At 54.6% G+C, this 57,671-nt stretch carries 57 protein-coding genes and 1 other annotated feature; of the genes, 14 read left to right on the forward strand and 43 right to left on the reverse strand.

The window, feature by feature from the left end:
* Positions 1-105 precede the first annotated feature (105 nt).
* Together IT084_RS09290 and IT084_RS09295 are read right to left on the reverse strand one after the other, a co-directional pair.
* Positions 106-1,035, reverse strand: coding sequence for an ABC transporter ATP-binding protein (locus tag IT084_RS09290; protein ID WP_195712589.1), 930 nt, complete (start codon positions 1,033-1,035; stop codon positions 106-108).
* Positions 1,032-3,617 carry a DUF4350 domain-containing protein gene (locus IT084_RS09295; RefSeq protein ID WP_195712590.1) on the reverse strand — a complete coding sequence of 862 codons (2,586 nt, stop codon included), beginning with the start codon at positions 3,615-3,617 and terminating at the stop codon, positions 1,032-1,034. The genes IT084_RS09290 and IT084_RS09295 overlap by 4 nt, the downstream gene beginning before the upstream one ends.
* 489 nt (positions 3,618-4,106) lie before the next feature.
* On the opposite strand from IT084_RS09295, the gene hcp reads away from it, so the two are divergent.
* The 3 genes from hcp to pnpS (IT084_RS09310) all read left to right on the forward strand — a co-directional run bounded on the left by hcp (position 4,107) and on the right by pnpS (IT084_RS09310) (position 8,769).
* On the forward strand, positions 4,107-5,744 hold the full coding sequence (hcp, locus tag IT084_RS09300; RefSeq protein ID WP_195712689.1) for a hydroxylamine reductase: 1,638 nt from the start codon (positions 4,107-4,109) through the stop codon (positions 5,742-5,744).
* A 257-nt stretch (positions 5,745-6,001) separates the two neighbouring features.
* Positions 6,002-6,694 carry a response regulator transcription factor gene (locus tag IT084_RS09305; RefSeq protein WP_195712591.1) on the forward strand — a complete coding sequence of 231 codons (693 nt, stop codon included), beginning with the start codon at positions 6,002-6,004 and terminating at the stop codon, positions 6,692-6,694.
* 299 nt (positions 6,695-6,993) lie between these two features.
* Positions 6,994-8,769, forward strand: coding sequence for a two-component system histidine kinase PnpS (gene pnpS / locus IT084_RS09310; protein ID WP_195712592.1), 1,776 nt, complete (start codon positions 6,994-6,996; stop codon positions 8,767-8,769).
* Between the two features lie 24 nt (positions 8,770-8,793).
* Here the strand turns inward: pnpS (IT084_RS09310) and pstA are convergent, their stop codons facing one another.
* From pstA to pstB (IT084_RS09335), 5 genes are all read right to left on the reverse strand, one after another.
* Positions 8,794-9,678, reverse strand: a complete 885-nt coding sequence (gene pstA / locus IT084_RS09315) for a phosphate ABC transporter permease PstA (RefSeq protein ID WP_195712593.1) — start codon at positions 9,676-9,678, stop codon at positions 8,794-8,796.
* A complete protein-coding gene (gene pstC / locus IT084_RS09320; RefSeq protein ID WP_195712594.1) occupies positions 9,675-10,565 on the reverse strand; it encodes a phosphate ABC transporter permease subunit PstC in 891 nt (296 codons plus the stop codon). Before pstC ends, pstA begins: the two co-directional genes overlap by 4 nt.
* A 100-nt stretch (positions 10,566-10,665) precedes the next feature.
* Positions 10,666-11,577 carry a phosphate ABC transporter substrate-binding protein PstS family protein gene (locus IT084_RS09325; protein WP_195712595.1) on the reverse strand — a complete coding sequence of 304 codons (912 nt, stop codon included), beginning with the start codon at positions 11,575-11,577 and terminating at the stop codon, positions 10,666-10,668.
* 174 nt (positions 11,578-11,751) lie between these two features.
* The gene (gene phoU / locus IT084_RS09330) at positions 11,752-12,411 is read right to left on the reverse strand and encodes a phosphate signaling complex protein PhoU (protein WP_195712596.1); all 660 of its coding nucleotides are present in this window, start codon (positions 12,409-12,411) and stop codon (positions 11,752-11,754) included.
* A 14-nt stretch (positions 12,412-12,425) separates the two neighbouring features.
* Positions 12,426-13,190 carry a phosphate ABC transporter ATP-binding protein PstB gene (pstB, locus tag IT084_RS09335; RefSeq protein WP_243276890.1) on the reverse strand — a complete coding sequence of 255 codons (765 nt, stop codon included), beginning with the start codon at positions 13,188-13,190 and terminating at the stop codon, positions 12,426-12,428.
* A gap of 457 nt (positions 13,191-13,647) precedes the next feature.
* Here pstB (IT084_RS09335) and IT084_RS09340 point away from each other — a divergent pair, with 457 nt between their 5' ends.
* Complete coding sequence (locus IT084_RS09340) at positions 13,648-14,166, forward strand: DUF3231 family protein (RefSeq protein WP_195712597.1); 519 nt, start codon at positions 13,648-13,650, stop codon at positions 14,164-14,166.
* A gap of 104 nt (positions 14,167-14,270) precedes the next feature.
* Here IT084_RS09340 and ileS read toward each other — a convergent pair whose 3' ends face one another.
* The 15 genes from ileS to IT084_RS09415 all read right to left on the reverse strand — a co-directional run bounded on the left by ileS (position 14,271) and on the right by IT084_RS09415 (position 29,427).
* Positions 14,271-17,051, reverse strand: coding sequence for an isoleucine--tRNA ligase (gene ileS, locus IT084_RS09345; RefSeq protein WP_195712598.1), 2,781 nt, complete (start codon positions 17,049-17,051; stop codon positions 14,271-14,273).
* A gap of 466 nt (positions 17,052-17,517) precedes the next feature.
* Positions 17,518-17,741, reverse strand: a binding site (T-box leader).
* A gap of 97 nt (positions 17,742-17,838) precedes the next feature.
* Positions 17,839-18,126 (reverse strand): DUF167 domain-containing protein, encoded by a 288-nt coding sequence (locus tag IT084_RS09350; RefSeq protein WP_195712599.1) that lies wholly within the window; start codon positions 18,124-18,126, stop codon positions 17,839-17,841.
* A 4-nt stretch (positions 18,127-18,130) separates the two neighbouring features.
* Positions 18,131-18,796, reverse strand: coding sequence for a DivIVA domain-containing protein (locus IT084_RS09355; protein WP_195712600.1), 666 nt, complete (start codon positions 18,794-18,796; stop codon positions 18,131-18,133).
* 313 nt (positions 18,797-19,109) lie between these two features.
* Positions 19,110-19,895, reverse strand: coding sequence for an RNA-binding protein (locus IT084_RS09360; RefSeq protein ID WP_195712601.1), 786 nt, complete (start codon positions 19,893-19,895; stop codon positions 19,110-19,112).
* Between the two features lie 21 nt (positions 19,896-19,916).
* Positions 19,917-20,189 (reverse strand): YggT family protein, encoded by a 273-nt coding sequence (locus tag IT084_RS09365; RefSeq protein WP_195712602.1) that lies wholly within the window; start codon positions 20,187-20,189, stop codon positions 19,917-19,919.
* 12 nt (positions 20,190-20,201) lie between these two features.
* A complete protein-coding gene (gene proC / locus IT084_RS09370) occupies positions 20,202-21,029 on the reverse strand; it encodes a pyrroline-5-carboxylate reductase (protein ID WP_195712603.1) in 828 nt (275 codons plus the stop codon).
* Between the two features lie 31 nt (positions 21,030-21,060).
* Positions 21,061-21,504: a cell division protein SepF gene (locus tag IT084_RS09375; RefSeq protein ID WP_243276882.1), complete on the reverse strand. Its 444-nt coding sequence runs from the start codon at positions 21,502-21,504 to the stop codon at positions 21,061-21,063.
* Positions 21,505-21,519: 15 nt separating this feature from the next.
* Positions 21,520-22,230 (reverse strand): YggS family pyridoxal phosphate-dependent enzyme, encoded by a 711-nt coding sequence (locus IT084_RS09380; protein ID WP_313885456.1) that lies wholly within the window; start codon positions 22,228-22,230, stop codon positions 21,520-21,522.
* A complete protein-coding gene (locus tag IT084_RS18200; RefSeq protein ID WP_195712604.1) occupies positions 22,223-23,167 on the reverse strand; it encodes an HlyD family efflux transporter periplasmic adaptor subunit in 945 nt (314 codons plus the stop codon). Before IT084_RS18200 ends, IT084_RS09380 begins: the two co-directional genes overlap by 8 nt.
* Before the next feature lie 184 nt (positions 23,168-23,351).
* A complete protein-coding gene (phoU, locus tag IT084_RS09390) occupies positions 23,352-24,011 on the reverse strand; it encodes a phosphate signaling complex protein PhoU (RefSeq protein WP_195712605.1) in 660 nt (219 codons plus the stop codon).
* Between the two features lie 16 nt (positions 24,012-24,027).
* A complete protein-coding gene (pstB, locus tag IT084_RS09395; RefSeq protein ID WP_195712606.1) occupies positions 24,028-24,783 on the reverse strand; it encodes a phosphate ABC transporter ATP-binding protein PstB in 756 nt (251 codons plus the stop codon).
* Positions 24,784-24,865: 82 nt separating this feature from the next.
* Positions 24,866-26,266 carry a two-component system histidine kinase PnpS gene (gene pnpS / locus IT084_RS09400; RefSeq protein WP_243276883.1) on the reverse strand — a complete coding sequence of 467 codons (1,401 nt, stop codon included), beginning with the start codon at positions 26,264-26,266 and terminating at the stop codon, positions 24,866-24,868.
* The gene (locus tag IT084_RS09405; protein WP_279327857.1) at positions 26,263-26,979 is read right to left on the reverse strand and encodes a response regulator transcription factor; all 717 of its coding nucleotides are present in this window, start codon (positions 26,977-26,979) and stop codon (positions 26,263-26,265) included. Before IT084_RS09405 ends, pnpS (IT084_RS09400) begins: the two co-directional genes overlap by 4 nt.
* Before the next feature lie 5 nt (positions 26,980-26,984).
* Positions 26,985-27,809, reverse strand: coding sequence for a peptidoglycan editing factor PgeF (pgeF, locus tag IT084_RS09410; protein ID WP_195712608.1), 825 nt, complete (start codon positions 27,807-27,809; stop codon positions 26,985-26,987).
* 73 nt (positions 27,810-27,882) lie between these two features.
* Positions 27,883-29,427, reverse strand: coding sequence for an MBL fold metallo-hydrolase RNA specificity domain-containing protein (locus IT084_RS09415; protein WP_195712609.1), 1,545 nt, complete (start codon positions 29,425-29,427; stop codon positions 27,883-27,885).
* A 170-nt stretch (positions 29,428-29,597) separates the two neighbouring features.
* Here IT084_RS09415 and IT084_RS09420 point away from each other — a divergent pair, with 170 nt between their 5' ends.
* A complete protein-coding gene (locus IT084_RS09420) occupies positions 29,598-29,825 on the forward strand; it encodes a zinc ribbon domain-containing protein (RefSeq protein WP_195712610.1) in 228 nt (75 codons plus the stop codon).
* 53 nt (positions 29,826-29,878) lie between these two features.
* Here the strand turns inward: IT084_RS09420 and IT084_RS09425 are convergent, their stop codons facing one another.
* The 3 genes from IT084_RS09425 to IT084_RS09440 form a co-directional block, all read right to left on the reverse strand.
* Positions 29,879-30,973, reverse strand: coding sequence for a BsuPI-related putative proteinase inhibitor (locus tag IT084_RS09425; protein ID WP_207744511.1), 1,095 nt, complete (start codon positions 30,971-30,973; stop codon positions 29,879-29,881).
* Positions 30,974-31,153: 180 nt separating this feature from the next.
* Positions 31,154-31,666, reverse strand: coding sequence for an anaerobic ribonucleoside-triphosphate reductase activating protein (gene nrdG / locus IT084_RS09435; RefSeq protein ID WP_195712611.1), 513 nt, complete (start codon positions 31,664-31,666; stop codon positions 31,154-31,156).
* A gap of 237 nt (positions 31,667-31,903) precedes the next feature.
* A complete protein-coding gene (locus tag IT084_RS09440) occupies positions 31,904-32,569 on the reverse strand; it encodes a lipopolysaccharide assembly protein LapB (RefSeq protein WP_195712612.1) in 666 nt (221 codons plus the stop codon).
* Positions 32,570-32,841: 272 nt separating this feature from the next.
* On the opposite strand from IT084_RS09440, the gene IT084_RS09445 reads away from it, so the two are divergent.
* The 6 genes from IT084_RS09445 to IT084_RS09470 all read left to right on the forward strand — a co-directional run bounded on the left by IT084_RS09445 (position 32,842) and on the right by IT084_RS09470 (position 36,222).
* On the forward strand, positions 32,842-33,522 hold the full coding sequence (locus IT084_RS09445; protein WP_195712613.1) for an epoxyqueuosine reductase: 681 nt from the start codon (positions 32,842-32,844) through the stop codon (positions 33,520-33,522).
* An 81-nt stretch (positions 33,523-33,603) separates the two neighbouring features.
* Entirely contained in the window at positions 33,604-34,164 is a 561-nt protein-coding gene (locus tag IT084_RS09450; RefSeq protein WP_195712614.1) for a DUF1638 domain-containing protein, read from the forward strand.
* Positions 34,165-34,171: 7 nt separating this feature from the next.
* Positions 34,172-34,858: a Crp/Fnr family transcriptional regulator gene (locus IT084_RS09455; RefSeq protein ID WP_195712615.1), complete on the forward strand. Its 687-nt coding sequence runs from the start codon at positions 34,172-34,174 to the stop codon at positions 34,856-34,858.
* A gap of 13 nt (positions 34,859-34,871) precedes the next feature.
* Positions 34,872-35,192 (forward strand): hypothetical protein, encoded by a 321-nt coding sequence (locus IT084_RS09460; protein ID WP_195712616.1) that lies wholly within the window; start codon positions 34,872-34,874, stop codon positions 35,190-35,192.
* 141 nt (positions 35,193-35,333) lie between these two features.
* On the forward strand, positions 35,334-35,576 hold the full coding sequence (locus IT084_RS09465; protein WP_195712617.1) for an MTH865 family protein: 243 nt from the start codon (positions 35,334-35,336) through the stop codon (positions 35,574-35,576).
* Between the two features lie 157 nt (positions 35,577-35,733).
* Entirely contained in the window at positions 35,734-36,222 is a 489-nt protein-coding gene (locus tag IT084_RS09470) for a ferritin family protein (RefSeq protein WP_195712618.1), read from the forward strand.
* Between the two features lie 88 nt (positions 36,223-36,310).
* Here IT084_RS09470 and IT084_RS09475 read toward each other — a convergent pair whose 3' ends face one another.
* The 3 genes from IT084_RS09475 to shc all read right to left on the reverse strand — a co-directional run bounded on the left by IT084_RS09475 (position 36,311) and on the right by shc (position 40,482).
* Positions 36,311-37,600, reverse strand: coding sequence for a uracil-xanthine permease family protein (locus IT084_RS09475; protein WP_195712619.1), 1,290 nt, complete (start codon positions 37,598-37,600; stop codon positions 36,311-36,313).
* A 2-nt stretch (positions 37,601-37,602) separates the two neighbouring features.
* Positions 37,603-38,382: a DUF169 domain-containing protein gene (locus IT084_RS09480; RefSeq protein ID WP_195712695.1), complete on the reverse strand. Its 780-nt coding sequence runs from the start codon at positions 38,380-38,382 to the stop codon at positions 37,603-37,605.
* Between the two features lie 207 nt (positions 38,383-38,589).
* Complete coding sequence (shc, locus tag IT084_RS09485; protein ID WP_195712620.1) at positions 38,590-40,482, reverse strand: squalene--hopene cyclase; 1,893 nt, start codon at positions 40,480-40,482, stop codon at positions 38,590-38,592.
* A gap of 214 nt (positions 40,483-40,696) precedes the next feature.
* Between shc and pepF the strand changes: the two genes are divergently transcribed.
* From pepF to IT084_RS09500, 3 genes are all read left to right on the forward strand, one after another.
* Positions 40,697-42,499 (forward strand): oligoendopeptidase F, encoded by a 1,803-nt coding sequence (gene pepF, locus IT084_RS09490; protein WP_195712621.1) that lies wholly within the window; start codon positions 40,697-40,699, stop codon positions 42,497-42,499.
* Between the two features lie 326 nt (positions 42,500-42,825).
* Positions 42,826-43,128: a TMEM165/GDT1 family protein gene (locus IT084_RS09495; RefSeq protein ID WP_313885457.1), complete on the forward strand. Its 303-nt coding sequence runs from the start codon at positions 42,826-42,828 to the stop codon at positions 43,126-43,128.
* 13 nt (positions 43,129-43,141) lie between these two features.
* Positions 43,142-43,504: a TMEM165/GDT1 family protein gene (locus IT084_RS09500; protein WP_195712622.1), complete on the forward strand. Its 363-nt coding sequence runs from the start codon at positions 43,142-43,144 to the stop codon at positions 43,502-43,504.
* A 113-nt stretch (positions 43,505-43,617) separates the two neighbouring features.
* Here IT084_RS09500 and nrdD read toward each other — a convergent pair whose 3' ends face one another.
* The 15 genes from nrdD to IT084_RS09575 form a co-directional block, all read right to left on the reverse strand.
* Complete coding sequence (nrdD, locus tag IT084_RS09505; protein WP_195712697.1) at positions 43,618-45,630, reverse strand: anaerobic ribonucleoside-triphosphate reductase; 2,013 nt, start codon at positions 45,628-45,630, stop codon at positions 43,618-43,620.
* Positions 45,631-45,949: 319 nt separating this feature from the next.
* The gene (gene nrdR / locus IT084_RS09510) at positions 45,950-46,408 is read right to left on the reverse strand and encodes a transcriptional regulator NrdR (RefSeq protein ID WP_195712623.1); all 459 of its coding nucleotides are present in this window, start codon (positions 46,406-46,408) and stop codon (positions 45,950-45,952) included.
* Positions 46,409-46,601: 193 nt separating this feature from the next.
* On the reverse strand, positions 46,602-47,219 hold the full coding sequence (locus IT084_RS09515; protein ID WP_195712624.1) for a methylation-associated defense system protein MAD4: 618 nt from the start codon (positions 47,217-47,219) through the stop codon (positions 46,602-46,604).
* Positions 47,216-48,475 (reverse strand): methylation-associated defense system AAA family ATPase MAD3, encoded by a 1,260-nt coding sequence (locus IT084_RS09520; RefSeq protein ID WP_195712625.1) that lies wholly within the window; start codon positions 48,473-48,475, stop codon positions 47,216-47,218. The genes IT084_RS09515 and IT084_RS09520 overlap by 4 nt, the downstream gene beginning before the upstream one ends.
* Before the next feature lie 216 nt (positions 48,476-48,691).
* On the reverse strand, positions 48,692-48,985 hold the full coding sequence (locus tag IT084_RS09525) for a YlmC/YmxH family sporulation protein (RefSeq protein ID WP_195712626.1): 294 nt from the start codon (positions 48,983-48,985) through the stop codon (positions 48,692-48,694).
* 59 nt (positions 48,986-49,044) lie between these two features.
* Positions 49,045-49,245, reverse strand: a complete 201-nt coding sequence (locus IT084_RS09530) for a hypothetical protein (protein ID WP_195712627.1) — start codon at positions 49,243-49,245, stop codon at positions 49,045-49,047.
* Positions 49,246-49,586: 341 nt separating this feature from the next.
* A complete protein-coding gene (gene sigG / locus IT084_RS09535; RefSeq protein ID WP_195712628.1) occupies positions 49,587-50,360 on the reverse strand; it encodes an RNA polymerase sporulation sigma factor SigG in 774 nt (257 codons plus the stop codon).
* A gap of 104 nt (positions 50,361-50,464) precedes the next feature.
* Positions 50,465-51,193 carry an RNA polymerase sporulation sigma factor SigE gene (gene sigE / locus IT084_RS09540; protein ID WP_195712629.1) on the reverse strand — a complete coding sequence of 243 codons (729 nt, stop codon included), beginning with the start codon at positions 51,191-51,193 and terminating at the stop codon, positions 50,465-50,467.
* 76 nt (positions 51,194-51,269) lie between these two features.
* A complete protein-coding gene (locus IT084_RS09545) occupies positions 51,270-52,196 on the reverse strand; it encodes a sigma-E processing peptidase SpoIIGA (protein ID WP_195712630.1) in 927 nt (308 codons plus the stop codon).
* 175 nt (positions 52,197-52,371) lie between these two features.
* Entirely contained in the window at positions 52,372-53,433 is a 1,062-nt protein-coding gene (ftsZ, locus tag IT084_RS09550; RefSeq protein ID WP_195712631.1) for a cell division protein FtsZ, read from the reverse strand.
* Positions 53,434-53,491: 58 nt separating this feature from the next.
* A complete protein-coding gene (ftsA, locus tag IT084_RS09555; protein WP_195712632.1) occupies positions 53,492-54,691 on the reverse strand; it encodes a cell division protein FtsA in 1,200 nt (399 codons plus the stop codon).
* A 71-nt stretch (positions 54,692-54,762) separates the two neighbouring features.
* Entirely contained in the window at positions 54,763-55,113 is a 351-nt protein-coding gene (locus IT084_RS09560) for a small basic family protein (RefSeq protein WP_195712633.1), read from the reverse strand.
* A 48-nt stretch (positions 55,114-55,161) separates the two neighbouring features.
* On the reverse strand, positions 55,162-55,836 hold the full coding sequence (locus IT084_RS09565; RefSeq protein WP_195712634.1) for a DUF881 domain-containing protein: 675 nt from the start codon (positions 55,834-55,836) through the stop codon (positions 55,162-55,164).
* Positions 55,837-55,855: 19 nt separating this feature from the next.
* On the reverse strand, positions 55,856-56,560 hold the full coding sequence (locus tag IT084_RS09570) for a DUF881 domain-containing protein (protein WP_195712635.1): 705 nt from the start codon (positions 56,558-56,560) through the stop codon (positions 55,856-55,858).
* 22 nt (positions 56,561-56,582) lie between these two features.
* Positions 56,583-57,320, reverse strand: coding sequence for a cell division protein FtsQ/DivIB (locus IT084_RS09575; RefSeq protein WP_195712636.1), 738 nt, complete (start codon positions 57,318-57,320; stop codon positions 56,583-56,585).
* Positions 57,321-57,671: the final 351 nt, after the last annotated feature.

Here is a 57,671-nt window from a genome sequence, read left to right on the forward strand (position 1 = left end):
CTATTGGGGTGGACGCCCAACTTTTTTGCCGCTTTACTGATGGTTAAAAGTTCCATGAATTTATGGTAGTTATTTTGTTATGTTTTGTCAATATTTGTTGGCTTGTTAGCAGCTGCTACATACCTCCCGGGCCAGTTGAATAAATGTATCTTCCAGGCTTTGTTCGGTCTGGGCGAAATGCACCACCTGGGCTTCCGTCCCGACCACCGCTTTCAGCAGCGCCGCCACGTCGGCAGAACCGCCGGACAGGCTGAACTCCACCTGGCCGGCGGATACGTTTAGAATCTCCGTTCCGGCCCAGCCCCCGATCACTTCCAGGGCGGCTTCGGCCGGGCCGTTGCAGCGCAAAATAAATTTTCTCACCCGGTCCCCCGCCAGCATTTCGCCAAGCGGGCCCTGCCGCAACAGCCGGCCCTCCCTGATCATGCCCACGTGGGTGCACAGGTCGGCCAGCTCGGAAAGGATGTGGCTGCTGATGATAATCGTCTTACCCATGCGGCACAGTTCCCGCAGGATCTCCCGCATTTCCACCCGGGCCAGCGGGTCGAGCCCGCTGGCCGGCTCATCCAACAGCAGCACCGCGGGGTCGTGAATCAGCGCCCGGGCCAGGCAAAGGCGCTGCTGCATGCCCCGGGACAACGTATCCACAAAGGCCTCGCGCTTGTGGCCCAGTTCCACCAGTTCCAGCAGGTCGTCCCGCAGTTTGCGGGCGGGCTCTCCCCTGATGCCGTAAGCGGCGGCGTAAAACAGCAGGTATTCTCCCACCCTGAGGTCGTCGTAGACGCCGAAGAAGTCGGGCATGTAGCCCACCACTTCCCGGATGCCCCGGGGGTCGCGCACCACGTCCCGGCCGGCCACCTCGGCCCAACCCCCGTCGGGCACCAGCAGCCCGGCCAGGATGCGCAGGGTGGTGGTTTTGCCCGCCCCGTTCTGGCCGATAAAACCGTACACCGACCCCTCCGGGACATCCAGGTCCAGCCCCTGCAAAGCCGCTACCCGGCCGTATTTTTTAACCAATTCCCTGGTTGTGATCATGCCTTTTCACCCCCGTAGGCCACCGCCGGCGGCAGGAAATAAAACCCGGTGCCCTTGGCGGGCTCGCCGCCCAGCACCCGCACCCTGACCTCCCCGCCGGCCGTGGCGTAGTCTCCGGGCAGGTCAAAGGTGCTTGAGCCGGCAAGGGTTTGCCAGTCGCCCCGCCCCGGGTGGTAAACCTGCAGCACCCCTTCGGGAACCGCGGCAGGTGACGGCGCCGGCGGGCCCATGCCGTTCCTGATGTTGCTCTTCACCGGGAAATAATCCAGGTGCAGTGTAATTTTATTGATTTTTGCTCCCGGCTCCAGGTGGGGTTTAAACATAAATTCCAGCGAGCCGCCCTCCAGGCCCAACAGGTTGTTGTGCCCGAAAAAGCCCCTGACCTGCTGGTCAACTACTTCCGGGATCACCAGACCGGCCGGGATGGTGAACGGCCCGGGCAGCAGTTTGATCTCCGGCCTGAGCACAAACATAGTCAGGTAATAGGGCCGGCGGCTCAGATTCTTGATCCCCGGTTCACCGGCGGGATTGTCGCTCCAGGCCAGCACGGTCAGCGGCCAGCCGGTTTCCACCGGGCCCCGGCGCGTGATATTGCCCATCCAGTTATCCATTAAATAAACCTTGCGCTGTTCCTCGACATTGAGGCGGCGGCCCGGAGGGAGCGGCTCCGGCGGCATCCCCGGCTTGGGCGGGGACGGCGGACCCTGCGGGTACATGAACACCTGCCAGGAAGACGGGTACGGAGGCTGGTACTGCCCCTGGGGATTGTATTGCGGAGTGGCGACTTTCATTTCCACCCCGGCGCTTTCACCCGGCTTCAGATCCCCCGCCACCTTGTAGTCGGAGCCAAAGAAAAATGTTACGTGATCCAGATTGAGCCCGGTTTTGTTTTGCACCCTGCCCTTGATCTTGTTTCCCTCAACTTCAACGGACGCGGTCAAACCCCGGGCGGTTTCGGCCACGTTGTCGTTCCGAAAGGAGATTCCGCGCATGTTCCACTGGGAAGCGTCGCTGAAACGCACGGTCAGGTCGGAACCCCTGATCACGGTAAACGGCGGTTCGTCATCCTCATTCATCAACTCCGGCGGGCGGCCGCCCAGGGCCTGCACCTGCACCGGCCTGTCCGGGTCTTCCAGCACGGCTTCAAAATTTGGCCTGGTGGGCGCAAAATAGCCCACTGCGGTATAACCGGCGGGTTGCGCGGTATCCCGGTTGTCCACCACCTGCACCACGTTGGCCAGCACGCTGCCCCCGGTCCATACCATGTACAGGTAAACCGACCCGGCAAACAGCACCGCCAGCAGCGGCACCGCCACCCAGGTGTATTCGGGGTGCCGGACCCGGCGCAGCAGCAAGTAGACGCCCGGGGCGGCCAGCACCAGAAAAGCCAGCAGGAACAGCCCCACCGGGCGCCAGCCCGGAAAGGCCTCCGCCGGCAGGTTGTTGGTCAAGTGCACCAGGCTGCCATGCATGTAATCGTTGTAATAAGGGTCATAGCCCCATTTTTCATGGTCGGAGGGAGCCAGAAACTTCTGCCACAAACTTTCCCCCGGTGCCCCGGCCCGCCAGGGAGCCTGGTTGGGGTTAAACCCCAGCACCGTAACGCTGCCTTCCCCCAGGTTAAACTGCATACCCAGAGGGCTGCCCTGCGGCCCCCAGGGGTCCCCCGCCCCGGACAGGCGGGCCACCGGCGCGGAAGCCGGCCCTGGGACGCTTGTTCCCAGCCACCGGGCGGCGGGTTGCCAGTCGGACCGCTCCGCCATTTCCCCCACGGTCACCGAAATAGTATCTCCAGGTAGTACGGCCAGGGCCTCGTTGATCTCCAGGCCCCCGCCCACCACCAGCCGGCCGCCTGACTTCACCCAATCCACCAGCGCCCGGCGCTGCTCGCCGGTTAAGGCGGAGGCGCCCGGGCCGGTTACCAGAATGGTCCGGAACGCGTTTAATTCTTCGCCCCGGCGGGGAAACAGTTCACCGGTGAGCCGCAACACCGCCGGCGCCCGGGGCACCCCGTCGGGCATGGTGACCCGCACCCTTTCCAGTGCCGGTGGAACCTCGCCCAGCACGCCCGCGGCCCCGGGCACGGGCCCGTTCAGGGCCGCTCCGGGCACCTTTTGGGTGGTCCTGGCCAGTTCCCTGTCGCCGCTGCGAAAAACAAAATCAACCCGCTCGCCGGGCCCGTTCACGGGAAACCACAGGATAATTTTCTTTTCACCCCCGGCCGGCAGCGAAACCCGCTCGCCGAAGGCGGCGAAAGGAAAGTACCTGGTAGGCTGCCTGGTTCTGGGCGCACCCGGTGGGGGCGGCGGGGTGAAATTCTGGTAGTTGATCGCCTCAATCACCCCGGATAGATCACTCCCGCCCGTGTTTTTCAAATGCACCACGGCCGGCGCGTACCTGCCCGGCACCACCTTTCCCTGCCAGCCCAGTTCCGCCTTGATTTGCACCGGCTTGTCCGGCGCGGCCGCAACCTCGCCCGGCGGCGCCAGGAAAAAACATAACAAAAGGATGGCCAGCGTGACCGCCGGCCAGCCGCCCTTGATCGCTTTAACCACTGAATACCGGTTCCCCTGCCCGTTCAAGCCACCGACACCTCCGCACTTTATTTCCTTTATATAATACTGACGAAAGCCCATTAAGTTTAGTTCCGAAATATTAAAAAAATAACCCCAGTCCGTTCCACCACGCCCGCCAACACCTTTTGGCCCAACACGGCGCAATGATAACAGCTGAACATAACAATCGGCAAATCAGGGAAATTTATTTATAACTATTTGATTTCGCTGCAAAAACCGTTACTTGTATCTGGCGATCCGGCGGCATCAATCGTTCGTTTCACAATTTTACTCTTAAGGACGGTGAAGCTTGTAGTTAACGCTTGCAACTCACTGCCTAACTACTTCTTCACGCCCTAAGGGGTCATGACTCTTGGGATATGACGGGCTAGGAACCGCATCCAGTGTTCCACTCACTCCAGAAATCCGCCGGATCGCCTGCCGCTGTGGTGTTTTTGCAGTTAAATCCTATTTCAATTTATAAAAAATGAAAAAAGGAGTTTTTGCCGGATGAGCATGTTTTGTAATCAATGTGAGCAAACCGCCCGGGGGTTCGCCTGCACCGTTGCGGGCGTATGCGGAAAAACCCCCGAAGTGTCGGCCCTGCAGGATCTGTTGCTGCATGCCGTAAAGGGTCTGTCCCTGTTCGCCGTGGAGGGACGACGGCTGGGAATTGTTGACCCGGAGGTCAACGGTTTCACCGTCAAAGCCATTTTTTCCACCCTCACCAATGTGGACTTCGACCCGGAGCGCTTTGACGCGCTGATCAGGCGCGGCGTCGAACTCAGGGAGCGCATGCGGGAAAAAGTGGCGCAAGCGGGCGGCAAGGTGGATTTCGCCGATCCTGCGGCGACTTTTCAACCCGCCCCCGACCTGAAAGGCTTGATTAAACAGGGCGAGAGCATGGGCCTGGTCATCGACCGCCAGGCGAACGAGGACATCCAGTCCCTCCAAACTATCCTGGTGTACGGCATCAAAGGCGTGTCGGCCTATGCCGATCACGCCCGCATCCTGGGCCAGGAAGATGACAAGGTTTTCGCCTTCATTCACGAGGGTCTGGCGGCCCTGACCAACAAGGAACTTACCAAGGACGACTGGTTAAAACTGGTGCTCAAGTGCGGCGAGATCAACCTGCGTACCCTTGAACTGCTGGACAAGGCCAACACGGACGCCTTCGGGCACCCCGTGCCCACAGAAGTGCCACTGGGGCACAAAAAGGGCAAGTGCATCCTGGTATCGGGCCACGACCTGAAGGACCTCTCCGACCTTTTGGAACAAACCGGGGGTAAGGGAATTTACGTCTATACCCACGGTGAAATGCTGCCCGCCCATGGCTACCCGGGCTTGAAAAAGCACAAGCATTTATACGGCCACTTCGGTACAGCCTGGCAGAACCAGAAAAAAGAGTTTCCCAGTTTCCCCGGCGCCATCCTGATGACCACCAACTGCCTTCAGGAGCCCCAGGAATCCTACCTGAACAACATTTTCAGCACCGGCCTGGTGGGCTGGCCCGGGGTCAGGCACGTGGAAAACGACCAGTTCGGCCCGGTGATTGAAAAGGCCCTGGAAATGCCGGGCTTCCCCTCGGACGAGGACAAGGGCACCGTGATGGTGGGCTTTGGCCGCAACGCCCTGTTTGGCGTGTCCGAGAAAATTATCGACCTGGTCAAGCGCGGCGCCATCAAGCACTTTTTCCTGGTGGCGGGCTGCGACGGCGCCAAGCCCGGGCGCAATTATTTCACCGAGTTCGTGCAAAAAGTGCCCCGGGATTCCGTGGTGTTGACCCTGGCCTGCGGCAAGTTCCGCTTCTTTGATTTAAAGCTGGGCGATATCGAGGGCATCCCGCGGCTTATCGACATCGGCCAGTGCAACGACGCTTACTCCGCCATCCAGATCGCCCTGGCCCTGGCGAAAGCCTTTAACTGCGAAGTCAACGACCTGCCCTTGCACATTGTGCTTTCCTGGTACGAGCAAAAGGCGGTGGCCATCCTGCTGACGCTTTTGTACCTGGGCATCAAGGATATTCGCCTGGGGCCCAGCCTGCCGGCATTTATTTCGCCCAATGTGCTGGATGTTCTGGTGCGGAACTTCAACATCAAGCCCATCAGCACCCCGGACGAAGACCTGGCCGCCATTTTAAACAAACCAGCGTAAATAAGTTTCATCAATCAAAACCGACCGAAAACCCTTCCTGTTACTCGGAAGGGTTTTCTTCTTTCATAAAGTAGATAAAGCGCCAGCGGCAGGGCGATCCGGCGGCTTTCTGGAATGAGTGGAACACTGGAAGCGGTGTTTAGCCCGTCATATTCAAGGATAATCACTTTTCACTTGACTTGCGGCAATCACGTGCTTTACAGTTAATGAAGTAAATTTGTTTTTCCGCAAGTGTGAGTAACGGAGGGCAGACTAATATGGCCAACAAGGTGCTGGTTGTTGACGACGAAAAATCCATCGTCAGGCTGGTGACATTTAACCTGGAAAAAGAGGGGTTTACCACGCTGGAAGCCTATGATGGCGAAGAAGCGCTGCAAAAAACGCGGGAAGCCAATCCCGACTTGATAATCCTGGATATCATGCTGCCCGGGTTGGACGGGCTGGAGGTGTGCCGCCGCATCCGGCGGGAAGGGATGCAGCCGGCAGTGATCATGCTCACCGCCAAGGACCACGAAATAGACCGGGTCCTGGGCCTGGAACTGGGGGCCGACGATTATATCACCAAACCGTTCAGCCCCCGCGAGCTTGTCGCCCGGGTCAAGGCGGTCCTCAGGCGCACGGCTAAACAGGGGGAATCCCCCCGTTCCGGCGAAGCAATAAAAACCGGCGGGCTGCTCATTGACCCGGAAAGGTACGAGGTAAAGCTGAACGGGCGGCCGGTTGAACTGACGCCCAAGGAATTCGAACTATTGGATTTCCTGGCGCGCAACGCGGGCAAAGTAATGACCAGGGACATATTGCTCAACCATATCTGGGGTTACACTTACGACGGGGACACCAGGATCGTGGACGTGCATGTGAGCCACCTGCGGGAAAAAATTGAAACCAACCCCAAAAATCCCGTTTTTATCAAAACAATCCGAGGGGTCGGCTACAAATTTCAAGGTTAGAAGACTAATCGCTAACGCTATCTCATCAGAAAAATAAAACACCATAGCAGCAGGCAATCCGGTGGATTTCTGGAGCGAACGGAGCACTGGGTGCGGTGAAGCCCGTCATACCCCAAGAGCTTGACCCTGAAAGGGCGTAGAGTATTGCTTTGGCAGGGTGTTGAAAGCGTTGACAAAAAGCAACTTAACTACTACGAGGGAAATTGCGAAGTGAGCGATTGATGCCGCCGGAGCGCCAGATACAAGTACCGTGTAATATTTTTCAGGATTAGAATAGTAAATAAACCAGGAGAGCGGAAATGTTCAGGCGGCTGCGTTGGAGAATGACGGCAACCTATATCGGCCTTGTGATCCTGTCCATGTTGATGCTGGGGGCCTTCCTATTACACTCTTTGGAAGACTATTTCTACAACAACCTGGAAGCCAGGCTGCAAACCCAGGCTTTATTGGCCTGCCGCCTGGTTCAGGAACAACCGGACGGCTGGAACACCGCATTTATGGAAACCCTGGCCGAACAAATCAGTAGTGATGTGGGAGCGCGCGTCACCATTATCGATGCTAAAGGCGTAGTTATGGGTGATTCCGAAGAAAATGCCGCGCAAATGGAAAACCACCTGAACCGGCCGGAAGTGCTGCAGGCCCGGAGCCGGGGGTCCGGAATGGTAATCCGCCACAGCAGCACGCTGGATGCGGATATGATGTACGTTGCCGTGCCCATTACGGAAAACGGCCGCACAACGGGGTTTATGCGGCTGGCGCTGCCCCTGACGGAAATCAAACATGCCTTTTTCAAGCTGTGGTCGGCGGTGCTCATCGCCATTTTACTGGTTGTGCTTGTCACGGCTCCGGTCAGCCTGGGCCTGGGCAAGAAGGTAACCGAACCGGTGGAAAGATTAATTGACTTTGCCCGGCAAATTTCCCGGGGGAATTATCACCTCCGGGCCAGGGTGACCAGCAATGATGAAATCGGGGAACTTACCCGGACACTGGACGAAATGGCGCAAACCATCAAGGAAAAGGTCAACTTGATCACCGAAGGGAAAAACAAGCTGGAAGCAGTTTTGGCCGGCATGACCAGCGGGGTTATCTTTGTAAATAAAAAGGGCCGGATTGACCTGGTCAACCCGGCGGCGGAAAAGTTTCTCGCTTTTATGGCCGGGGGAGCGGCGGATATACCCCATAATGCACTGATCAGGTACCCGGAGCTGTCCGAGGCAATTAACGAGGCGCTGCAAAACGAAAAAGTGGTGAAACAGGAGATTAAAATCTCCGTCCCGGAGGAGACGATCCTGGAAGCCACCATTTCACCTTTCCGCGATCAGGATGGAAAATTAAACGGGGTTGTGGCCGTGCTGCATGATATCACGCAAATACGCAAGTTGGAAAGAATGCGCAGGGAATTCGTGGATAACGTTTCCCATGAATTGAGAACGCCGGTGACGGCGGTGAAAGGTTTTACCGAAACATTACTGGACGGCGCGCTGGACGACCGGGAAACCTGCCGGGAGTTCGTGGAAATCATCGACCGCGAGGCGGGCCGCTTGAGCAGGCTGGTTCAAGATCTCCTGGACCTTTCCAGGATCGAGTCCAAGCACGTTACCTTGAAGCGAAAACCGGTGGACATGGTTGCGCTTATCCGCGCCACCGCCGTCAAGTTTCAGGGGCAACTGGAAAGCGCGGGTCTCAAAATAAATTTGCATCTGCCCGCCAGCCCTATTTTCGTTGAAGTTGACAGCGACATGATGGAACAGGTTTTGATCAACCTGGTGGACAACGCCATCAAGTACACCCCCCCGGGGGGGCTGGTGGAAATGGAAATTGCCGGCCGGGAACAGGATATCGTGGTGCGGGTGCGCGACACCGGTATCGGGATACCACCGGAAGATTTGGACAGGGTTTTTGAACGGTTTTACCGGGTGGACAAGGCCAGGAGCAGGGCACGGGGCGGTACGGGATTGGGTCTCAGCATCGTCAAACACATCGTGGATATCCACGGTGGAACCGTTGGAGTCAACAGCACGCCCGGCAAAGGCTCGGAATTTTTCTTCACGCTTCCGAAAAAGGCGGCGGGGTAAAACACCCCCCGCCTTTTTCATTAATCAAGCCGCCGTCAGCCGCCGGTGAATATACCTGCCCAGCCAGCGGGCGCCGAAATTAAAGGCCAGCACCACCATGACCAGCATCGCCGCCGAGCCGTCGGCCACCCGCCGCACGTCGGGTATGATGCCCTCCGAATTAACTTTCCAGATATGCACCGCCAGGGTTTCCGCGGGGCGGAAAGGATTCAAGGGAGAATCCGGGCTGAAAATGTTCCAGTTGGAAAAATCAAGCGCGGGACTGCTCATGCCGGCGGTGTAAAGCAGCGCCGCCGCCTCACCGAAAACACGCCCGGAGGTAATAATAATTCCGGTAATCAAGCTGGGAAAAGCGCCGGGTATAATAATCCTCCAGATGGTCTGCCAGTGGGTTGCCCCCAGGGCCAGGCTGCCCTCGGCCAGTTCCCGGGTAACGCCGCGGATGGATTCCTCGGAAACCCGCACCAGGAAAGGCAAGTTAAACACTGTTAATGCCAGCGCCCCGGACATCAGGGAATACCCCCAGCCGGTGGCGTTGACGAAAACCAGCAAACCAAACAAACCCACCACAATGGAAGGCAAAGAGGTCAACGTTTCAATGGCGACGCGCACGGCCTCGGCCAGGCGGCTGCGCCCGGCGTATTCGGCGAGGTAGATCCCGGCCAGCAGGCCAATGGGAATGGAAATGGCCATGGTTAGAATTAAAATGTAAAAGGAGTTGAAAATCTGGGGACCAATGCCGCCCCCCGCCCTGATGGACTGCGGTGGCGAAGTGATAAACCGCCAGTCTATGGACTTCAAACCGTGGTAAAAAATGTAACCGATCAGCGTTCCCAATATAAGCAACACCAGCCCGGCCCCCACCCAAAACATGATGGTGGCCGCGCGGTCCCTGGCCCGTGCATTCACTGGACGGCCCCCCTTCTCACCACGACCCTGATAATTAAAATAAAGCACAGTGACATCAGTAACAGCAGCAGCCCCATGGACCAGAGGGCGTTGTTCCAGGTGGTGCCCATCACGGTAGCCCCCATGTCCATGGTAATGGCACTGGTCAGGGTCATCATGGGACTCAAGATGGAAGTGGGAATTTCCCGCGTATTGCCTATAACCATTTGCACCGCCAGTGCTTCACCAAAGGCCCGGGCCATCCCCAGCACCACGGCGGTAATCAAACCGGACCGGGCAGCCGGAACCAGCACCATCCGAATGGTTTGCCAGCGAGTTGACCCCAGGGCATAGGAGGCATGTTTCCATTCCACCGGCAAAGCACGGATACTGTCCGTGGAAACGCTGATAATGGTGGGTAAGATCATTACCGACAGGACCAGGAACCCCGCCAGCAAACTAAAACCCCCGCCGCCTAAATAAGTCCTGATCAAGGGCACCAGCAGGCTCAGGCCGATATAACCGTACACTACCGAGGGTATACCGGCCAGGAGTTCAACCGCGGGCTGCAGCACCCGCTGCCCCCAGCCCGGGGCGATTTCCACGATAAAAACTGCCACGATAATCCCCAGTGGAGCGCTTACCCCCACCGCCAGCAGGGATACCAGCACAGAGCCGGCAATAAAAGCCTTGGCGCCAACCAGCGGACCTCCATCAACCGCGGCGCGGTCCGGCGCCCACTGGTCGCTTAATAAAAATTCACGCAAGCTGATTCCATTGGTAAAAAAGGTGGCCAGCCCTTTCGAGCTGATGAAATAGATAATGGAAACGGTAAGTACAATCACAAGGGCCGCGCAGAACAAAGTAAGACCACGGCCCGCCCTGTCGCAAAAAAATTTCCAATTCATAAATCCATACCCCTTCAATGATATAAACATGGAAACAGGCGAGGAGATTTGGGGTATAACCCCAACAGCACCTCGCCATCTATCTTAAGATATACTCAATTTACTTTTTGGTAACGTTCCCCCGGACGTCTCGTTCCACTTTCATTTCTGTGACCGGAATGTAGCCCAGTTCGGGAACCAGCGTTTTCTGTACCTCATCCGACAGCATATAATCGAGGAAATCCTTGGCCAACCCCGCGGGTTCCCCCTTGGTATACATGTGTTCATAAGCCCAAACGGGATATTTGCCTTCTATGATATTCTCTTTGGTGGGCTCGACGCCGTCAAGTTTGAGCGGCTTTACGCTGCCGTCCAGGTAGGAAAGGGCCAGGTAACCAATGGCGCCGGGGGTTTCGTTAATGATTTTACGCACTGTACCTGATGAATCCTGTTCGATACCCCGGGCCTCTTCAGCGCCCTTCAGAGCATATGTCTTAAAGGTGGCCCTGGTGCCGGAACTTTTGGGGCGGTTGACCAGTTGAATTTTAACATCGGGACCGCCCAGGTCTTTCCAGTTGGTGATTTTGCCGGTAAAGATATCAATCAATTGTTGCTGGGTTACATTGTCCACCGTTATGTCAGGGTTTACCACGGCGGCCATGCCGACCACGCATACTTTATGGTCAACCAGTTGAGCAACTTCTTCCGCGCCGAGTTTTTCTTCCGCAAACACATCCGAGTTGCCTATATCGGCTGCGCCCTGTGACACCTGGCTGAGACCCGTACCGCTGCCGCCGCCCTGCACAACAATCTGGGCCCCGGGATTTTTAGCCATAAACTGAGACGCCGCCTCTTCCACCAGGGGCTGCAAAGCAGATGAACCCACCGCGGTAATGGAACCATTGGCGCCGCCGCTCTGTTGCTCCCGGGCCCGGGGCTGTTCACCCTGCTTCTCCGTTTTACCGCCACAACCTGAAACTGCCATCATTAAGGCACCAATCAGAAACAGGGCAAGAAAAATTTTAGACCGCATTTTTTAACTCCCTTCCTCCTTTTTAATAATTTGGTTAATCTATCTGATTCAAAATATAGCAAAGGGATTTTAAGCAGGATTAAATCTAATGTAAATTACGTAAAGATAAGATTAAAGTTTTGCAGTGAACCCCGTGAAATTAAATCAATGCGAAAACCGCCCGTAACAAGGCGGTTATGATTCGTTCAATTCAAGCCTTTCTCCGGTGATCATGTAGACGATCCACTCGCTCAAATTGGTAGCGTGGTCCCCTATGCGCTCGAGATACCTGGCAATAAATAAAAGATAGGTAGCCTGCTTGATGTTTGCGGCGTCCCGGGTCATAAAGGCCAACAATTCATTGAACACCTGGTGGTATAGGATATTGATGTCGTGATCGTGCATGGCGGCTTTCAAGGCCATGTCGCGATCCTGGTTGACGTAAGCGGCCAGGTTTTCCCGCACCATTTTCTGCGCCAGCTCGGCCATGCGCGGCAGGTCGACCAGCGGTTTGATCAAAGGTTCTTCGCCCAAAGAAAGCACCACTTTTGCAATATTGCTGGCATAATCGCCCATTCTTTCCAGGTCCGTGTTTATTTTAAGGGCGGTGCCGATGAACCTGAGGTCCCTCGCCATGGGCTGTTGCAGCGCCAGCAGGGACAGGCATCTCCGTTCGATATCCAGTTCCAGCCTGTCGATTTTTTCATCATCCATCACCACTTTTTCCGCCAGGTCAAGGTCCTGCCGTTTCAACGCGGTCACGGCCGTTTCAATGGCGGTTTCCACCAGTTTACCCATCAAAAGAATGTCATTGCGCAGATTATTTAATTGTTCTTGAAAAGACTCTCTTACCATTTCCCAAACTCCCTTTAACCGAACCTGCCGGTAATATAGTCTTCGGTACGCTTATCCCTGGGGGCGGTGAAGATATTGTTCGTATAATCATATTCAATCATTTCACCGTTGAGAAAGAAACCCGTGTAATCTGATATCCGGGCCGCCTGCTGCATGTTATGGGTTACTATGACAATGGTGTAATTGTTTTTCAACTGGTGAATCAGGTCCTCCAGTTTGGCGGTGGAAATGGGATCCAGAGCGCTGGCCGGTTCGTCCATCAAGATCACTTCCGGCTCCACCGCCAGCACCCGCGCCAGCACCAGCCTTTGCTGCTGCCCGCCCGACAAGCCCAGGGCGGATTTGTGCAACCTGTCCTTGACTTCGTCCCAGAGGGCCGCGGCCTGCAAGCTTTTCTCCACGATTTCCGCCAGCGTCTCCTTGTTTTTGATGCCGTGAATGCGCGGGCCATAGGCGATGTTGTCAAAAATGGACATGGGGAACGGGTTTGGTCTTTGAAATACCATTCCCACTTTTTTGCGCAGCGCCACCGGGTCCACCCCCGGGGCATAGATATTGTTTCCATCCAACAGCACTTCGCCTTCAATGCGCGTCCCCTCAATTACGTCATTCATCCTGTTTAAAGTCCGTAAAAATGTTGATTTCCCACAGCCGGAGGGTCCAATCAAAGCGGTTACCCTGTGCTCTCTGACCGGCAGGCTGACGTTAAACAAAGCCTGAAAGTTCTTATAGTACAGGTTAAGACCTTTTGTTTCCATCTTATTGCCCACGCTATTCATCATCCTTTGCAAAACAGTTATACGCCTGCCCCATGCCTGTAATCGTATTAAATCATTATTTAATTTAGCAAATAACTTTTAAGTGTAATTGAACTGATTGTAAGGATTGTAAATTGAGCATTTAATTTATGTTAAAAGATTATGCCGGCAAAAAACCTCCCCGTTTTTTCATAAAGTAGAAAAAATGCCGGCGGCAGGGTGCTCCAGCTGCTTTGCACAGCCCGTCATAGCCCGAGAGAGCCATGACCCCTTAGGGCGTAGAGAAACGAATTGGCTGTTTGTAAAGCGTTGACAACAAGTAGCTCCGCTATGGACTTGGCGTGCTGAGAAATATATAGGAATTTTTTTCTATTCCTGGTCGGAGGCTATATAACCAGTTGTGTCACTGTATCTTGTAATAAGTATGAAGAATATTTTTCTCCTTTTTAGGCAAAATAATTATGAGGTGACAACTATTATGGAGATATTGCAAATTCTTGAAAAAGTCATTGACATTGGTAAAACACCACAGCGTTTACAAAAAGAAATAAATGTACTTGAAGTAAGCAACCTGTGGATTCAGCTAACTTATAGATACGATGTGGCGGAAGAAACACAAATTTTATTAAACTTTGTAGAAGATGGTGATTTAAAAGTCGTTATGGAACTAGGAATGAAACGACTTAATAAACAAATAGATATACTTGAGAAATGGATAAAAGATTACGCTATATCTGCTCCAGATAGGCATCGTGCTGTTGTTAATACTGTTATCAAGCCGGAAGTTATTTCAGACAAATATATCTTTATAAGAATCTTTTCTGGTATACAGGCTTTTTTAAGTATCCATTTAAATGCTTTTATACAAACTCCCTCACCAAAATTAAGAGAATTATTTAGAGAGTTTTTGTTGGAAGAAATTAATATTTATGATAAAGTTTTTGAGTATGGTAAGCTTAAAAATTGGATTTCTGAACCGCCTTCTTTTAGAGTTTAACGGCGGAAAGACTTAAGTTTAAATGCCCGGCAGACATGCCGGGCGAACACAAAAAACCCCTCCCGTTGTTCGGGAAGGGTTTTCTTGTGAAGTTCACCGGCCGGCTAAGCCAGCACGGCGGCGCAGCGGGGGCATACCTCGGGGTGCCGCTGGTCGCGGCCCACCTCTTCGTGGTACATCCAGCAGCGAGCGCACTTGCCGCCCAGCGCGCGGGACACACCCACCGCCAGGCCGGGCACCTCTTCCACCGATAGCGTGTCGGCGGTTTTTTCCGCCAGCGGGTGCAGGGTAACCCCGGAGACGATGAACAGCGTCGCCAGGTCATCGTACAGCGGTTTGATAAAACCTGCCAGCTCCTCGCCGGCGTACAGGTGCACCCTGGCCTCCAGGGAATTGCCGATCACCTTTTCCTGCCGCGCCCTCTCCAGTGCCCTGGTGACCACGCCGCGTATTTTCATCAGGCGGCTCCACTTTTCTTCCAGAGCCGCATCAAGGTATTTCTCGCCGGGCTCGGGCATATCGGTGAGCTGCACGCTCTCGGGTTCGCCCTGCGCTTTCGGCAGGTAGCGCCAGATTTCTTCGGTGGTGAAGGCCAGAATGGGCGCCAGCAGGCGCACCAGCGCGTGCAGCGACTGGTACATCACCGTCTGGGCCGACCGCCGGGCGGTGGAGTCCGCCTTTTCACAGTACAGCCGGTCCTTGATGATGTCCAGGTACTGGGCGCTCATGTCCACGGTGCAAAAGTGATGGATAGCGTGGTACACCGTGTGGAACTCGTAATCACGGTATGCCTGCAGCGCCCTCTCGATCAACCGGTGCAGCTTGAGCAGCGCCCAGCGGTCCAGTTCCGGCATTTGCTCGTACGGCACGGCGTCCCGCTCTGGCGCGAAGTCGTAAAGATTGCCCAGCATGAACCGGCTGGTGTTTCTGATTTTACGGTACGACTCGGTCAACTGCTTGAGAATGGACTGGGAAACCGCCAGGTCGCCCCGGTAGTCCGCCGAGGACACCCACAGGCGCAAAATGTCGGCGCCCATTTGCTGGATCACTTTCAGCGGGTCCACCACGTTGCCCAAGGATTTACTCATCTTGCGGCCGTTTTCATCCACCACGAAACCGTGGGTAAGCACCGCCCGGTAAGGAGCCCGGCCCGCAACCGCCACCGACGTGCTGAGCGACGAGTTGAACCAGCCGCGGTGCTGGTCGCTCCCTTCCAGGTACAGGTCGGCGGGCCAGGAGAGGTCGGGCCAGATTTCCGGTTCGTCCAGCACGGCCAGGTGGCTGGAACCGCTGTCGAACCACACGTCCATGATGTCGGTTTCCTTGGTGAACTCCCCGGCCCCGCATTCCGGGCAGGTCAGGCCGGGTGGCACCAGGTCCTTGGCCTCCCGGGCGAACCACACGTCGGAGCCGTGCTCCCGGAACAGTTTCTGCAGGTAACTGATAGTTTCGTCATTGATGATTTCCTTGTTGCAGGAGTTGCAATAGAAAATGGGAATGGGCACGCCCCAGGTCCGCTGGCGCGATATGCACCAGTCGCCCCGGTTGGCCACCATGTTATGGATCCTGTCCCTGCCCCAGGCGGGGATCCAGCGCACGTTGTCGATGGCCTCCAGCGCCGCCTGGCGGAACCCTTCAATGGAGGCGAACCACTGCTCGGTAGCCCGGAAAAACACCGGGTTCTTGCAGCGCCAGCAGTGCGGGTACTGGTGGCTGATCTTGTCAACCTTAATTAAAGCACCGGTTTCCCGCAGCGTATCGATGATACCGCTGTTGGCCTCGTGGTACACTTGACCCGCGAACTTGCCGGCCTCTCCGGTGAAGCGGCCCCGGCCGTCCACCGGCGAAAGGATGGGCAGGTCGTACTTCAACCCCACCAGGTAGTCCTCGTGGCCGTGCCCCGGCGCGGTGTGCACGCAGCCCGTGCCCGCATCCAGGGTGACGTGATCGCCCAAAATCAACAGCGAATCCCGGTCGATGAAGGGATGGCCGCAAACAATTTTTTCCAGTTCATTGCCCTTGTACTGCCCAATAATCTCGCCTTCCGGCAGGCCGGTTTCCCGCAGGAATTGTTCCTTTAGCTCCCGGGCAACGAGCAATTTTTCGCCGCCGGTTTCCATGAGAATGTAATCAAAATCCGGGTGCAGGGTGATGGCCAGGTTGGCGATCAGGGTCCACGGCGTGGTGGTCCAGATCACCACGTAAGTGTTTTCCTCCGGCAAAACGCCCTTGCCGTCCCGCACGGGAAACTTGACGTAAATGGAGGGCGATTTTTTTTCGGCATACTCCACCTCGGCCTCGGCCAAGGCGGTCTCGCAGGTGGCGCACCAGTAAACCGGCTTCAATCCCTTGTAGATGTAGCCCCGCTTGGCCATCTCGCCGAAAACGCCGATCTGCCTGGCTTCAAAGTGGGGCATCAGGGTGAAGTAAGGGTGTTCCCAGTCGCCGCGCACGCCCAGGCGCTTGAACTCCTCTTTTTGAATTTCGGCGAATTTCAGGGCGTACTCCTTGCACTTCCGCCTGAATTCAACAGTGTCCACGGCGTGACGGTTGAGGCCCAGGTTTTTGATCGCCTGCTGCTCGATGGGCAGGCCGTGGGTGTCCCAGCCGGGCACGTACGGGGCGTCGTAACCCGCCATGGAATGAAACTTGACCACGATATCCTTGAGCACCTTGTTCAGGGTGTGGCCCAGGTGGATGTGACCGTTGGCGTAGGGCGGGCCGTCGTGCAGGATGAATTTCGGTTTGCCGCTGTTTTTTTGTTGCACCTTGCGGTAGATATCGATATCATCCCAGTATTTCAGGATTTCCGGTTCCCTCTGGGGCAGGTTGCCCCGCATGGGAAAGCCGGTTTTAGGTAGATTGAGCGTTTTTCCGTAGTCCACTTTTCCGACACCTCATTCTATTAAATCTCGTCGCTCCACTCATTCCAGAAATCCGCCGGATCGCCCCTTGCTGCTCGTTTTGGTTATCCGGGCGCTCCGGCGGTTTCTTCCATTCGTTCCACAATTCTACCCTTGTGGCCGGAGCGGCCTGCTATCAACGCTTTCAACAGACAGCTAGATTACTTCTTCACGCCCTAAGGGGTCATGGCTCTCGGGCTATGACGGGCTAAGCACCGCTTCCAGTGTTCACTCATTCCAGAAAGCCGCCGGATCGCCCCGCAGCTCGTTGGATTATCCGGGCGCTCCGGCGGTTTCTTCCATTCGTTCCACAATTCTACCCTTGTAGCCGAGCTACCTGCTGTCAACGCTTTCAACAGACAGCCAGATTACTTCTCCACGCCCCAAGGGGTCATGGCTCTTGGGCTATGACGGGCTATTTTACGCCACTAAAATAAAAACCGTCCCGGTAAGGGACGGATTTTTTCCGCGGTACCACCCTAATAGGACCGGCGACATGCCGACCCCGCTTTGTACCGGTAACGGCGGCTGCCGGACGGGCTTATTCTCCGCAAGGATTTCAGCCGTCGCCTCCCGGGTGATTTTCAACGCTCGCCCGTACCCGGCTCGCACCAACCCGGGCTCTCTGAACAAACGGTCTTAACGTTTACTCTTCCCGTTCACCGGCTTTACAACTACATTATTATATAGAACAAAAGCGTTATAGTCAATATTTGAGCATTTACGGGCAAATAGCTTTGTATGCTGCGCATTCTTTTGGGGTTTCCTTTCAGCCGCCCAGTTTGTCCCGTACTTCCGCAGCCGACAGGCCTTCAATCCGGATCGTTTTATTGCGTCCGGTATGGCCCTGTACGATAGCCACCCTGCTCTTGGCCACCCCGAACAACCGGGATAAAAATTCTATGCAGGCCTTGTTGGCCGCCCCGTCCACCGGCGGCGCCGTCAGGCGCACCTTTAGCGCCCCGTCCAGAAAACCGGCCGTTTCGTTTTTGGAGGCCTTGGGCTGAACCCGCACCCTGATGGTAACCCCGCCGTCATCCTGTTTCAGATCCAGCATGTCATCACTCCGCCGGAGTTGTTTCTCCCTGCTCCAGGTCGCCAGCGGGGGCGGCGCCGGGCTCGTTTTCCCCCGGGTCCGCCGCGTCTTCCCCAACCCGGGCGCGGCTAACGGCCGCTTCAACCCAACCCGGGCCGATCCTACTCATCAGTTCACGGGCCTCTTCCTCCTGGCCGTCCAGTAAATTCAGCTGGGCTTCCAGGAACGATCGGAATTTAATCCGGAAAATGCCGGCCTGTTTCTCCAGGAAACGGTACTCGTCCATGACGGCCCGAACCCGGTCCTCGGCCTCCTGGATCCGGTGCCGCGCCTTTTCCCGGGCTTCCTGCAACACCCGCCGCGCCTTTTCCTCGGCCTCCCCGGTGATTTTCTCCGCGTTGAGGCGCGCTTCTTCCAGGATCATCTCGGCCTCCCGCCTGGCATTGTTCTGCAGATCTTCAGCATTTTTCTGGGCCATGATCACGGCGTCCTTGATAATTTTCTCCATTTCCTGGTAGCGGGCCTTGGCGGCCTCGCTTGTTTCCAGCTTCTCTTTCAGCGATTGGTTTTCCAGATACAGGGCCTCGTAATCCTGCACCAGTTGGTCCAGGAATTGGTCCACTTCATCCTCGTTGTACCCGCGAAAAGAGCGTTTGAATTCCTTTTTCTGTATATCCAGGGGGGTCAGCACCCAACCACCTCCAAGGTATTACTGATTCCAGAAAGCCTCCGGATCGCCCTGCTCTGCTCGTTGGGGTATCCGGGCGCTCCGGCGGTTTCCTCCATTCGTTCCACAATTCTACCCTTGTGGCCGGAGTTACCTGCTGTTAACGCTTTCAACAGACAGCCAAATTACTTCTCCACGCCCTAAGGGGTCATGGCTCTCGGGCTATGACGGGCTAAGCACCGCTTCCAGTGTTCCACTCATTCCAGAAAGCCGCCGGATCGCCCCGCAGCTCGTTGGATTATCCGGGCGCTCCGGCGGTTTACCGGCGACCGACCACTTATTGGTACCTTCTTAGCACCACGGTAATGCGGCCCTTTTTAGTTTGGCCCCCGGTCTCCACCACCTCAACTCTGCCGCGACCCCGGGCGGAAATCATGTCCCCGGTTTTGACCGCGGCCGACGGGTCGAGACGGGGGCGCCAGTTGAGAAAAATTTTGCCGGCTGCTATCTCTCCCGCCATTTTGCTCCGGGACAATCCAAACCCGTGCGCTGCCACCGCGTCCAAGCGCATTGACTGCACCGTGGCCCTGATTTCCCGGTACACCTGCTCGGGCGGCGCCAGTTCCTCCCGGGCGATCTCCCGAACGGTGACACTCACCCGCCCCACGGCGCCGAGTCCTCCCACTATGTAGCCCGCCACTTCCCGGGCCACGATCACCTGGGCGCCGTTTTCACCCACCAGGATGTCGCCCAGCTTGTCCCGGCGCAGTCCCAGGCCCAGCAGGGCGCCCAGGTAATCGCGGTGCGTGGCCGGGTGAAAACGGAAGTTTCCCCTGATTTCAATGAAAGCCAGCCCGGTGTCGACTCCGGCGTGCTGTAAATAATCGGGGTAAATTAAAACCCGCGACCTTTCCGCCGCGGGGTACCCGCCGTCAACCATTGCCGCCAGGCCGGGGACCGACTCCACGATCCGGGCTACCAACCCGCAGCGGTAAGGGTCATAAAAACCGGTGGCCTGGGGCCGGTGCGTTTTCTGAACCATTTCCGCCAGGTCGAGAACCCGGGCCAGGATTTCCCTGTCCTCCGGAGAGGTTGCCGCATCCAGCAACTTCTCGCGGTTCATGCCTGTTCACTCCTCATCTTGTCAGTATATCCCCGCGGACAGAAGTAAACTGATAATCAGCCTGCGCAGCAGTTCCAGGACAAAAAAGGCGGCGATGGGAGAAAAGTCGATCATCCCCACCGGCGGAATGATCCGCCTGAACAGGCCCAGTACAGGCTCGGTGGTTTCATAAATAAATCTGATTATGGGCTGGTACGGATTAACCCTGACCCAGGATAGAATAATGCGGATAAATATCAACCAGGTGTAAACCTGAAAGGCCACGTTAACGATTGTTGTGATGCCGATATTCATAAGTCACCCCGTTTATTTTTTATCCTCCCCCGAAAGCTGCCGGGAGCGCGCGGTCGCCCGTTCCACCGCCCGCACCAACGCCGCCCGCAGGCCGCCTTCCTCCAGGGCAAACAGGCCTTCGATGGTGGTGCCCCCGGGAGTGGTCACCATATCCTTGAGCACGCCGGGGTGCCGCCCCGTTTCCAGGATCATCCGGGCAGCGCCCAGCATGGTCTGGGCGGCCAGGGTAAGCGCCACGTCGCGGGGCAGTCCCACGCGCACACCGGCGTCGGCCAGCGCTTCCGCTATAATATACATATATGCCGGACCGCTGCCGCTAAGACCCGTAACCGCATCCATCAGGTTTTCCGAAACCGGCACCGCCCGGCCCACCGCGCCGAACATGGTGAGGGCCAGTTCCAGGTGCCGGTCCGAAGCCCACCTGCCCCGGCATACCGCCGTGGCTCCGGCGCCGACCAGCGCCGGGGTGTTGGGCATGACCCGGATCACGGGTACTTTCCCCACCAATTTCTGTTCGATAAAAGATGTGGATATCCCCGCCGCGATGGAAATAACGGTGTGCCTGTCGCCAATCCGTCCCCCGGTTTCCGCCAGCACCTCGCCCACAACAAATGGTTTTACGGCAAGAACAATAATATCGGCATCGCCAACCAGCGCATCATTATCCGAAACCGTCACAACTCCGAATTTATCCCGCAGGTACGCCGTGCGCTCCCCGCTTACATCACTTACCCGGATTCGCTCCGGCGGCACCAGGCCCGCCCCGGTCAAACCGGCAATCAGGGCCTCGGCCATGGCTCCTCCCCCGATAAATCCCATATTTAAATTTTCCAGCAACATATGTATAGCATCCTTCCGTCAGCTGATCCAGTTACTTCATCCAGGCAAAGATCCCCTTCTCCCTGGCCTGTTCCCCCGCAACACTGTCGATGTCCACATTGTTGGGCACAAACAAGAAAATTCCTTTACCCACTTTTTGCATGCTGCCGTCCAGCGCATAGGTGGCGCCGCTGACAAAGTCCACCACGCGCTTGGCCAGTTCCGGTTCGGCCTGCTCCAGGTTGATAATAACCGGTCGCCTGCTTTTCAGGTTGTCGGCAATGCCCTGCACGTCGTCAAAACTCCTGGGCTCAGCCACCACCACCCGCACCTGGCGCTGCGCGTGCAGGCTCACCACCTGGCCCCGGTTTTTTTTAGGTCTCGGCTGCACAGGGGGCTCCTCTTCAACAAAGCGCCCTTCCTGTTCCCTCTCGTCCAGCGGCTCTTCCTCGAAACCCATGAAATTAAGCATTTTGTCCATAAACCTCTTTGACAAATCGCCCACCCCTTTTTAGTATGTACGGGCACCAAAAATCGCCGTGCCCAGGCGTATCATATTTGCTCCTTCTTCCACAGCCACCTCGAAATCGGCCGTCATCCCCATGGAAAGGTAATCCAAACACGTGCCGGGCGCCGCGTTTTCGCCCAGCCGCCGGGCCAGCAGGCGCAGTTCCCGGAAATACGGCCTGGCTTCCTCGGGATTTTCCACGTAAGGAGCGATGGTCATCAGGCCCTGCACCTTGATTCGCTTCAAGTCCCCCAGCGCATCCAAAAAGTCTTGCGCCTCGCCGGGACTGATCCCGAACTTGCTTTGTTCGCCGGAAACGTTAACCTGCACCAGCACCCGCGCGTCAACGCCCAGCTTTTCGGCTTGCCGGTTGATTTCAACGGCCAGGTTCCACCTGTCCAGCGAGTGGATCAAGTCAACCCGGCCCACCACGTATTTGACCTTGTTGGTCTGCAGGTGCCCGATCATGTGCCAGCGGAGGCCGGGGGGCAACTCGCTCATTTTGGCCGTCATTTCCTGCACCCGGTTCTCTCCCAGGTCGGTTATCCCCGCTTCCAAGGCTTCCCTGATCCGGGATACATCCACCTGCTTTGTAACCGCAATGATTGTGATTTTGCCCGGGTCCCGGCCAGCCCGCGCGGCGGCCCGGCACACTCTTTCCCTGACCCGCTGCATGTTGTCCCGCACGTCCAAGAAAAACCATCCCCTAGTCATCCAGCCGGGCGCCTTCCCGGGCCCAGGCCGGATTGCTCACATAGCGTAGCGCTTCGCTTAAACCTTCGCCGCTGATGGCCACCTTGCCGTCAACATTGTCCCTGGCGATCACAGGCATCCAGCGCAGGATTTGCTTGGACACCACATAAATTCCTGGTTTACCGTCTTTAAACACCAGCGCCCTTTCGGGAACCAGCCATCCCGCGACCCGCCGGGTCACCAGCTCCAGCCGCTGGTAACGCTCGTGCACAAAGCTTTCCGGGTACTTTTCAACCTCCACAAACATTTCCAGGCCATCGCCCCCGCCCCGCACTTCGGTAATTCCGCCCGTAAGCTCCCGCCCGTTGCAGAGCAAATGAACCGCCGTCCCCTTTTTCCATAACCGGGCGGCGTCATCCCCGGGGTTGTCCAGCTTGATGTAAATCAACACGGGCTGCAGGTTGTCCACCAGTTTGCCGATTAATTCCCCTCCGGTCACTTCGCCGCCCCCGGCGACTTCCCGGTTATTACTTATTCTTTCAACCGCTCCCATGTCCAATACATCGATCATCCCGGGCACGAGCAAGCCCTCCAGGCCGTCCAGGTGGGTGCAAAACACCCCCGCCCCGGGACTCCACACTTTATGGCTCGACACCCCCTGGATTTCCGCCAGGGGGGCGCCCACCCGCAGCCGCTCGCCGTCGCGCGCCAGCAAACGCAATTTGCCGGGCGCGGGGGCCTTGACCGTCTCCTCCCGCCTGATTAAGACGCCCTCGACCGGTGTGGTCTTGACAATCTCTTCCCGGGCGAGCAGGCGCACGTCAAGCAACCGCGCCAGCACGGCGCTTTTGGCCCAGGCCGCCCCGTACCAGACGCCCCACAGGGTGACCGCAAGGACGCAGAATAAAAGGGCGACCGCCGGAATAAACCGCCTGGGACGAAGCTTGTATCTCCCCACACCGCCCCCCCTTTTACTGTTATGAAAATATTGAAAAAGATTTTACAGGCGGGTGTCAAAAATTACATAATAAAGTACTACCTCATAAAATGATAATTTCCTGCCGGTAAAAACAAAAAAACAGCCCGCCCGGGGCCTATTTTAATCAGTTCATCATCTTTTTTTGCCCGGCCGGGTGAAACCGTCAGTTGAGTTCCCGTCTTTCACCGGTAACCAGGTAAATCACAGCCTCGCCGATATTGGTGGCGTGGTCGGCAATCCGCTCGATGTACCTGCTTACATAAAGCAGATAAGCGGACTGGTAAGCGTTGGCCGGGTCCTCCTTTATGCAGCCGATCAGTTCGCGAAAAATGCGGTTGAAGATAAAGTCCACGTCGTCATCCATAGCGCACATGTCCCCGGCTTTTTCCACGTCCCCGGAAACATAGGCGTCCAGGCTATCTTTTACCATCCGCTGCGCGATACCCGCCATCTCGGGGATATATTGCACCGGTTTAACCCTGAGGGGGTGACCGGAAAGGCACATGGTGGCCCGGGCGATATCCACACAGTGGTCGCCCATGCGCTCCAGGCTGAGCACTATCTTAATGGCGGCCACCGCCACTCGAAGATCCCTGGCCATGGGTTGCTGGGTGGCAATTATCATAACGCACTTGTCTTCAATTTCCCGGCAAAGCTCATCGACCACCTCGTCACCCATGATCACCTGGGCGGCCATGGCTACATCCAGCTTGGTCAGCGCCTGCACGGAATCGTACACCGCCTGTTCCACCAAGCTGCCCAGGCGCAAAATGTCCTGCTGAATCTCCTTGAGTTGGCGTTCGAAAGCAGATCTGCCCCCCATGTAATCCCCCCCTGTCTTAACCAAAACGCCCGGTGATATAATCCTCGGTGCGCCGGTCCGCGGGTGTGGTGAAAATTTGGCCGGTGGACCCGAATTCCACCAGGTTGCCCGCCAGAAAAAACGCGGTGTAGTCGGAAACCCGGGCCGCCTGCCGCATGTTGCGGGTTACGATTACAACGGTATAGTTCCGCTTGAGCATGTAAATAAGCTCTTCCACCTCCAACGCGGAAGCGGGATCCAGGGTCGACGTAGGTTCATCCATCAGCACCACCTCGGGCTCGACCGCCAGCAAGCGGGCAATGCACAGGCGCTGCTGCTGACCGCTGGTCAGGTTCATGGCCGGGTACTTGAGGCGGTCGCTCACCTCCTCCCACAGCGCCGCCGCGCGCAAGCTCATTTCCACGATTTCATCCAGCCGCTTGCGGTTTTTAATGCCGTGGATGCGCGGTCCGGAGGCCACGTTGTCATAAATCGACATGGGAAAGGGGTTGGGTTTCTGGAACACCATCCCCACTTTTTTCCGCAGGGACATTACGTTGCACTTGTCATTGTAGATATTGGCCCCGTCCAGTAAAACCTCTCCTTCCACCCGCACGCCCTCGTATAAATCGTGCAACCTGTTCAGGGCACGCAAAAAGGTTGATTTGCCGCAACCGGGCGGTCCAATCAACGCAGTTGTTTTATTGGCGACAATGTCCATGTTGATGTTGTGCAGGGCATGGAAATTTTTATAAAACAAATTCAGGTTCCGAACCGAAATTTTGCTTTCCATTCGGCCACTCCACCGTCCGATTAAGTTTATTCATTGTACCAGCAGTTGATTAGACCCTTGTTAGCGGAATGTTAATTTTATATTAAGCATTGTCGTTACCACCGGGCGCGGAAGGGTTTTCCAGGGGTAGGAAAATAGAGAAAACCGAGCCTTTGCCGGGAGCGCTTTTCACCTCAACCCGCCCGCCGTGCCCCTTGATGATGTGCTTGACGATGGCCAGCCCCAGCCCGATGCCGCCCAGTTCCCTGGAGCGGGCCTTGTCCACGCGGTAAAACCGTTCAAAAATGCGGGGCAGGCTCTCGGCGGGAATGCCCACACCGGTATCGGCGACGTCAATCCTGATTTCGTCCTCTTCCACGGAGGCGCTTACCGTCACGGTCCCTCCGGAGGGCGTGTATTTAATGGCGTTGTCCATCAGGTTGATCAACACCTGGGCCAGCATGTCGGGGTCCCCGAACAGCGGGGGCAGGCGGGGCGGCAGGTTGGCCCTGATATTGATCTCCTTTTCCTCGGCGTGGTTGCCGCAGACGGCCAGCACCCGGTCCACCAGGGTGCCGATTTCCACGCGCTGCCACCGGTGGATCACGCGACGTTCCTCAACCTTGGACAGGTACAGCAGTTCTTCCACCAGCTTGGAAAGGCGCCCGGTTTCGGAAGCGATAATCCCCAGGAAATGCCTGGTCATCTCGGGGTCGTCGGTACCGCTGTCCAGCAGCGTTTCCACGAACCCGCGGATGGAGGTGAGGGGTGTTCTCAACTCATGGGACACGTTGGCCACAAATTCGCTGCGCATCTGCTCCGCGCGCCTGCGCTCGGTGACGTCCCGCAGCAGCACCACGGCGCCGTCCTGGTTGCCTACGTTGAGCGGGGTAATGTGCAGGTGAAAAATACGGGGTTCGGGAGAAATGATTTGAATTTCCCGGGTCAGCGGCTTGTTCCCGGCAAGCACCTTGTGCAATGTCCGGTCCAGGTCATAGTTGCGGATTACTTCCAACAGGCTTTTGCCGCTGCAGCCCGCCTGGTTGATGCCGAACATCGTTTCCGCGGCGGGGTTGACCATGATGATCCGGGCTTCCCTGTCCACCGCGATCACCCCGTCCGCCATACTGTTCAAAATGGCCTGGGCCCGGTTTTTTTCCGCCGTAATTTCATCAATGGTCACCCGCAGGCGGGCGGCCACATCGTTGATGCTCCTGGCCAGGTCCCCTATTTCATCCCGGGAGGTGATATTGATCTCCCGCTCCAAATTTCCCCGGGCAATTTCCCTGGCCGCGGCAATAATTTCGTTCAGCGGCCCGATCACCCGCCGGTACAGAACCCAGGCCAGACCGGCGGCCAGGGGCAGGGTTACGGCCGCTGCGCCGGCGAAGCTGATTTTTTGCGCGGCATAGAGCTTGAGAATGGCGAAAAACAAAAACAGCATAAAAAAATAACTGGCTACGGGGCGCCAGCCAATGCCCTGGAAGAAACGCCAAAATTTCAACTGGACACCTCCCTGAACCGGTAGCCCACTCCGCGTACGGTCTCAATATACTGGGGCATACCGGGGTATTTTTCCAGCTTCTGCCTCAAATGCCGGATATGCACATCCACCGTCCGGGAGTCGCCTGCGAAATCGTAACCCCAGATTTTTTCCAGTAAATGCTCGCGGGAAAAAACTTTACCCGGCTCACTGGCCATAAAGCGCAGCAGTTCAAATTCCTTGGGAGTTAAATCCTGTCGCTCGCCGTCCACCAGCACCTCAAATCTTTCCTGGTCGATCACCAGCCGGCCCAGAACCATTCTTTGCCCGCCGCCCTCCCGTTCCCTGTCTTCGGTGCCGGGCTGCTGCAGGCGGCGCAACCTGGCCTTGATCCGGGCCACCAGTTCCCTGGGGCTGAAGGGCTTGGTCACATAATCATCGGCCCCGATCTCCAGCCCCAGTATTTTATCCAGTTCATCGCCCCGGGCGCTGAGCATGATCACCGGAATGCTCCGCGTTTCCGCGTCCTGGTTTAACTGCCGGCAAACCTCCAGCCCGTCCATCAAGGGTAACATGACATCCAAAACAACAAGGTCCGGCTTTTGCGACTTCACCTGCCTGAGGGCCTCGAGGCCGTCATACGCCGCAATCACCTGGAAGCCCTCCCGCTCCAGGTTGAACTTGATCAATTCCACGATATTTTTCTCGTCGTCAACCACCAGTATTCTGGGCAATTTCATCAACCCCCGGTCAGCATGATTAACGAGGCCATACGGCCCGTCCGGCCGTTTTGCGCCCGGTGCGAGTAAAACAGGTCGCCGCGGCAGGCCGTGCAATAACCGGCCATGGTGATATGCCCGGGCCTGATTCCGGCCTCCAGCAGAATGAGGCGGTTCATTTCCGGCAGGTCGAGCAGCCACCGGCCTGGCCTGCCGGGCCGGGCCGGAACACGCCCGGGCAAGCAGGACCGCGCCGCTTCAATAACCGGCTGGTCCACCTCGTAGCAGCAGGACCCTATGGCGGGCCCCACGGCCGCCAAAATGTCCCCGGCGCTGCACCCGTGATGCTCCTCCATGTGGCGCACCGTTTCCGCGCCGATGCGCAGCACCGTCCCTTTCCACCCGGCGTGGGCCAGGGCGACCACCCTGCGCACCGGGTCCAGGAAAAACAACGGCACGCAGTCGGCGTAATAGCTGGAAAGAAGCACCCCCGGCTCGGCAGTAACCAGTGCATCCACGCCCGGCAGGGCGTCTTCCCCGGACAGGGCACCCCGGCCGGCTTGGGAAGCATCAACGGTAATCACCCGGTTGCCGTGCACCTGCCGCCCCGCCACCAGCTGGGAGAGACCGGCGCCGAGCAGCCGGCAGACGCGTTCCCGGTTGGCGGCGACGTCCCCGGGGGTGTCCCCCACGTGGAACCCCAGGTTCAGGGACTCGTAAGGAGCCGCGCTCATGCCGCCCAGCCGGGTGGTGAAAGCGTGCGCCACCAGGCCGGTGGCCGTGAAGGAGGGGATGGTCAGGTAAACCAGGTCGTCATGCCGGTTGAGCTGGAAGCCTTGATCCATAACAACTTCCTTTCCAGATACTCTTATCTAACGGGCGCTCCGGCGGTTTCTTCCAACCACCAGCGACCAACCACTAACCACCAATTACGCTTTCCAGGTTTTTCAGCTGTTTCATCACCCGCTCGAAAACCGCCTGGTCGGGCGGCGATTGGAGCAAGCTGTCCATCTTGGCCGCCACCGCCTGGTACGCCCTTTGCAAGTCTTCGGCGCTGAAAACCACTCCCGGGGTAAGATCAACGGTTTCCTGCCAGGCGGGGGCATGAGCCGGGACCCCGATTTTTTCGGGAATCAGTTGTCCCATCACATTAAGGGCTTCGGGGTCCCCGTGTACCAGAAACACTTTTAGGGGCTTGCGCTTATAGGCGTTCAACCAATTCAGCAAGCCCTCCCGGTCGGCGTGGGATGAATAGCCGTCAATGCTCCTGATATCCGCCCGCACTGCAATCTCCTCGCCGTGAATGCGGATGGAGGGCACGCCGCTGAGCAGGCGCTGCCCCTTGGTACCGGGAGCCTGGTAACCGACAAACAGCACGGTGCACTCCGGGCGCCACAGGTTGTGTTTTAAATGGTGCTTGATGCGCCCGGCATCGCACATGCCGCTGGCGGACATGATGATCGCCCCGCTTTTTATATCGTTCAAGGCGCGGGACTCCTCGGGAGTGCGTGAAAAGTGCAGGCCCGGCATGGCCAGCGGGTTGCCGCTGGACGAAATCAGGTTGCTGGTTTCGCGGTCAAAGTAATGGGGATGCCGCTTAAAAACCTCGGTGGCGGCCACCGCCATGGGGCTGTCTATATAAACCTTGACGGGCGGCAGTTCCCCTCTGAGCATTAACAGGTTGATATCATAAATCAGGTCCTGGGTACGTTCCACCGCAAAGGCGGGGATAATCAGATTGCCGCCCTTGTTATATGTTTCGTGGATCACTGCACGGAGTTTTTCCAGCCTGTTGCCCTTGTTCTGGTGCAGCCTGTCGCCATAGGTGCACTCCATTACCAGGTAATCCGCTTCTTCGATGACGGCGGGGTCGTTGACGAAGGGCTTCCCGGAAGCGCCCAGGTCCCCGCTGAACACCAGCTTGGTTTGCTTGGTCCCCTCGCGCACCCACATTTCCAGAATGGACGACCCCAAAATGTGCCCGGCATCTGCAAACCGGACGGTAACATCGTCACTCAAGCTGACTATTTTGTTATATTTTACCCGTTCTATCCTTTTCACGTAACGAAAGGCGTCTTCGGCGGTATAAATGGGTTCCAACAATTTTTTGCCCGCCCGCCTGGCCTTCCGGTTCAGGCGTTCTACTTCCATCTCCTGGATGTGGCCGCTGTCGGGCAACAATACTTCCAACAGGTCCACGGTGGCGTCGGTAGCCAGCGCCCGGCCCTTAAACCCGTGTTTGTAAAATTTCGGCACCAGGCCGCTGTGGTCGATGTGCGCGTGGGTGAGCAATAAAAAATCAACGCTCGACGGGATCATGGCAAAGGGCAGGTAGTTGCGCTCACGGGACAACCGGTAACCCTGAAACATGCCGCAATCGACCATGATTTTCCTGCCGGCCGCTTCCACCAGGAAGCAGGAGCCGGTAACGGTTTGAGCCGCGCCGTAAAAAGTTATCCGCATTAAATTTATTCCTCCAATACCATATTATATGCGTAGTGACTCCGGTTACTTTGCAAATAACTTTTCTCCACATAAAACGACATTCCCTGCAATAAGAGGTAAAAAGTAATTCCACCCTTGACAGAACAAACCCGGAGGCATAAATTAATTAATGAAGGGAGTGCATGTAAATGCCGATTTACGAATTCCGTTGCCATAAATGCGGTCACCGTTTCGAAAAATTATGTTCGATGGGAGAAAGCGGTGAAAATCTCCAGTGCCCCTCTTGCACCACCCCGGGGCCGAAGCGGGTCATGTCGGGTTTCAGCGCCAAGGGTACTGAAAGCGGCGGCCCCGTCGCAGGCGGAGGCGGCTGCGGCACCTGCAGTTCCTCCAATTGCAGCAGCTGCGGCCATTAAACAGCGGGCATACTTTAAAAGGCAACCTGCACACAGCGGGTTGCCTTTTATTTTTACCGGACACAGACCGCGGTTACATCGTCGATGATGACACTGTTGTCGTTGCCGAAACGACCATAGAAGATAAAGCGAAGTTCCATCCGGTAGGTTCCCTCCGGCAGCACCCCCGTGGTGAAAGAATAAAACTCGTAGGTGTTGTTCGGGATCTGCCCGGGGCTATAGTTTGGATCCACCCGGCCGACGAACCGGCCGGCCCTGTTGTATAACCGTATCTCCGCTTCCAGCGCATACCTCGCCGTTGCCCCGGCCCGCACGTTCTCCCGGGCCCAGAAGTCGATCCGGTAGATGCGGTTGGGCGAGGCCAACACCTGCTGGGACAACGTCGCCAGGCGATTGGCCCTAGCCCCCAGTTCGGCTGCAAACGAGCCGGAGTGGGACAGCCGGGTGCGGCGAATATTGATACCGGTCCAAACAACGGGAGTGTTAATGTCTCTCCACTGCTCAATACCCGGGTCCCGGATAATATTTTCCCTCGGGCACGGCTCCGTAGTGGGCGGCGGCACCTGTCCCGGTCCGACCACCTGGATTACCGTCTGCACGTACTCATCGCGCAGGTTTTCAGCCACATTGAAAGCCCGGATGGTGAAGTTGTCCGGAGCCACGTAATTTCCCTGTTTATTGCGCAAATCCCAGGTGGCCGTATAGGTGCGGCATTCGCCCGGCTCCAGCACCTCGGTTCCCCCGGCCTGGGTGAAAACCCTGCCGTCGGACCAGCGCCAGACCTCCCTCGTTCCGTGCAAGGCGACAATGTCGAACCGCTGGCCGGTGGAGTAGCGCAAGGTGATGGTGCGGTTTGTGATATTGCACTTGGTGAACGTGATTTGAACCTGTTCCCCGCGGGCATATTGCCTGCGGTCGGTTACCAGCACGTAACGCAGGCCCCGCACCGTCCTGGTGGCAAACGTGCCCCGGGTTGTCTGCCCGGGGGGCGTTTGGCCGGGTACGTCGGGAACGATTAATTGCTGCCCGGCATAGATGTTATTGGGGCTGGTAATATTATTCAACGCGGCCAGCCGCTCCACGGTGGTGCCGAAACGTCCGGCTATCAAGTAAAGGGTGTCCCCTGATCTAACCGTATATATTGCCACGCCGGATCAATACCTCCTTTCCGTTGTTAATCAGAATCTTAACCTTACTGTATGTAACGGAAAGGAGAAAGGTGATTTCCCTGCTGCTCGCGGCAACCGGCATTCTTTCGGTAAATCAAACCATGTTTGCCTAATTCAACTATAGCAAACAACCAGAATCGCAAAACGCAACACCCGGCACTACAGTTGCAGCAGGGTAACCCGGTTCGACCTTAAGCTGGCGGGTACGTCAATGATTCGCTGGTTGCGGGAACCCCTGAAGGCCAGGTTCAGGTCCCTTTGATCCTGTTCAAACCGCCCGTCCACCAGCACGTCAATATTTTCCAAAAACCCCCTCCAACCCGCCCGGCTATCCATGTTTTGCAAGATATGCTCGAACGTGTAGCCGGTATAACACCACACGTCCAGTCCCAATTTTTTAATTTCCCCGGCCAGGTAGGCAAACTTGCCGGCCTGTTCCATGGGGTCGCCCCCCGAGAAGGTAACGCCTTTCAACACCGGGTTTCTTTTGACCTGGTTAATTATTTCGTCCATATCGTAAGGCCGGCCGCCTGCAAAATCCCAGGTAAAGGGGCTGTGGCAGCCGGGGCAGCGGTGCCGGCAGCCCTGCGCCCAGATCACGAACCGCAGTCCCAGCCCGTCCACAACGCTCTCCGGCGTAAGGCCGGCCAATCTAACGGTTTTATCGTTCATTCCCGTATCCCTCCACTCATTCCAGAATGTCGCCGGATCGCCCCTTGCTGCTCGCTTTGGTTATCCGGCGCACCGGCGGTTTCCTCCATTCGTTTCACAATTTTACCCCTACGGCCGGAGTTACCTGCTGTTAACGCTTTCAACAAACAGCCAAATTACTTCTGCACGCCCCAAGGGGTCATGGCTCTTGGGCTATGACGGAGCGGCCCGGGGTTAACCCTTGCAATCTCTTTCAGTCTACCGCCCGAACAGCCTGGCGTAAATCGCCATTTTTCTAAAGTTGCGGCGCATGGTTGGAGAGGACAGGCGATAAATATCCAGCACCTCGTCAAAAAAACGGGCCGCTTCACGTCGCCGGCCTATACTTTTAAAGTACTTGCCCGTGTCAAAGAAAGACTTCACCGAACCATAACGCAGCAACGCATCAACCAGCTTTTCCCCGCGGGAATCGTCCCCGACCCTGTGCCCGTGCTTGATCAGGTACAGGTAAGGGTAACCGTGGGCAATCTTGGGGTTGAGCCGAACGGACTCTTCCAACTCCCGCCGGCTTTGGTCCAATTGGCCCAGGTGAAAATACGCGGCGCCCAGGTAAAATCTGGCAAGCGCGGAATCTTCCATTTTAACCAGCGCGTTTTGCAAGTGATTCACGGCCCGCCGGTACTGTCCCCGTAAAAAAAACGATTCCCCCAGTTCCAGCTGGGCGTTGGCGTTTTGCGGGTTGACCTGAACCTCGCGCAAAAGCTCCGCCGCTCGTTTTCTGCGCCGCAGGGGGGCCAGGAAATCGGGCAAAATGCCGATAAATCTCCGGTCGATAAAAACGTATAGCAAGGCAATGACCAGCAGCGCCACCAGCGGGTTACGGGTCAACATGGATAAAAGCACGAAGATCCATACCGTTTTCAAAAAAAGCCATCTCCGTCCTGCATTATTTCCAATTAATATATCACTTTCCGTAAGCAATTTAAAGTTATTACCAAACAAATCAACATGCGGGAGAAAGCCCGAATAAGCCATTACGCCTTCGCTACAATACAACAGCAATAAATTGTTCACGTAAGTGTGGGTTCACCGGATGGAACAATCTCCCACCCATTGTAAATTTTTTAACAGCTAAACCAATTAATTATCTATATAATTTTATATATTATTTTATCTTAAAGGAGGATGATTCACCAATGACCGGAATGACTGAAAAACTTAAAAAATATGCCCGCGATCTGGGCATAACAGCCATCGGCACAGCCCCCGTGGAGCGTTACCACCTGGCGCCGCCCGGCCACCGGCCCGGGGATTTCCTGCCGGCTGCAAAAAGCGTCGTCACATTTGCCTACAAGCTGAACGACGGGCCTTTGAACAACCTTCCCGTAACCAGAAATCAGTACATGGTGGAATTTGAAGCCGTCAACCAATTTTTACTGCGGACGGCCCACAAAATAGCACGCTTTTTGGAGTCAGGCGGATACGAAAGCGTGGCCTTTGGACCGGAAGCCGCCATCGGCGATTACCCGCGCTTAAAAGGGGACCTGTCCCACAAGCATTCAGCCGTACTGTGCGGCCTGGGCAGCTTTGGAATCAACAACCTGCTCCTCACGCCGGAGCACTATGCCCGGGTGCGGCTGGCCAGTGTAGTTACCACCGCCCCGCTGGATTACGACGAGCCGTTGACTATCTCTGTTTGTCACCAGTGTTTAAAATGCGTGCGGGAATGCCCATCCGGCGCTTTGGAAGACTGGGAAAAAAGTTACTCCCCGCAAACCGGCTGGACTATTAATAAGGAAAAATGCGCCCATTATATGTTTGTAGCCAGCGCCGGCAAGCGCTGCGGCATGTGCGTTAAGGCATGTGCACAAAAATGATTTAAATTTGTGTAAACTGTTTTACTGCACCAATGCCCATATTTTTTTATGCTATAACAAAATGCCAGGGGGTGAAACAGTTTGTCCGGAAAAAAAATATTATGCTGCGGCATCCTGCGTCATGAACTGGAACACCTGTTGGGGGAACAAAATGCGGATATTACCTACATTGACGCAGCTTTACACGTGGATCTTGATAAGCTGGCCCAATCCGTAACCGAAAATTTACGCGGGATGGATGGAAACGATATCCTTTTGATAATAGGGAATCAATGCCACCCGGAGCTGGAGCAAATAGCTGCGGAACACGGTGGTCGGGTAATTCAGGCTAAAAGTTGTATTGAGATGCTCCTGGGAGAAAAAATGGCGGAGCTGGACGCCGAAGCCAAAACTTTTTACCTTACCAGCGGGTGGCTGGAAAACTGGCGCAAGATTTTTATGGAAGGGTTGGGTTGGGACGCGGTTGATGCCCGGCAAAATTTCGGTTATTATGATCGTATATTGCTTTTGGACACTGGAATTGTACCCATTGACGACATGAATCTGCTTGAATTCTATGACTACGCTCAAGTGCCCGTGGAAACTATACCGGTGGACCTGGACAATTTACGCAAGCTGTTGGAACAACTTTTGAACGGGTGAACAATTAATGCAAAAAATTAAATGCATGAAAGAGCTGGCCCTGTTTGCCACCCTTGATTTTACGGAACGGGAAAAAATAGGGGTACTGGCCGGTAAAAAAGTTTACCGCAAGAACGAAATGATTTTCCGGGATGGAGATCCCGCGCATACTATTTACCTGATTAAGTATGGCCGGGTCAGGTTGTTCAAAGTTTCCGAAGGCGGTAAGGAAATTACCCTCGATATCCTCAAAGAGGATGATATTTTCGGTGAAAACACTTTTTTTGAAGAGAACGCCCGCCATACCATGAATGCCCAGGCGATGGAGGATACCTTTATCTGCTCATGTAACAAAGAACACTTCGCCATTTTGCTGCAAAACCCGAAAACCGCCCTGAAAATAATCCAACTTCTGGGGGGCAAATTAAATAATTACACCGAGAAAGTAGCCAGCATTGCCTTCCAGGATGTGAAAGGCAGAATTTCGGCCGTGCTGCTTAGGTTGGCCGGTGAATACGGAAAACCTTCTCCCGAAGGAACCATTATCGATATCGACCTCACTCACCAGGATATAGCATCCCTGGTCAACGCCTCACGGGTCATGGTAACCAATGTTCTGGGCGATTTGAAGCAGGAGGGGGCCATCACCACCAGGGGACACCAATTTATCCTTTTAAACAGGGAAAAACTTGCCGGCGCCATCGCAGCCGTGTAACGGGGCTGGTGGTATGAATCAAAATAAATTACATTGCCCCAAGCATAGCAGGGATAAAGAAGAAGTTGACGCCCAAATTAAAAAAATGGTCAGCCGGGTAAATTTGATGCGGGATTTACTATTCGAAATCAAAGCCGGCACCCCCCTCGGCAAAACCGTTAAAATGCTTTTGAACCTGTTTCTCTGTGAGGGTGAGGACGGAACTTCGGATTTAACCAGCATTTCTTACCACAAACTCGCCAACTTGATTGGTATCAGCCATACAGAGCTGCAGGAATCCCTGGAACACTTGCAACAACAAGGCATAATTTTATATAAACCGATATCCAAGTAAAGAAATTATAAGTTGCTGCTCATTTGTGGCAACTTTTTATTTTTCTTGTAAAACAGTTTACTTATTTTAATTGCTTTTACAAGTAATATAATGCTAAAGCTTTTAAGCTTGCTATAAAAAATTTAAAAGGAGGAATCACCTATGTCAGTACGCGAAACCATTAAAAAACAGATTATCGGAGCCCTTAAAGGAGCGAATTTCCCAATAGCCACTCCGGAAGCACTACTGGCCGCTTTTCCCCAGGGAGCGGATACCACTTGCAAGGCCGGGGACCTCGAAGTTACCGCCGGCGAAGCCGGAAAGCTTTTGACGGCCGGGGATTTTCCGTTTAACAGCGCTGAAGAAGTGGCTGAAACCATCGTTAACAGAGCCGGGCTTAAATAATAAAACCGTCCCCGAAAGCGATTCCTAAAAAAATTTAGAACCTTTTTTAAGAAACGTTTAAGATTTTGGTAATTAATCTGTAATCACTACGCTATAAACTATATTCCAAGGTTCAAAGCAATTAATTATATTAATAACCAACCGGGGAGGGTCAAGCATGGCATGGAGCATCACCAAATTCAGCGGCGAAGAGATTATCAGGCTGGCTGTGGAAATTGAAAAGCAGGGTCAAAAATTTTACGAACTGGCAGCGGCAAAAATTGATAATCCTGAAATTAAAGCGGTTTTCAATTTTCTGGCCGGAGAAGAAAGCCAACATATCGCCGATTTTGAAATGCTGGGAGAAAAGTTGCCCAGAGATTTTGCGCCCAATGAAAGCTACGTCGGGGAATACGGGGATTACATCAAGGCGCTGATTGACAACCATGTTTTCAACCACAATAACATTGACAAATTCCTGGACAACATAACCGTAGCCAGGGAAGCGCTGGCAGTGGCCTTAAGGTTCGAAAAGGATTCAATTCTCATCTTCCAGGAATTATATAACGTGGTTGACCCGGCAGGTAAGGAAATAATAGAAAAACTGATTCAACAGGAAAAACAACATATCAGAAAACTCGCCGTCGATGTGCTGCCCCATAATTAATTGCTGCCGGGACGGCTAAACCGCATCCCGCCACGCTTGCAAACCAACAACGGAGCCTTCCCCCGGCTCCGTTGTTTTGCTTTAAACCCTACTTATTCTTATAGATCACGTGTTCCAGAAACAACACCGCCAGCACTCCCACCACGAAACCGTTGCCCAAAACCGGCCTTAACGAGGCGGGGAAAGCATTCAGCACCTCAACCGGCAGGAAGGCGACGATAATGCCCAGCATGAGCGGCAGGCCAATGATTAAACCGCTGTCGAAATCAAACCGCTCCCTGGAACCGAAGGCCACCAGCAAACCGGCCGATATCTGCGAACACATGATGTAAACCAGCACGGCACCGATGATCACGGAAGGGATGCTTCCGGTAAAGGCGATGGCCGCCGGAGAAAAGGAAAACACCAGCAGGCCCAGGGTAGCGGGGATTAAGGTAAACCTGGAAGCGCACCCCGTGGAAGCTATTACCCCCGGGCTCAAGGAAAAGTTGACCGGCCCAATGACACCGAAAAGGCCCGATAAAATGTTGGCCAGCCCGGTCAGGGAAATACCCCTGGTAATTCGTTGCGGCATTTCGTCCGGTTTCAGCAGTTCACCGACGGATTGGATGGAGCCCAGGTCGTTGATGGAAAGGGCTAAAAAGCAAACCAGAAATGAAACTAATATCCCCGGATCCAAGGCCGGGTTTAAATTAAAATTACGAAAAAAGGAAGCAGCCCAATTAAAGTTGCCGGGCGTCACACCCGCGTATTGCGGAAAGGCCAGGAAGTAAAACAGGCTTCCCGCGATCATGGCCCAGACAATCAAAGTCGACTTCCAAACGCCGGTGAGATACCCGCCGGCCACAAACATCAATAACACCAAAACCAGGGCGAAGATTAAGTTGACCGGCGCCGCCCCTCCGTCACCGGGCGCCACGATTAAATTCATAATCGTCGGGGCCAGGGTAAAAGCAATCAATAACAAAATGGTGGCAACCACCCGCGGCGTGAAAAATTTTCGCAGCTGACCGAACAACCCGGTAACACCGAGAATAAACAGGATGAAGCCGCCCACCATGATGGAAGTGTAAACGTAATTCAGGTCGCTTCCCCGGCTGGCCACAATTCCCACCAGCAACACCGCGGCCGGACCGGTAACCAGCGGCAGGCGGTGGCCCCATAAAAGCTGCACCAGCATGGCAACCGCCGTAACAAAAAACAGTTTTTGAACATACAGTACCTGCCCGGCGGGATCGGGGTAATGCATAACGGCCACCACTTTTCCGATGATGATAAGCGTGGGAACAGAGATGGCCAGCCACTGAAATCCATAAAGAATCAATTCCCCCCAAGGCGGAATATCATCCAGGGCGAACTTAAATTGCAAATTGTTCAACGTTATTTGTTCCTTTCCAACACTTTGAGCCAGGTTTCCTTCTCCAAAAAGCTGCCGGGCACGTTACTTTCCATTTCCCGGTACATTTTATATGGCACCGTAAAGGATAGAATGTCCTTTTCCACGTGTTTCCTGGCCGAAATATCCGTCAGGCCGATAATAGCCCTTGGCCGCTCGGCGTCGCATTCCCGGTAAGGAATGATGCACGTGCTGTGGCAACCGGCACCGAACGGCGCAACCACATTAAAGTTGGCCTCCCTGGCGTAGTGGGCCAGCACCACCAGGGCGGAGAGCTGGTCCGGGTTCACTAAAAACACGATCACCCTGGGTTCTTCGTTTTCGGCCACCTGTTCAATGGGCTTGAACACAACGAATTCCGCCGGGACATCCGTCATGGGCAGGGAATTTACAAATTTCGCGGCCAGCTCCGGGTTTTTTACGTAGCCTTCACCGTGTTCCAGGGCGGGCATGTTGCGGACAATATTTTTTCCCGCTTCCGTCCGGCCGAATTCCTTATTCCCGGTGGAAAGAAAATACTCAATTCCCCCGGGGAAATTAACATACTGGTTGCCGAAACCCAACCCGACACCGCCGCCCAAGCAGCCGAAGGTTTTGCGGTCAAACGCCGCCGTTTTCCCCAGGGCCGCGGCCCGCAACATGGCGACCACGCAACCCCAGCGGCCCTCTTTGAATTGCAGCGCCCCCTCTGGCTTTTCGTCCGTCCATAAAACAGCCACAGGGGAATAGCGCATGTTAATCGCCTCGGCAATGATACTTTGCATCATCCCAACCTCCTTTTAATTATGCTAAAACTAATCCCAACCTGTTGTTTTGTCCACGTTATGCTTACTGATATTTTAACAAAAAAACTTAAGTATGCTAATAATCAATTCGTTAACTGGAGAACAAAGATCGCCCGGGGCCGGTTTAAACCAGCGATAAATTGGTTTGTGGAAATTAAAATAACGCACGCCTGGTGTTGCCGAACGCTAGTCAACACCCTGTGAGCGCAAATAATGGGCCAGGGCCAATAGCGGCCAGATGAAACGGTAACTGTGGTAATTAATGTAAAACCCTCCGGGCAGCCCCGCCCCTGTCGGGTAGCTTGCCTCAACGCCGTTTTTCTCCATTAACCGAACCAGCGCTTCGATACCCCGGGTAACTGCGGGGGTGCCGGCCAGGCCGGCGGCAAGCAAAGCATCAACAGCCCAGGCTGTCTGGGACGGCGTGCTGAACCCGAGGGGTACATAACGGCGATCCGAGTCGCTCAGGCACGATTCCCCCCAACCCCCGTCGGGGTTCTGAATCGCCAGCAACCAGTCAACGGCCCTGGAAACGGCGGGATGATGCGGCTTTATTCCCACCGCCGTGAGCCCTGTAACGGCCGCCCAGGTTCCGTAAATATAAGCGATACCCCACCTGCCGTACCAGGAACCGTCTTTCTCCTGGTGCTTCAGCAGCCACTCCACTCCTTTCCGGACTTCGTTCCGTTCCAGCGACATGCCGGCGTAATTGCCCAGAAACTCCAGGGTTCTTCCCGTCAAGTCGGCGGCGGAAGGATCCGTCAGAACAGGTATCGCTTCGGGCATGGGCAGTAATTCCGGCCATTTTTTACCGGTATTTTTTTCAAAGGCCGGCCACCCTCCATCATCGTTCTGCATCGTCAGAAGCCACTCCAAACCGGCCCTGTACGCTCCGCCGTAAACCCCGGTGTAATTCACCGCCATCCGGTGCAGCGCCCGCAGCGCAGCGGATGTGTCGTCGACGTCGGGATTAATGGTGTTGGCATGGGAAAACCCCCACCCCCCCGGGCGCCCTTCCGGGTTATGGATCTTCCAGTCGCCGTTTCGCGTATGCTGCTTCTCCAGCAAATAGGCGGCCGCTTTTTGGATGGCGGAATGCGAGGGCGCCAAACCGCTTTCCTGCAGCGCGTATGATACCAAGGCGGTGTCCCATACGGTCGAGGTCGTCTCTTGCTGGTGAAAAAAGAGCCCCGTGAAACAAACCATCGCCTTGAGACCGTAATAAGCTTTTGTAATCACCGGGTGGTGCCTGTCGTATCCCAAAGCCAGCAGGGCAAAAATCATCAGGAACGTGGAGGTGAAGTAACAGTACAGGGTGCCGTCCCATTCTATCCTGGCCAGCATGAATTGCTCCAATTTATTCATCGCCAGGCTTTTAATTATGCCGCGCGGCAGCAGTAGTTTTTTCACCCCTTTTTCTATTTCACGCGCCAGCCGCTCAGGCATCTCCACGGCGGCATCCCGGCGGGAACCGGCCGGAAAGAGGTCGGAAAGCGAAGGACCGTCCGGTAATTTAAGCGAATAATTAAGGCTGGAGCAAACCATGAGGGGTGCCGAGTGAACCCGGCTATAACTGACCAGGTCAAAAAAATTTACCGGAAACCATTCGGGCAATAGGATCAGTTCATCCGGTACACCAGGCAGGTCGTCCCAGGAGTAATGGCCGGTCAGAGCAAGAACCACTTTGGTTAATGACCCCGCCTTGTGGGGACCACCCCTGGACAGGATGAATTCCCTGGCTTTTTGCATCACCGGGTCCTCTTTTTTCCTGTGCCCGGCCAGCAGCAGAGCGTAATAGCACTCAATGGTAACCGATAAATTCCCTTCCGGTTCGTCGTAAAAAAGTTTCCAGGCCCCGGAAGGCTCCTGCATGGATAAAATTCTACGGGCAAGTTCATTGATAAAAATTTCATCCATAATATTTAAATGGCGCAAAAGTATAATCATATATGCATCCATCGACGCACCGGTGTCAAAACAAAAATGCCAGGAACCGTCCCTTTCCTGGGTCTCAAGCAAAAAACTCCTAATGTCCTTGATTTTTCCGGACGCCAGTTCAACAAGACCTCGCTTTGCCATGGAGATACCCCTTTTACCTGTTTTTATTAATTTATGCAAATTCAGGTTAAAAAGATATTTTCCCGGGGATGGATAAAAAATAAATGATATTGAGCCCGGCTCAAGATAAAATAGTAATATACCGGTATTTTTTTACCGGGTGGCTGAAAAGCAACCAAAAGCATCTTCATGTAAACAGCAAGCAAATATTTTTTAACCCGATGGGAGGATCTCGATGAAAAAGGGTGCCTTACCCGCTAGAACGGAAATTCCGGATAAGTACAAGTGGCGAATGGAGGACATTTACGCCGGCGATGATCAATGGGAACAGGATTTCCGGAAAGTCGAGGAAATGACCGGCCAGGTTGAAGCTTACCGGGGTAAACTGGGGGAATCGGCCCGGAGCCTCCTGGAAGCATTCCGGGCCCGGGAAAAGATCAACGAACTCAACGAAAAGGTTTATACCTACGCCCGGATGCGGCGGGATGAAGACAACACCAATGCCGTCTACCAGGCTTTATCGGACCGGGCGGAAAGTTTAAGCGCCCGCGTGCAAACGGCCGTTTCTTATTTTGTGCCGGAGGTCCTCGAACTGCCGGCGGAAACGCTGGAACGCTTCTTTCAAGAGGAGCCCGGCCTTGAGCTGTACCGCTTCGCCCTGGAAGAAATTCGCCGTCAAAAACCGCACACCCTTTCCGCAGTGGAAGAGCAAATCATCGCCCGGGCGGAAGAAGTCACCCAGGCAGCGGCCAACATTTTCCGGATGATCAACAACGCCGATATCACCTTCCCCCCCATTAAGGATGAAGAGGGAAAAGAAGTGGAGGTTACCCACGGGCGGTATATCCAGCTCATGGAAAGCAGCGACCGCCGGGTACGGAGGGACGCCTTTGCTTCGCTTTACAGTTCATACCGCAAGCTCATCAACACCCTGGCCGCCACGCTGGGTTCCAGCGTCAAAAAGGACGTGTTTTACGCCCGGGTGCGCAGGCACCCGTCGGCACTGCAGGCGTCACTGTTTGCCGACAACATTCCCGTGGAGGTTTACGAAAACCTCATTCAAACGGTGCGTAAGAACCTGCCCCTAATGTACCGTTACATCCGGCTGCGAAAAAAAATGCTCGGCCTGGATGAACTGCACATGTACGACTTGTACACCCCCCTGGTCAAGGACATCAAATGGGATATCCCCTACCCCAAAGCCGTGGAAATGATCAGGGAGGGCCTGGCTCCCCTGGGGGATTCCTATGTTGAAACCATGGTTCGGGGCATTAACTCGGGTTGGGTGGACGTTTACGAAAACAAGGGTAAAACCAGCGGCGCTTATTCCTGGGGTCCTTACGGAGTGCATCCTTACGTGCTGCTGAATTACCAGGATAATTTAAACAATGTTTTAACCCTGGCCCACGAGATGGGGCACGCCATGCACTCTTACTACTCGTACAAAGAACAGCCCTATATTTACGCCCATTACAAGATTTTTACCGCCGAGGTGGCCTCTACGGTGAACGAGTCCCTGCTGGTGAACTATCTGCTCAACACCGTGACCGACCGGCACAAGAAGCTTTACCTGCTCAACCACTACCTGGAACAATTTCGGGGAACCTTGTTCAGGCAAACCATGTTCGCCGAGTTCGAAAAAATTATCCATGAAAAGACGGAATCCGGTGAAGCTCTGACCCCCGAACTGCTGTGCAGCGTATATCGCGGTTTGAATGCCGATTATTACGGGCCCGAAATAGTGGTGGACCGGGAAATAGAACTGGAATGGGCCCGCATCCCCCATTTCTACACGGCCTTTTATGTTTACAAGTACGCAACCGGGTTCTCTGCGGCCACGGCCCTGACCAGGCAGATTCTCGAGCAGGGCGAGACGGTTGTATCCCGGTATCTCACTTTCCTAAAAGCGGGGGACTCCGATTACCCGCTCAACTTGTTGAAAGCGACCGGCGTGGACATGACCACGCCACAACCGGTGCAAGAAGCGCTGGATTTGTTTGGCGAACTGCTGGACCAGATGGAGGAACTGGCCGGGTAAAGTCCCATATCTTTTTTAGAACCCCGTTGCGCTGTAACGCGCGGCGGGGTTTCTTGTTTTCGGGGAAATACCCATGCCCTTGGCGCGGCGCGAAGCAAGGGATGTGTAACACAATTCGGCCCGGAAGAATAATATTTAATGTCAACAAAATGGCTCTTTCGAACCCGGTTGTTAGTTGGTGCTAACTTTATTAACCCCAGCTAACAGGCAAACGGGCCCAAACCCGATAGATCGGGTTATTATTTGGGCCTTTAGTTAGATGGAGCTAACTTTTTTTTAACCTGCATTGGAAAGAGGGGTGATATAAACTGGGTAAATTGGCCGGCGTGTTCAACTGGCGTTTGTTCCTTTCCGCTCTGGGGATTGTTTTTATCTCCGAAATGGGTGATAAAACCCAGATCACAACCATGCTCCTGGCCGGGGCAAAGCCGGCCTACGTTTTCTGGGTGGGGCTGGGTTCGGCCACGGCGCTGATCTGCGCCTCGTTTATCGAAGTAATCATCGGTTCCAAGTTGATTGCTCGTTTTGTCAAACCCGCCACCGTTCAATTGCTTTCCGGAATAACGTTCCTGGCTCTGGGGATTTTACTGGTCCTCGGGGTTATGGGTAATGTAAAACTGGATCTTTAGGAGACTGTTGCCCATGAACGTCAAGCTTTTAACCTGGCTGACCACCTATATAATTATTATCCTGTGTGAGCTGGGCGACAAGACCCAGGTAGCCGTGTTATTGATGACGAGCAACAATCCGGCCAAACGCTGGCTCGTTTTCGGAGCCAGCGCCCTGGCCCTGACCCTGTGCGTAATCGTTGAGGTGACTGTAGGGGTTACACTGGCAAAATACATCGGCCCCGCCGTCATCAACAGGGCCACGGGCATGATTTTCCTGATCATCGGCCTGGTGACCCTGGCGCAATACTTTAACCTGGCCGCAAAAATTACCGTCAAAAGAATTGCCCGGGCGGAAAAAATACAACCCGCGAACCCGACGCAGCGCAACCGTTAACTACTACCCGGCGACATCCCCGGGCGAACCGAATCGTGTTTTACATTTTGAGAAATAATATCTTTAAAAAGCGCAGGCGGAGCCCTTCCGGGCTCCGCGGTTTCAAACATTTACTAGCTGTGCACGACCCGGTCGTGCAGTTCGGCCACCTTGCTGTCGTTGAACCGGTCCACAGTGCTGAGGTATCCCGTGATGCGGCGTACCCGCCGGATGGCCGTGGACCCGCAGCGGGGGCAGGCGTCCTCGTTGATCACACCGAGGGTGTTGCAGCCGGTACAGAAGTCCACCGGGAAGTTTACCGCAGCGTACCCCATATCGCTGTTTTTCATGTGCCTGATGATGGCCTCCATGGCGTCGGGGTTATGCACCGGCGGCGATGCCATTTCCACGTAGCTGATGTGCCCGGCGTTGCAGTACTTATGGTAAACACCTTCCAGGCTGATCTTATCGAAGCTGGAAATGGGGAAGCTAACCGGTATGTGGAACGAGTTCGTGTAATACTCCTTGTTGGTCACGCCCGGGATAATGCCGTATTCCTTGCGGTCCATGGCGACAAACCGGCCGCTCAGGCCCTCCGCCGGCGTGGCCAGCAACGTGTAGTTGAGATCGTATTCCTCACAAGCCTCGTCAATCCGGCGCCGCATGTGGGCAACAATTTCCTGGCCCAGGGTCTGGGCGTCTTTATCCTGGCCGTGGTGCCGCCCGGTTAAAGCGGTCAGCGCTTCAGCCAGCCCGATGAAGCCGACGGACAGGGTGCCGTTGACGATGGCATCCTTGATGGGGTCGCATTCCCCGAGCCCCCGGGAGTTCAGATACAGACCCTGCCCCATCACAAAGGGCATGTCCTTGACTTTGAGCCTGGCCTGGACCTCAAACCGGTGATACAACTGGCGGATGGCCAGGGTCATCATGTCATCCAGCAGGCGGTAAAATCTCTGCATATCCCGCTCGGCCTTAATGGCCAGCCTGGGCAGGTTGATGGTGGTGAAGGAAAGATTGCCCCGGCCGTCGGTCACCGCCGGGCCCCGGCGATTGGCCATCACCCTGGTGCGGCAGCCCATATAACTGACCTGGTCCCCCCACTCCTTGTTGAAGCTGGAATCCATGAAGCTGAAGGTGGGGTTGAGCCGCTTGGCCGCCACCCGGATAGCCAGCTTGAACAGGTCGTAGTTGGGATCTCCGGGGTCAAGGTTAACCCCCTCCTTGACCCGGAAAATAATGTTGGGGAAGATGGGGTTCTCGCCCCGGCCCAGCCCGGCCTCGTAGGCCAGCAGCAGGTTTCGCGTCACCTTGCGGCCCGCCTCGGAGGTTTCGGTGCCCACGTTGATAGAAGAAAATGGCACCTGCGCGCCGGCGCGACTGTGCATGGAATTGAGGTTATATACCAATGCTTCCATTGCCTGGTATGTTTCGTCGTCGCTGGCGTTTTCCACGTATGGCGCGATGTCCCGGTCAAAGAAGGCGAAAGACTGTCCACCGTGCATGTCGTTCTGGGAGCTTTGCAGGATAATGGCCGCCAGCGCCGTGGCCGAAGCGGGACGTTTGGGCGGGCGGATATAGCCGTGCCCGTTGTCAAAACCCTCGGCCAGCAGCCGGCCCAGGGGGATTTGAATGCAAGTAAGGGTTTTGCCGTAGAAGTCGAGGTCGTGTATGTGGATGTCCCCCCGCTGGTGGGCCAGGGAAAATTCCTCGGGGATCAGCCGGGTCAGGTAATACTTTTTGCTGGCCGCGCTGGCTATTTGCAGCATCTTGGCCGAAGGGGAATTGCTGATATTGGCGTTTTCCCTGCTGGTTTCCTCCAGGATTTCCTCCACCACATCCATCAGGTCGCTCTTGGCTTCCCGGATCCGCGTGCGCTTGTCCCGGTACAGAATATATGCTTTGGCGGTCCTGGCGTGTCCGGCCTCAATCAGCACTTTCTCCACGATGTCCTGGACGTCCTCCACGCCGAAGGTCTGGCCGTTGTACTTCTTCTTCAGCAGCTTGAGCACCTCGATGGTCAGTTCCATGGCGGTTTGCCGGTCTTCGCCGCCCACCGCCCGCGCCGCCTTGAAAATAGCATCGGTGATTTTGCCCTCGTCAAAGGGCACTTCCCGCCCGTCTCGTTTCTTGATTACCTTGAACAACTGTTCTGCAGCCTCCTCTTTAAGCAACTGGTAGATGTATGTTTCTTTAATCTGCATGCCGCCGCACGGCCGCACGCAAAATTTATTCACTATTACTTACTATTACTTTTAGTGTTCCACTCATTCCATAAAGCCGCCGAATCGCCCTGCAGTTCGTTGGGGTATTCGGGCGCTCCGGCGGTTTCCTCCATTCGTTCCACAATTTTACCCTTGTGGCCGGAGCTACCTGCTGTCAACGCTTTCTACAGACAGCCAAATTACTTCTGCACGCCCTAAGGGGTTATGGCTCCCGGTCTATGACGGGCCAGGGTCCGGAAGTTCATATTTTCCTTGTAATCAGTTGCTCGATCTCCCGCATGAACTCCTGCACGTCCCTGAATTCCCGGTAAACCGAGGCGAACCGGACATAAGCCACCTCGTCCAGCTCACGCAGGCGTCGCATGACCTGTTCACCGATATCCCTGCTGTGTACTTCGCGCTCCATGGTGCTTTTCAAGTCACGTTCGATTTCACCCGCCAGTTCCTCCAGCGCATTGATGGGCACGGGACGTTTCTGGCAGGCCGTAATCAGGCCGGCCAGCAATTTCGAGCGGTCAAACGTTTCCCTCCGCCCGTCCTTTTTCACAACCATCAGCGGGAGCTCGTCCACCCGCTCGTAGGTGGTGAAACGCCTGCCGCACTCGCTGCACTCCCTGCGCCTGCGCACGGAGTTGCCTTCCTCCGCCGGCCTGGAATCCAACACCCGGCTGTCGAAAGCACCGCAATATGGACAACGCATGCTATTTCACTCCACAACTTATAGTATCAAACCCAAAACCATTATACTAAATTTTGTTGCAGATGCCAAAAAGGAAAACCGGACCAAAAATGTTGCTGCGCTTGTTTAGCTTTTCCTTTCGCCAAAACTTACACTTTTTCGTAGAAAAAAATAATGGCTACTGACGTTACCTTGCCAGCAACCTTTATCATATCTATTCCATGGGAAACCATTTCTTCAGCGTAACTTTCAGCTTTACAAAAGCTGGATTAGCACAGCTTTCCAGGCTAACAGACCTGGCCAACTGATAAAATAACGAAGAAGAACGGGCTTTACCGGCCAGTTTCAAGGCTTCTTCAAAAGCATTTTTAGGACGATTGGGCTTGGTATGATAGGTTTCGGTAAAACCTTGTTGTACCAACCACGACCTTAAATCTGGCGTCCTCCCAGCCCATCCCGTTATCTGATCCACATGGGGAGAATTACTCCATACCCAGATTTCCAGTTCGGGGGCAATAACCACAGCCGCGGCGCGATCATCCCAGCCGGAACGCATTAAACGTTCTTCGACTTGTTTTTCCAGGGTTTTTCTAGATATGTGTTCCTGCCCGCAACCTTCATGATCAAGCATTATCAGGGTATGGGTATAATTGCGAATCAGAGGACGCAAGAAATCGTGTCCCCGTAAAAGGCAACCGGGATCATGTTCTGGATGAACAAAACAATCAAAGGTTACTTCACGAATTCCTAGTGCCCGTCTACGTGTAAGTAATCCTTTAATTGTATATTCCATATTTCGATCGGCAACAAGAACTACCAAATCTTTAATCATCCCAGTACCCCCCCGGCAAAAAGAACACTCAGATTGGTCTCGCCCTGCCATTCCTTCAGCGCCGGGTGTTTACTGCCTATGACGATATCGGATGCTCCCTCTACCGTCCTAGCGAAGCAAAGTATCTTATCCACCTCAGCCATACCCAGTATAATTGGAGAATGGGTGGCTAGGAGAATCTGTGCATTATAAACTGAAGAAAGAGATTGGAACATAGTTTCCACGGCCCGTGGGTGAATGCCGTTTTCCGGTTCTTCAATTAAATAAATTCCTTTAAAATCGGGAAGATAAGCGGGCAATGTGAGCGCAAGGAGACGCAGCGTTCCATCTGACGCCATCCATGACGGTACACTTAAATCGCCGCGATAGGTCAATACCAGGTAACAGTGTTTATCGTCTTCACGCACTACGGTATAGACGTTTTCCAGGTCAGGAAGTGCCGTCCTTAGATGAGCGATCCAGTCGTTAAAACGCTCGGGTGCCTTTTCTCGTAGGCGGGCCACTACCCAGGGCAGGTTGGAGCCGTCTGGCTTGAACCCCCTAACCTGCCCGGGGGGGCTGGCTTTACGTAAAAGTATGCTATTTAAAACAAACTGCTGCACACCCTCAGCTAATAAACTTTTCAACCAGGTAGCCACAGGAAACTTGGATTCGTCCTCCGGGAGGTTTCCAAGTGCTGATTTACGCGTACCCAGTTTAAATGCGGGAGACCACCCCTTGCCGGGTTCCGAGTAGACCTCTGAATAGTAATTATCATTTCCGCCGTATACTTTGTTAACAACAATACGACCATATTTTCTACTTTTCAACTTTGGGGTTAAGATTGTTCGTGGGGGTTCAATAAAATCTGGAAATAGAATTCTCTCCGTATAAGCTACTCTCTTTGATTTTTTTAATAAAACTTTTTCAGCTAGTATTTCCGTTTCGCCGTAATTACTTCCCAGCTTAACTTCATAGCGTACAGTATCATAAGGCTGCTCGCCTAGTTTTGCACGACGGTCGGGAGGAATTCCGGCCTCAATGGCTAGTTCAAAACTATCCCCGTTCCGTCTCCAGATCAAATCTTGAAAATTTTTTGTTCTTGCACCCACTGCTGCATCCAGACCTTCCGATACCAGGTCTTCTAAAAAGGAAATAACATCTAGAAAAGTTGTTTTACCGCTGGCATTTGGACCAATTAAAACATGAAATGGCCCTAGTGGTTGCTTTACATACCTCAAACAGCGAAAGTTTAAGGCTTCAATTAAGGTAATCATAATACACCCTCACTAAATAAAATTAAATGGCAATACCTATACGGGTTTATAGATAACCTGTATAGAAATATCCCATATCACACGTCTTTTTAATATTATAACCACTTGTTGGGAAATAAGGAATGGTGTAAGCATAAATGAATTATTGAAAACAGGCCTGTTATAGATTCCATTACCAGCAAAAAGAAAACCCGGCTTTGAACAGCCGGGCCGGTTTTAGATGTATTTATTCTGTAAACCACCGTGCAAATCCCCGCCTCGCACGTCGTAAGAAAGATCAACCAGGATCACGTCAATGCCGATTCTTTTGATTTTATTCCAAGGCACGATAATTTCTTCCTCCCGGCCGAGAAAACCCATCAACCTGTTCCCCCCGCCGTGGCCGGGCAAAATGATGGCGTTGATCCGGCCTTCCTCGAGATTCACATCTATATCCTTTATGGGCCCCAGGCGGCGACCGTCCGCTATATTGATGACCTCACGCATGCGCAAATCGGATACCCTGACCATGGTATCACCCCCATACTGATGTATATGAGGGTAATTGCCCAAACTGAACAAAAAAATGGTCAATCCCGGGGCAGGTTTTGACCGTGCACGCGCAGGTTAAATTCGTCCTCATAATAAAGATTGTGCCGGTTGTAGGCATGAACCGCCTGTTCCCCATCCGGCAAAGCCCCGTAAACAGGCAAGGTAAACATTACCACCATTAACAAGACAGCCGGCATTAGCAATTTATTGCCCAGGGCCCCACACCTCATCTTTGCCAAAAACAAAAATCTCCAAAACCTACTAACCTGCCTCTGCGCATATTGCCAAAACCATCGAAAACATGTAAACAATAACCGGCGATTTCCATTAATCGCTGCCGGCTCAACGGCGAAACCCCCAACCGGATCCAGAGGCGCCGCGAAGCGGCATCAACGCCTTCCCGGTGAGAAGCGTTATACCGTGCAACCACCACCAGTAAACACCAAACAAAGGCCACTAAACCGGCGACTGGTTGCCGAAAGCAACAATAACCGCCATGTTAAAACGACGGCCACCGCCAGCCACACCGACGACCGACGACCGACCACCGACCACCGACCACCAACGACCAACCACCAAATCAGATATGCTTGCGCATGTGGTTCAAGGCCGCCTTCTCCAGCCGCGAAACCTGGGCCTGGGAGATGCCGATTTCCTCGGCAACTTCCATCTGGGTTTTCCCTTCATAAAACCGCAGGGTTAATATCAGTTTTTCCCGGTCGCTCAATTTGCGCAGGGCGTCACGAATGGCGATGCCTTCCAGCCAGTTCAGGTCCTGGTGCTTCTCGTCGCTGATCTGGTCCATGACAAAGATGGGGTCGCCGCCGTCGTGGTAAATGGGTTCAAAAAGCGAGATGGGTTCCTGGATGGCATCGAGGGCGAAAACGATTTCCTCCCGGGGCATGTTCAACTCGCTGGCAATTTCGTTGATCGAAGGTTCGCGGGAATGTTTGTTCACCAGGGCGTCGCGCACCTGCAGCGCCTTGTAGGCCACATCCCGCAGCGACCTGCTGACCCGGATGGGGTTGTTGTCCCTCAGGTAGCGCCTGATTTCCCCGATGATCATGGGCACCGCGTAGGTGGAAAACTTAACGTTCTGGGACAGGTCAAAATTGTCGATGGCCTTCATCAGGCCGATGCAGCCGACCTGAAACAGGTCATCCACGTATTCACCGCGGTTGGTGAATCGCTGGATGACGCTGAGCACCAGTCGCAAATTGCCGTTGATCAGCTGGTTCCGGGCGGAGGCGTCCCCTTTGTGCATTGCCTCAAAGAGTTCCTTCATCTGGGAGCTTTTCAGTACTGGGAGTTTAGATGTGTTTACGCCGCAAATCTCCACCTTGTTGACCAGCATGCAACTACCTCCCGCCTTATCCCGCAGGTTATGCTAAGTTCAATTTCATTATTGCCTCGAGCATATTAAAATATACATCGCTCCTTTATTCACGAAACTCCGGCTTACTCCATGCGGTTGATCTCTTTTTTGAGCCGCTTGATAATTCTTTTTTCCAGCCTGGAAATATAAGACTGGGAGATGCCCAGCATGTCGGCGACTTCCTTTTGTGTTTTTTCCCGGCCGCTCTTTAACCCGAACCGCAGCTCCATGATCCTTCTTTCCCTTCCGTTGAGCTTTTGCAAGGCCAGGTAAAGCAGCTTCCGGTCGACTTCTTCCTCGATATACTTGTAAATAATATCATTTTCCGTACCCAACACATCGGAGAGCAGCAGCTCGTTGCCGTCCCAATCAATGTTCAGCGGCTCGTCGAAAGAAACCTCGGTCCTGGTTTTATTGTTTCTGCGCAGGTACATTAAAATTTCGTTTTCGATGCACCGGGAGGCGTAAGTTGCCAGCTTGATCTTTTTGGCGGGATCAAAAGTATTGACCGCTTTGATCAGGCCGATGCTGCCTATGGAAACCAGGTCTTCAATGCCGACCCCGGTGTTTTCGAACTTACGGGCAATATACACCACCAGGCGCAGGTTTCGCTCGATCAGCACGCTGCGCACGGCGCCGTCTCCCGATTCCAGCCTGTCGATCAAGTAATTTTCTTCGTCGTTGGTCAGCGGGGGCGGCAGGGCCTCGCTGCTACCCACGTAATAAACACCGGATTTGATGCCCAGTCTGGTCATTACGTTGATCAGGGTTAAACGCAGGACCAACTTTATTTTCCAGAACCGTCTCAACATCTTCCCTCCCCAATGGACGCCGGGCGACGGGCGTCAGACGCCGGTAAAATAGACTTGATACCGGGTTGTTATAAAGCTAACGGGCCACACCTGTTTCCAGCAGATCCGGCGGGAGCAGGGCCCCGCAGGGGGCGTCACCGCGCAGCCTTTCCGGGCAAAGCGCAACCACCACCTGATCAGTTTTAACCATATTGCCCCTTTGCCTGATAATCACCTCGTCGGGGCGAAAACCAATCAACCACCCGTTGCTGCGGCCCACCGACCGGTAAGGGATAATGCGAAAATGACCTTCCTGAATGCCTTCCCCCATTTCCCCCAGGACAGTGGCGCCGTTTTCCAACCCGTGCGCGTCTATGGACCGGCGGGCCCGTTCCGGGAGCAGCTCTTTCAAACTTTCATATTCGGCAATAATCACCGGGTTGCCGGTGAGGGGGTCGGTCAAGCTGTTGCCGGTGTCCAATAGCGCCGCCAGAGAAGCCCGTCGCCCGCCCAGGCAAATGTCCAGGTCGGCCTGCAACAACGGCAGCACCAGCCTTTTCCTAAGCACTGCGGGTGCGATTCGCCCGATGGACCAAAAAATGATCAGCGCCAGCAATAAACCGTACCAAAGGTATGCATCCACCGCCTGCATCGCGCCGGACAACCGGTCACCGGGCACACTCCGGCGAAGAAAATTGACAATCCCCAGCACGGTGCCGCCCAGCGCAAAAGTGCTTAAATAAAAATAGGCCAGAAGAACAATGAATTTCTTCGGGGGAGCGGGCGCAAACGCGGCGGTTACCATCAACAGCGATACCAGCAATTTATATCCCGGGCCCATGTATTGTTCCAGGGCCGGAATAAACAGCACCAGCGAGTACAACCCGCCCGCGGCCGCACCGGCCAGGAGGCGCCAGCGGTTATACGAAACCCTGCCCAGCCTGGCCGAAACCCAGAGGATCATCAGGTTCATCACCAGGCTGCCTATAAACACCTGGTCCACATATACCACGTAGGAAGGCATTATGTTTCCTCCAACCGCAGGGACAAAAATGCTCTGTTACCATGATATGGCCCGTACCTTGTATTTATGATTCAAAAAAAATAAAAAGCCCCGGCTATATTATACACGCCAGGGACTGGTAATTTTTGTTATTTGGTGTCTTATGTATTCATTTTTATTCGACACAAACTCTTGATTATCTCCGGCGCAAGAACGCCGGGATATCAAGATCATCGTGGTTGGAAAAAGGCTTCACTTCCACCGCATCACCGGTTTTTTTCTGCTTGGATAAACCAACCGGCGGTTTTTTATCAAATCCGGTGGCGATTACGGTGACCCGCACCTCGTCCTCCATGCGCTCATCAATAACCGCGCCGAAAATGATATTGGCTTCCGGGTCGGCCGCCTGGGCGATGATTTCCGCCGCCTCGTTAACCTCAAACAGCCCCAGGGAAGCACCACCGGTGATGTTCAGCAATACACCCCGCGCCCCCTCGATGGAGGTTTCCAGGAGCGGGCTGGAAATAGCCGCCCGTGCCGATTCCACGGCCCGGTTTTCACCGCTGGCGCTGCCGATGCCCATCAGGGCGGAACCCGTATCCTTCATGATGGTTTTAACATCGGCAAAGTCCAGGTTTATGAGCCCCGGAACGGCAATTAAATCGGAAATACCCTGTACGCCCTGCCGCAGCACGTCGTCGGCAATCCGGAAGGCCTCCACGATGGAGGTGTTCTTATCCACCACCTGCAGCAGCCTGTCGTTGGGTATGGTAATCAGGGTGTCAACTTTTCCTTTTAAATTTTCAATGCCCACCTCGGCTTGGTGCAACCGCTTTTTACCCTCGAAGGTAAAGGGTTTGGTAACCACTCCCACCGTGAGCGCGCCAAGTTCCTTGGCTATTTCGGCCACCACCGGCGCAGCGCCGGTACCGGTTCCGCCGCCCATCCCGGCGGTAACGAACACCATATCCGCACCCCTGAGCGCCTGCTCAATGTCATCCCTGCTTTCCTCCGCCGCTTTCTGGCCTATATCGGGATTGGCTCCGGCGCCCAGCCCCTTGGTCAGTTTAGCACCAATTTGAATTTTGTTGCTGGCCAGGGCCATCTGCAAGGCCTGGGCGTCAGTGTTCACCGATATGAACTCAACACCCTTCAGGCCGGCGCTGATCATCCGGTTCACGGCGTTGTTGCCGCCCCCGCCCACACCGATTACCTTGATGTTGGCATACTGATCGACGTCAATATCAAAATCCAGCATTAAAAAATCCTCCTTCTCGGGGAGCATAAAATTTTGCATTTACCGGCAATGAAAATAGTTATAGCCAAGTTTTTAACCGGCCCAATATACCTCCCTCCGTTTTGCGCCTCACCCTGCGGGCAGGCGGTTCCTGAACGGAACCCCGGAGCCCCAATCCAATGGCCGAGACATAACGGTAAGCTTCTTCCTCCGGAATGTTTTCTGCTTGCACCCGACCGGCGCCAACCCGGACCGGCATGCCCAGAACCGCTCCCGCCATTTCCGGCAGGCCCGTAAGCCGGGAGCCCCCTCCCGTAATTACGATACCCCCGGGTAAGGAATCGGTTAACTGCAACTTGTCAATATATCGTTTAATAAAATCAAGTATCTCCTCAATTCTTAACTTAATTATTTCAGCAACTACGCTACCCGGGATGTTATGTTCACCCGGGCTTGAAAGGGCGGGCACACCGACATGCCCGTCAATGTGACGGAGACCGTATTGGATTTTAATTTTCTCGGCTGCCTGCAGCGTTGTATGTAAACCTACCGCCAGGTCCGAAGTAATATGGCCCGACCCGACGGGGAAAATTTCCATTTCCTCCAGCTGCCCGTGGTTGATATAGGCAACCCTGGTTAAACCCGCGCCGATATCCACACAGACCACGCCAAGCTCACGCTCCGCCCCGGTCAGCACCGCCTCCGCAACGGCCAGCGGTCCGGCCACGGTTTGTTTTACCTTAAGTCCCGCCTCGCACAGGCAGCGCTGCAATTCGCTCACCTGCCCGCCGGGCGCCGCCAGAACACAGGCCTGGACTTTAAGTTCCCTTCCCCGGGCTCCCCGGGGCCGGGCCACGGGCTCACCGTTAATGTAATAACGAACCCCCGCAAGCTGGACAGCCGTGTAACCCTCCGGCAGGATAGCGGCGCACAAATCCCGGTGCGCCTGGCATATTTCCCTGTGCGTCACTCCCCGCCTGTGGTCCAGTTTAAGTACGGCGCCGGCGCGCCCGGCGATCATGCCCGGCATATCGACCCCGGCGTAAACGTGGCTGATTTGTACCCCGGCGGAAAGCTCGGCTTCCGTTATCGCTCCTTTGATGGAGGCGACGGCATCCTCCGCCCGGATTACTATACCCCGGTCAATGCCCGCCGCCGGGCTGAAACCAACTCCGAGCAGTTTGTGCTTGGCCCCGGAACCGGCGTCAATCACTGCCACGGCCACTCCGGACGTTCCAATATCCAGACCAACAACGATGTTACTTGCCGCTCCGGCCAAGGCAGATTTCCCCTCCACCATCGTTTACTTAAACTGTAAAATTCAACATGCAGTAAAAATTCCCTTTTTATTTATTTAAATTTCTTTTTTAATATATAACGGCGGATAATGGCCAGGTTTTGAAACAGGCGTACGCCGAAAGCCACCACGGCAGCCATGTACAAGTCGATGCCCAGGCGGTCGCCGATATAAGTAAGACCCGCCGCCAGCAAGGCGTTGCTAAAAAAACCGGAAACAAAAATACCCTGGTCGAATTTGTCCTCCATGGCGGCCCTGATACCACCGAAAACCGAGTCCAACGCCGCCAGCACCGCCACGGACATATACTTGGCGTAGTCCTGCGGCAAAATTACGGGGATGTTGAAACCAATCAAAATCCCTATGGCCAGTCCCGCCGCGGCCAAAAAAATACCCATCCACATGACTGTCACCCGCTCCCGTTAATAACATTATAATTCATTATGAAAAGTTTACCTTGGGGAATAGGCCGGTATGGTCAGTTCGTCATGCTTTTCCACGGTCACCTGAAAACCCATGTCCCGGAAATATTCCAACAGCCCGCCGGGCAGTTCCAGATTTTCCGCCAGGGTCTCCGGGTTGCCGATGGCCAGGACCTGGTAAGGAGGCACCACCCGGGTGGTGTTGATATTGATAAAGGGCGCCGCCAGCCTGATTTCGCTGGTGGCAACGATGCGCTGCCCGTTGATGGAAATGGCCTCCGCCCCGGCGCCCCAAAGCTCGTTGACCAAACTTAACAGGTCCTGATCCTGAATGACGCTCAGTTCAGGCGGCACCTGGCTTTCCTGCAGTTCCGGGTTATCCAGTACCACTTCCACGCCGGGGCCGTTGACCGTAACCAGCCCCGCGCTCATCCGGACCTTTTTCAACTCGCTTTCCAGAGCCAGCATGGCCTCGCTTTTACCCCTGTTCAACTGTTCCAATTTATATTCCAGGTCGCCGATTTCCCGGGTTAAATTCTCCTTTTCCCGGTTAACCTGCTTCAACTCGGCGATTATTTCCTTGGCGCGGTCCGTCGGAATGCCGGCGGGCATTTGGTTGACCACACGAAACTGCAAGGCCATCATCAAGCCCATGATTGCAGTCACAAGCATGATGGATATATGCACCGGGCTTTTTGAGAACATCACCGACCTCCTCCCCCGGTTAATTCTTGGGCCTGGCGTACTCAAAAACCAGGCCGCCCGGGTAAGCGGGAATAACCACCTTGTCCACCTTTTTCACATCCACCTGGATACCCCAAACGCGCAGCGAGTCCACCACTCCGCTTTTCATTTTCAGGGAATTGGCCAGCGTATCGGGGTCGCCCAGGGCGGAAATGATAAACGGCGGGCTTAAGCGCTGGTTTTTATTCACCAGTATGGTGGGTCCGATACACCGCACTTCAGTGGTGGTTATAATCCGCCGCCCGTTGATGGAAATCGCTTTCGCCCCCGCCGCCTTCAACTCGTTGATAATGCTTAGTACGTCCCCGTCGTGCAAAACGTAAAAATTGGGATTGTCCCCGGGTTGCAGCTCATTACTGCTGTCGTTGAGCGTCACTTCCACCCCGGGACCTTGCAGGTCCGTCAAACCCGCCTGTTCGCGCGCCCGGTCCAGTTCCTCCTTGACCCTGGCCAGTTCCGGGCTGGCGGCGGCCTGATCCAGGCGTTCGCGCAATTCGTCCACTTTTTTCTGCAGCTGGTCCCTGGAATTCCGGGCCTTCTCCAATTCCCGGGCCAGTGCGATGGGCCTGTCCACCGCCGGCGCGTTCCGGGCGATATTACTGGTAACCCTGAACTGCAGCGCCAGGATGATGCCCATAACCAGGCCCACTAAAACAATAATCCAGTAATAGGATTTTTTCTCCATATCCGGATCCCTCGACAAAAAGTCAATTTCTATACTTAACCACCGGTGAACTTAAGATGGAGAAATCGACATATTCTATATTTTTTCCTTTTTCCTTAAGTTCTTTGAGCACCTGTAAAAAATAATTGCCTTTTTGATAAACGTCCCCGGGCAAACCAAGGCGGCATTCAATTCCTTCCAGTGTATAAAGAGTCACCCTGCCATCCCCGCCCACATGCACCTCGGACAGCACTGACCGTAATGCTCCGGGCAATTCCCGGACCACCCTCAAGGCGGTGTCGATTCCGGCTCCCTTCACCGGACGCCCCGGCCCAGCGGCCTGCACCCGCATGCCGGTGATGACGGGCAGCCCGGTAGCGCCGGCACTACCCTCGCGCAGGTAGTAGCCCTCCGCATCCAATTCCACGAAGCGCCCGCCGGTAACCACCAGGGCCACGGGAACGCGCTCCGTCACTTCAATCAGCACGGTACCGGGAAACCGCCTGTCAACTTTTACTTCCTTGATTACCGGTAAAGACCTGATCCTGCCGGCGGCAGTTTTCAAATCCGCCTGGAATATGTTCATCCCGGTGACAATACCCGACACCCGCACAATTTCACCGGCGGTCAATAGATTATTACCCTGAACGATAATCTTGCCGATGTTAAATACCGGCGATTTGAACAGAACATATGCCGCCATAAGCAGGATAAAAATAAAAAAAAGGCTTTGCCATAGAATAACCCTTTTTTTCCCGCCGGTACGCGCCACGCCTTGCATAATCATATCTCCGTTCAACCAGACAATTTCCGTTTATTTAACTATTTATTTATGTTTTTATTCGACATGATAATTAATCTACCTTTAGTTTGAATTTTGAAGTTTGTGAAAAAATTGTTATTAACAATTGCCTGATACAGACTTCTTGATAAGCGGGAAATTAACGCCTTTGTTCTTTTTTAATGGAACCCAGGTTAAATATATACCAAACCGGGCGTCAAATCAATTCCTTGAAGTCCGAAACAACCTGATTGAAAGAATACGCGCCGGGCGCCTTCCCGACCGTATCTTTTCCGGGCGGTATGGAAATTATAGAAATGGTATTAAAATATCCGGGGTGATAAAAAATTA

Origin of the sequence: Desulfallas sp. Bu1-1 (genome assembly GCF_015594625.1) — a bacterium.
Lineage (GTDB): Bacteria > Bacillota > Desulfotomaculia > Desulfotomaculales > Desulfallaceae > JADNRQ01.

Bases quoted from the DNA above. Each gene is read 5' to 3' on its own strand.
- IT084_RS09415 (WP_195712609.1), bottom strand. From the start codon at position 29,427: ATGCGGATAACTTTTTACGGCGCGGCTCAAACCGTTACCGGCTCCTGC.
- IT084_RS09545 (WP_195712630.1), bottom strand. From the start codon at position 52,196: ATGCCTTCCTACGTGGTATATGTGGACCAGGTGTTTATAGGCAGCCTG.
- pgeF (WP_195712608.1), bottom strand. From the start codon at position 27,809: ATGGATCAAGGCTTCCAGCTCAACCGGCATGACGACCTGGTTTACCTG.
- IT084_RS09470 (WP_195712618.1), top strand. From the start codon at position 35,734: ATGGCATGGAGCATCACCAAATTCAGCGGCGAAGAGATTATCAGGCTG.
- phoU (WP_195712605.1), bottom strand. From the start codon at position 24,011: ATGGGGGGCAGATCTGCTTTCGAACGCCAACTCAAGGAGATTCAGCAG.
- hcp (WP_195712689.1), top strand. From the start codon at position 4,107: ATGTTTTGTAATCAATGTGAGCAAACCGCCCGGGGGTTCGCCTGCACC.
- IT084_RS09380 (WP_313885456.1), bottom strand. From the start codon at position 22,230: ATGACTAGGGGATGGTTTTTCTTGGACGTGCGGGACAACATGCAGCGG.
- IT084_RS09455 (WP_195712615.1), top strand. From the start codon at position 34,172: ATGCAAAAAATTAAATGCATGAAAGAGCTGGCCCTGTTTGCCACCCTT.
- IT084_RS09460 (WP_195712616.1), top strand. From the start codon at position 34,872: ATGAATCAAAATAAATTACATTGCCCCAAGCATAGCAGGGATAAAGAA.
- IT084_RS09500 (WP_195712622.1), top strand. From the start codon at position 43,142: ATGAACGTCAAGCTTTTAACCTGGCTGACCACCTATATAATTATTATC.
- IT084_RS09445 (WP_195712613.1), top strand. From the start codon at position 32,842: ATGACCGGAATGACTGAAAAACTTAAAAAATATGCCCGCGATCTGGGC.
- IT084_RS09465 (WP_195712617.1), top strand. From the start codon at position 35,334: ATGTCAGTACGCGAAACCATTAAAAAACAGATTATCGGAGCCCTTAAA.
- IT084_RS09560 (WP_195712633.1), bottom strand. From the start codon at position 55,113: ATGTGGATGGGTATTTTTTTGGCCGCGGCGGGACTGGCCATAGGGATT.
- pstC (WP_195712594.1), bottom strand. From the start codon at position 10,565: ATGAATTGGAAATTTTTTTGCGACAGGGCGGGCCGTGGTCTTACTTTG.
- IT084_RS09420 (WP_195712610.1), top strand. From the start codon at position 29,598: ATGCCGATTTACGAATTCCGTTGCCATAAATGCGGTCACCGTTTCGAA.
- ftsZ (WP_195712631.1), bottom strand. From the start codon at position 53,433: ATGCTGGATTTTGATATTGACGTCGATCAGTATGCCAACATCAAGGTA.
- IT084_RS09570 (WP_195712635.1), bottom strand. From the start codon at position 56,560: ATGGAGAAAAAATCCTATTACTGGATTATTGTTTTAGTGGGCCTGGTT.
- proC (WP_195712603.1), bottom strand. From the start codon at position 21,029: ATGTTGCTGGAAAATTTAAATATGGGATTTATCGGGGGAGGAGCCATG.
- pepF (WP_195712621.1), top strand. From the start codon at position 40,697: ATGAAAAAGGGTGCCTTACCCGCTAGAACGGAAATTCCGGATAAGTAC.
- IT084_RS09350 (WP_195712599.1), bottom strand. From the start codon at position 18,126: ATGCTGGATCTGAAACAGGATGACGGCGGGGTTACCATCAGGGTGCGG.
- IT084_RS09520 (WP_195712625.1), bottom strand. From the start codon at position 48,475: ATGATTACCTTAATTGAAGCCTTAAACTTTCGCTGTTTGAGGTATGTA.
- sigG (WP_195712628.1), bottom strand. From the start codon at position 50,360: ATGCTGGTCAACAAGGTGGAGATTTGCGGCGTAAACACATCTAAACTC.
- IT084_RS09525 (WP_195712626.1), bottom strand. From the start codon at position 48,985: ATGGTCAGGGTATCCGATTTGCGCATGCGTGAGGTCATCAATATAGCG.
- pnpS (WP_195712592.1), top strand. From the start codon at position 6,994: ATGTTCAGGCGGCTGCGTTGGAGAATGACGGCAACCTATATCGGCCTT.
- IT084_RS09515 (WP_195712624.1), bottom strand. From the start codon at position 47,219: ATGATTAAAGATTTGGTAGTTCTTGTTGCCGATCGAAATATGGAATAT.
- IT084_RS09365 (WP_195712602.1), bottom strand. From the start codon at position 20,189: ATGAATATCGGCATCACAACAATCGTTAACGTGGCCTTTCAGGTTTAC.
- IT084_RS09565 (WP_195712634.1), bottom strand. From the start codon at position 55,836: ATGTTCTCAAAAAGCCCGGTGCATATATCCATCATGCTTGTGACTGCA.
- phoU (WP_195712596.1), bottom strand. From the start codon at position 12,411: ATGGTAAGAGAGTCTTTTCAAGAACAATTAAATAATCTGCGCAATGAC.
- IT084_RS09290 (WP_195712589.1), bottom strand. From the start codon at position 1,035: ATGATCACAACCAGGGAATTGGTTAAAAAATACGGCCGGGTAGCGGCT.
- nrdR (WP_195712623.1), bottom strand. From the start codon at position 46,408: ATGCGTTGTCCATATTGCGGTGCTTTCGACAGCCGGGTGTTGGATTCC.
- shc (WP_195712620.1), bottom strand. From the start codon at position 40,482: ATGGCAAAGCGAGGTCTTGTTGAACTGGCGTCCGGAAAAATCAAGGAC.
- IT084_RS09305 (WP_195712591.1), top strand. From the start codon at position 6,002: ATGGCCAACAAGGTGCTGGTTGTTGACGACGAAAAATCCATCGTCAGG.
- IT084_RS09325 (WP_195712595.1), bottom strand. From the start codon at position 11,577: ATGCGGTCTAAAATTTTTCTTGCCCTGTTTCTGATTGGTGCCTTAATG.
- sigE (WP_195712629.1), bottom strand. From the start codon at position 51,193: ATGTTGAGACGGTTCTGGAAAATAAAGTTGGTCCTGCGTTTAACCCTG.
- IT084_RS09360 (WP_195712601.1), bottom strand. From the start codon at position 19,895: ATGAACCGCGAGAAGTTGCTGGATGCGGCAACCTCTCCGGAGGACAGG.
- pstB (WP_195712606.1), bottom strand. From the start codon at position 24,783: ATGGAAAGCAAAATTTCGGTTCGGAACCTGAATTTGTTTTATAAAAAT.
- nrdG (WP_195712611.1), bottom strand. From the start codon at position 31,666: ATGAACGATAAAACCGTTAGATTGGCCGGCCTTACGCCGGAGAGCGTT.
- pstB (WP_243276890.1), bottom strand. From the start codon at position 13,190: ATGAATAGCGTGGGCAATAAGATGGAAACAAAAGGTCTTAACCTGTAC.
- IT084_RS09340 (WP_195712597.1), top strand. From the start codon at position 13,648: ATGGAGATATTGCAAATTCTTGAAAAAGTCATTGACATTGGTAAAACA.
- IT084_RS09575 (WP_195712636.1), bottom strand. From the start codon at position 57,320: ATGCAAGGCGTGGCGCGTACCGGCGGGAAAAAAAGGGTTATTCTATGG.
- IT084_RS09480 (WP_195712695.1), bottom strand. From the start codon at position 38,382: ATGCAAAGTATCATTGCCGAGGCGATTAACATGCGCTATTCCCCTGTG.